We start from the raw sequence: 55,267 nt of genomic DNA on the forward strand, positions 1-55,267 counted from the left end.
GCTTCGCGCGTCGCCCGGAATTTCGAATGTGCCCTTGCGGCGCGGGAAACGGATGGTCCGATGAGCAAGCCTATCACCGCCGCTGCGGAGGGTAACTCCCCCCATGACCGGCTGCGCGCTTTGGGGATCGAGCTGCCGCGCCCGCCGCTGCCGGTGGCGAATTTCGTCACCCATGTGCGCGAGGGCAACCTGCTGTTCCTGTCGGGACAGGGGCCGATGCAGCCGGATGGCTTCGAGCATCATGGCAAGGTCGGCGCCGACGTGACGGTCGAGCAGGCCTATGACCACGCCCGCATCACCGGCATCAACCTGCTGGCCGTGATGCAGGACGCGCTTGGCTCGCTGGATCGGGTGCGGCGGGTGGTCAAGCTTCTCGGCATGGTCAACGCCGTGCCGGATTTCACCGCTCATCCGCAGGTGATCAATGGCTGCTCGGACCTGTTCCTGGCCGTGTTCGGCGAGGAGAAGGGCCGTCACGCCCGCTCGGCCGTCGGCATGGGTTCGCTGCCGAACCGCATCACCGTCGAGATCGAGGCGGTGATCGCCGTCGAGGACTGAGCCGCCTAGCGCTCGCGCCAGCCGAGCCGGCGCTCGATCGTCGCCGAGGCGTTGCGAACCGCGTCGGCATAGAGCTCCGGATTGGCGACGGCCTTGTGCTCGGGCAGGACGATCGAGATCGTCGCCACGCATTTTCCCGACGCGTCGCAGATCGGCGAGGCGACGCAGGAGACGAGGAAGTCCGTCTCGCTGATCTGGATCGAGAGCCGCTCCGCGAAGGCGCGGGCCGCGAGCCGCGACAGCGCCACCGCGTCCGTCTCGGCGCGCTCGGTCGGCGAGACGCGGGCGCTGCCGCGGAAGAGCGCGATCCGCTCCGCTTCGGGCAGGTGGCCGATCAGCAGCCGGCCCGACGCCGTCCAGTTCAGCGGCACGCGCGTGCCCACTTCCGACATGACGCGGAAATGGCCGGGGCCGTCGGCCATTGCGAGGACGACCATGTGGTCGCCGTCGAGGCCGCAGATCTGCACCGCCTCGCCGATCTCGCGGCCGAGCTCGTGCATGACGTGGCTCGCCTCGGCGAGGAAATCGAGCGAGCGCTGATAGGCGAGGCCGTAATGGTAGAGCCGGGGGCCGAGCCAGACGAGGCCGTCGGCGCGCCGCGTCAGCATGTCCCGCTCGACCAGTTCGTCGATCACCACATAGACGGTCGAGAGCGGCGCGCCGATCGCCTTGGCGATCGCATAGGCGCCGGCCGGCGCGCCGGTGACGTGGAGATGGTCGAGGATCTGCAGGGCGCGGTCCATGCCGCTGACGCGCGCGCGGCGCGGGGCCTTGGCGTCGCCGATGGCGGCGGCGGCGCGGCGTTGCGGTCCGGGCTTCATGGGCGCACCCTTCGCTGGCGTTCAGCGCTATTGCATATATGTGGAATAGGAGGGTGCCCGAGCGGCGTCAATGGCCGCCGGGTATCCGGCTGGTCCGCCGGGGTGCCTTCGCATCTACGCGTCGCGCGGCAGGACCTGCATCACGCGGGCGATGAAGATGTGGAAGGCCTCCATGTAGTCGCGCAGGAACTGCTCGGTCGACTCGTCGCGGACCTCGCCTTCGTCGCTGATCAGGCCGGGCTTGAACTGGATATAGGCCTCGGGCGCGTTCATCTGCGGGGCGTTGCAGAACGAGAGCACGCTGCGCAGGCTCTGCTGCGCCACCGCCGTGCCGATCGCGCCGGGCGAGGTGCCGATCACGGCGGACGGCTTGCGGGCGAAGGAGTTGGTGCCATAGGGCCGGCTCGCCCAGTCGATGGCGTTCTTCAGGCCGCCGGGGATCGAGCGGTTGTATTCCGGCGTCACGAACAGCAGCGCGTCGTTCGCCGCGATCGCCGCCTTGAACGCCTTGGCGACCGGCGGGAAGTCGGCGTCGTAGTCGTAGCTGTAGAGCGGCAGGTCCTTGAACGGGATCTCGGTGAATTTCAGGTTCGCCGGGGCCAGCTTGATGAGCGCCCTGGAGAGCTTGCGGTTGATCGAGGTCTTGGCGAGACTCCCGATGAAATAGCCGACCTGGTAGGTTTTCATGATCCATCCCGATTGAAAGCGACGCGGCTGCGGCGCCGTGGCCAGCGCCCCACGCTTCTAAAGAGCGCGCCGGCGAGGCGTTTCAAGTCGGACGGGGACGGGGATTGCGCGGCCCCGGCGCGAACCGATCAGGACGAAACCGGATCGCCCAGCTGGATCTCGCCCTCGAAGCGCTGGATCCGCGACGGTTCCGGCTGCGTCGAGGCCGAGAAATATTCGGGGTAGCTCTCCTGCACCAGGCCGATCACCGAGAAGATGCGGCGCAGATGGCCCCGCATCGCCTCTTCGGCCGCGTGGGTGTCGCCCCGCTCGATCGCCGCCGCGATGGTCCGGTGCTGGTCGATGACGACGGCGATGCTGTCCATGCTCGGGAAGGTCAGATAGCGGAAGCGGTCCATATGCAGCTTGGCGGCGCTGATATCGGCCCAGATGCCGGGGAAGCCGCCATAGGCGGCGATGTGCTGGTGGAACAATTCGTCCGACTGGAAGAAGCGCCGGTCGTCGGAGATCGCCATCAGCGTGTCCTGGATCGCCAGCTCGTCCTTCAGCTTCTGCACCAGCTCGTCGCGCTGCGGGTTCTCGATGGCGCGGGCGACGAGGCCGATCTCCAGCGCCTCACGCAGGAACTGCGACTTGCGCAGATTGGCGAGCCGGAGCGGCGCGACGACGCTGCCGCGCTGGGCGTAGATGTCGATCAGCCCGAGGCTGGCGAGGCGGGCCAGCGCCTCGCGCACCGGCGTGCGGCTGACGCCGAGCGCCTCCGACATCCCCTTTTCCGAGATCAGCTCGAAGGGCTTCAGGCGGAACGCCATGATCTCGTCGAGCAGGATGTCGAAGGTCCGCTGCGCCACCGAGCCGGCCGAGGCGGCTTCGGGGTAGAGGACGGAATTGCTGCGGGCCACGCGATCTCGCGCCATTCTGGCTATTCCACTCCTAGAGGCTCTGCAGTTTCAGGCCGTTCATGAAATGCCTGCGCAGCAGCAGGAACAGCGCGACGCTGGGCAGGCTGGCGAGCAGGGTCGCCGTCATCACGACGTTCGGCGTGGTGTTGGCGTAGCTGCCTTGTAGCACCATCAGCCCGTTCATGAGCGAGCGCGCTTCCTCGCGGCTGGTCAGCACCATGGAAAAGATCAGGTCGTTCCAGATCCAGGTGAACTGGATCAGGAACAGGGTCGCCATCGGCGCCCAGCAGTTCGGCAGGATGATCGAGCGGAAGATGCGGAACTCCGAGCAGCCGTCGATGCGGGCCGCCTCGTCCATCTCGCGCGGCAGGCCGGCCATGTAGTTGCGCAGCACCAGCACCGGGAAGGGGATGCAGACGGCGGTGTAGAACAGCATCATGCCGATGCGCGAATTCGTCATGCCGAGCTTGTTGTAGCCCATGAAGAGCGGGATCAGGTACATCTGCAGCGGGAAGATGGTGCCCGAGAAGATCAGCATGAACCAGAAGCCCTTGCCGCGGAAATCGATGCGGGTGAGCCCGTAGGAGGCCAGCGCCGCGATGAAGATCGCCGCGCCGCCGCCGACCACGCCATAGAGCAGCGAGTTCAGCATGCCGGAGCCCATCTTGGCCTTCGACCAGGCCTCGGCGACGTTTTCGAACACCGGCGTCAACGAGGTCGGCAGCGCCAGCGGATTGCCGAGTCCGTATTCCGCGTTCGATTTGAAGATCGAGATCGCCAGGTAATAGAACGGCGTCACCCAGGCGAGCGCCAGGATGGCGGTGATCGCGAACAGCACGACGCGTTGCGTGCGGGCCGGGTTGGCGCGGCGCGCGATGGCGTCGAAATCGAGCGTCGACAGGTCGAAGCGGGGCTCTGCGGCGGTGGTCGTGACGGACATGACGGATCCTCAGCGCTTGTCGAGGCGATGCTGGAGCGCGCCGAGCGACCAGGAGATGCTCATCGCGATGATGCCGAGCACGACGGCGATCGCCGCGCCATAGGCCCAGGAACCGGCGCGGAACGATTCCCAGTACTGGTTGACCGAGAGCGTCAGCGTCGAGCGGTTGGGGAAGTCGCGGCCCATCACCCAGACGAGGTCGAAGGAGGTGAAGCCGGCTAGCACCGAGACGGTGGTGACCATGATCAGCGTCGGCATCAGCAGCGGCAGCACGATGTGGCGGAAGACCTGGCCGCGCGAGGCGCCGTCGACCTTGGCCGCTTCCATCGGCTCGCTCGGCAGCGCGTTCAGGCCGATCAGGAGCAGCACCATCATCAGGCCGACCTGCTGCCAGATATGAGTGACGATCATCGCCGGGGTGGCGAGGTGGCTCTCGTAGAGCCAGCGGCTGGCGAGGTCGCCGAGGCCGACGGCGCGCAGGCCGGCATTCACGATGCCCTCGGTCGCGTAGACATAGTACCAGACGACGCCGACGGCGGTGGCCGAGAACATGCGCGGCAGGAAGAAGATCGACTTGAACGTCTCTTCGCCCGGAACGCCGCGCACCAGCATGGCGAGCGACAGGCCGATCGTCGCCGGCAGGACGAAGGAGACCGCGACCCAGATCATGGTGTTGATCGTCGCGTCGAAGAATTTCGGGTTGGAGGCGAGGCGCTGGTAGTTGGCGAGGCCGGCGAACTGGTCGAAGCCGGAGAATTTCGCCCATTGCGTCAGCGACGCGTAGACGTTGAAGACGACCGGCAGCAGCAGGAAGACGGTTACGAACAGGATGGCCGGCGCCATGAAGGCGAGCGCGGTCCAGAGCCGCTTGCGCGCGCGGCGTCGCTCCGCCGCGATCATCTCGTCGATCGAGGGCGCGCCCGGCGGCAGGGTGAAGGCTTGTTGCTGCGTCATGTCTCGTCTCCCGCGCCGGAATTGCAGATCCGCAAGCCCGGAATTTCACGCCGTTTCTTTACCTCTCCCAGAGGGGGACCTTTGCAGAACACCCAGTTCGCCATACTGGCCACGTCCTATGGGCAAGGCTCCGTCGCCCCGGCGAAGGCCGGGGCCCATGAACACCGGCCAAGAAAGCCTGGCCCAGCCTATCGGCCAAAAGCCGGCGTGTCTGGATCCCGGCCTTCGCCGGGATGACGGCGGAGGGTGGCAAGACCCGATCAGTATGACGAAGGCAGTGCTGCGCGAAGGTTTCCCTCAGGGAGAGGTGTAAGAGCGGTTCCACGAAGACCCGGCAGGGCGCGGTCGCGTCCTGCCGGGGATCCGGCGTTACTGCTTGCTGGCCCAGTACTGCGAGGCGATCGCCTCGATGTTGGCCATCGCCTTGTCGGCCGCTTCCGGCGAGGGATTGGTCATGAAGCGGTTGAACTCCTCGACCGCCGGCAGGACGATCTCGGACGGCGAGGCCTCCCAGTAGCGGGTGATCGAGTTGTACTTGCCGTCATTGGCGATCTTCGCGATGTCCGTGATGATCGTGTTCGGCGTCTTGGCCTTCAGGTTGCCGGCATAGAGGCCGGGATCGGTCGCCCAGCTGTTCATGGCGTTCTCGCTCATGTACCAGTCGGCGAACTTGGCGACGTCGGGGTTCTCGAGGCCGGCCTTGGTGATGACGATCGGCGCGCCCTCGACGATGACGTTGTTCGGCAGCGACGGGTCGACGTTCGGCATGATGAAGGCGCCGAAATCGGTGCCGGCCTTCATGCCGCCCTTCTCGACCAGGCCGATGACCCAGTCACCGAACAGGTACATCGCGCCCTTGCCGCGGGCGAAGTCGAGCGGCTCTTCCTGGCTCGCCGGATCGGTGAAGTAGCCCTTCTCGTAGAACTCGTTCCAGATCTTGAAGACGTTCTTGACGGGCTCGTCGGTGTATTTGAGCTTGCCCTGGTTGAGGAGGGCATAGGCTTCCGGATTGGTGCGGATCAGGAGTTCCTGGAACCACACGAAGCCGCGCCAGCCGTCCTGGATGCTGGCGTTGAACGGCGTGATGCCGGCGGCCTTCAGCTTGTCGGCGGCGGCGATCAGCTCTTCCCAGGTCGCCGGCGGGTTGGCGATGCCGGCCTTCTCGAACAGAGCCTTGTTGTAGAGCACGACCCAGCGGTTCAACCCGGTCGGCATGCCGTAGATGTGGCCGTCGATCGTGAAGGGCGCGGCGCTCGAGGCGTCATATTCGCCGGAGGCGATCTTCTTGGCCCAGAGGTCGTCGAGCGGCGCGAGCTGGCCGCTGTCGACGATCTCCTTCAGCTTGGTGCCGTTCCACCAGGTGAAGGCCTGCGGCGCCTCGCCCGACATCAGGCTCGACTGGATATAGGCCTGGAACTGGTCGGTGGCGTAGGCGCTGAAGTTCAGGTCGATGCCGTCCTTCTTCGCCGTCGCGGTCAGGCCGTCCCAGCCCGACTGGTAGAACGGCTTGTCGTGGAAGACGGTGACGGGATCGGCGGATGCCGCCGTCGCCGTGAACGTCATGCCCAGGGCCACAGCGGCCAGGAGCTTGGTCAGTTTCCTCTGCATGGCTCTCTCCTCCAGAGTTGGATGCGTCGGTTTCTCGTTATCTGCGCAACGAGCGGCCGCTGGCCGCGTCGAAGAGGTGCAATCGTTCGGTGTTCATCAGGAAGGTCAGCGTCTCGCCTTCCTCGACGGGGCGGGGGCGCTGCATGCGGCTGGTCAGGTCCGCGCCGCCGAATTCGGCGAAGATCAGCGTCTCGTTGCCGAGCGATTCCGTCAGGTTGACCTGCGCGGTGAAGCGGTGGGCGCGCTCGGGCGGCATGCCGTGGCCCTCCGGCACGATGTCCTCGGACCGGATCCCGAGCGAGACCGGCGTGCCCTCGGCGAGCGGCTCGAAGGCGTCGGCGTCGATCGGGACGGTCTCGGCGCCGGCGAGGCGGACGCCGGGGCGGCCGTCGCCGGTGCGGGCGATCGTGCCGTCGAGGATGGTCATCGCCGGCGAGCCGATGAACTGGCCGACGAAGCGGGTTGCCGGGCGCTCGAACACGTCGAGCGGCGCGCCGGCCTGCTCGATCAGCCCGTCGCGCATGATGACGATCTTGTCGGCCATGGTCATGGCCTCGATCTGGTCATGGGTGACGTAGATCGCGGTGGTGCCGAGGCGCTGGTGCAGGCGCTTGATCTCGACCCGCATGGCGCTGCGCAACTGCGCGTCGAGATTGGACAGCGGCTCGTCGAACAGGAAGACCTGCGGCTCGCGGATGATGGCGCGGCCCATGGCGACGCGCTGGCGCTGACCGCCGGAGAGTGCCGTGGTGCGGCGGTCGAGATAGTCGGTCAGGCGCAGGATCTCGGCGGCGTGGCGGACGCGGCGGTCGATCTCCTCGCGCGAGGCCTTCGCCACCTTCAGCGCGAAGGCCATGTTCTCGTAGACCGTCATGTGCGGGTAGAGCGCGTAGGACTGGAACACCATGGCGATGCCGCGATCGCGCGAGGGCACGTCGTTGACGCGGCGGCCGCCGATGCTGATGTCGCCATGCGACACGCTCTCGAGGCCGGCGATCATGCGGAGCGTCGTCGACTTGCCGCAGCCGGACGGGCCGACGAAGGCGACGAAGCTGCCGGCCTCGATCTCCAGGTCGATGCCTTTGACGGCGACCTGGCGGCCATAGACCTTGACGAGTTCGCGAAGGGTGACGTTGGACATGGGCTAGTCCTTGCGCGGCGAGCCGCCGATCCGCGACAGCAGGCCGCCGTCGACGCGGACGACCTCGCCGGTCACGAAGGAGGCGGCGTTGGAGCCGAGGAAGGCGACCACCTCGGCGATCTCTTCCGGCTGCGCGGTGCGGCCGAGCGGGTGCATGCCGTCGAGCACGCGCCAGAGCGCGGCCGGGTTCTCATTGAGCGCCACGGCGTCGCGCAGCATCGGCGTGTTGACGGCGCCGGGCGCCACCGCGTTGACCCGCACGCCGAGCGGCGCATAGTCGACCGCCATCGATTTCGTCATGCCGATCAGCCCGTGCTTGGCGACCGAATAGGCGAGCACGCCCTCCTGGCTGGCGAGCCCCTGCGCCGACGACATCAGCACGATGGCGCCGTGGCTCTCGCGCAGCATCGGCATGGCGGCGCGCGAGATCAGGTAGGCCGCCTTCAAATTGACGCTCATCACCTCGTCCCAGAGCGCTTCGTCCGTCGTCTCGACGGTGCCGTAGCGCTGGATGCCGGCATTGTGGGAGAGGAGGTCGAGTCCACCGAGCTTCTCACGCGCCAGCGCGGCGGCCTTTTCGCAGACCGCGCTGTCGGCGACGGAGCCGATCACCGTGTGGACGTCGCAACCGGCGGCGCGCAGCTCGCCGGCCAGGGTTTCGAGCGGCCCGGCGGCGAGGTCGAGCAGGACCATCGACGCCTTGTCGCGGGCGAGCCGCTCGGCGACTGCCCGGCCGATGCCCATGGCGGCGCCGGTGACCAGCGCGCGTTGTGCCTGTGCTGCCGCCATGCGGCTTCCTCCCTCGAATTTCGCCCGTTCGACTACCATGGCAGCCAAGCGGGCCTGATTTGCCGTCCGAACGGCCGGCGCGTCGCCGACCGCTTCCTTGCCTCAGCCGCGTGCCGCGCGGATCGCGGCCAGCGACGCCGCCATGCGGTCCCTCACGCTCTCGCCCGATCCTTCCGCGTACATCCACGATCCGCCGACCGAGGTGATGTTCCGGAGCTTGCCGTAGGCGGCGAGGTGGGCCTGCTGGATCTTGCCGCTCGGCATGAAGCTGACCGACGTGAAGATGCTGGCGAAATCGGCCAGCACCACCGTGCCGCCGGCCGGCTCGGCCGGGTAGAATTTCTGGAGGTGGAAGCCGGCGGCCTGCGCCGCCATCACCTCGCTCGCCGTCTGGACGCCGGGCACCAGCTGGATCGGCCCCTTCTTCGCATGGGCGCAGACGTCGGGCGCGAAGCCGGGGCTGATGCCGAACTGCGCGCCGGCATTGACGGCGGCGTCGTAGTGGGCCGTCGTCAGGATCGTGCCGGCGCCGACCAGCAATTCAGGGAAGCGCTGGCGGCAGGCCTCGAGCGCCGACAGCGCCGCGTCGCTGCGCATGACGATCTCGATCGCCTCGGCGCCGCCCTCGGCGAGCTGTTCGGCGAGGGAGAGCACGAAATCGACGGAGCGCGGCTGCACGATCGGCACGATCGCGGCCCGGCGCAGTCTGGGTTCGAGCGGGTTCGTCATCAGGCCGGTTGTCCTTCGAGCATGGCGAGCGTCTCGGCGCGGGTGGGCGCGCCGAGGCGGCCACCGAATTTCAGGCATTTGAGCGCGGCGGCGGCGCTGGCGAAGCGGATCGTCCGCTCCATGTCCCAGCCCTCGGCGAGGCCGACGGCGAAGCTGCCGTGGAAGACGTCGCCGGCGGCGAGCGTGTCGACCGGGGTGATCTTCGGCGCCGGCGTGTGGCGGATCGCGCCCGTCGCTTCGTCGCGCCAATAGGTGCCGGCGCCGCCGGCGGTGATCGCGACGAAGACGCCGGTGCGGGCGTGCAGCATCGATACCGCTTCCTCGACGGCGACCTCGCCGCAGAGGATCGCCGCCGCCGGTTCCGAGGCGACGATGTGGGTGGCGTGCGGCAGCAGATCCTCGAGGATCGGCCGCGCCGCGACGTCTATGTCGAGGATGGCGGGGATGCCGGCCTTCTTCGCGCCCTGCAGCGCCAGCGCGGCCGCGCCCGGCCAGCGCACGTCGGTCAGCACCGCGTCGAAGCCGGAGAGATCGAAGGGCAGGGCCTCCGGCGGCGTCGTGGCGCGCGGATCGTAGAACGGCACGATCATGCGCTCGCCCGCCGCGTCGACGAGGATGGTGGCGATCGCCGAGCGGGCGCCGGCGACGCGGCGCACGCCCGAGCAGTCGATGCCCTCGGCGGTGAGTTCGGCGGTCAGCTCCGTGCCCAGAATGTCGTCGCCGACGCTGGCCCAGAGCGAGACCGCCGCGCCCTGTCGATGCGCGGCGGTTGCCGCGCTCGACGCCATGCCGGCGGCGTTCTGCACCGCCTCGACCGGGATGAACTTGCCCGCGCCGCGCGGCAGCTGGTCCAGCCGGAAGATCGTATCCTGCGTCAGCGCGCCGACGCACAGGATGCGGGGTGCACGGCTCATTGCAGGGCGAGCCTGTAGCCGCGCTGATGCGCGAGCGTGGTCATGACGCCACGCAGCTCCGCGAGGCCGCGCAGGCGACCGATCACCGGATAGCCGGGATGCGTCGGGCGCGTCGCGTCGTCGATCAGGTCGTGGCCGTGGTCGGGCCGGAACGGGATGAGGGCGTTCGGCAGGCCTTCGGCGCGGCGGCGCTGCTCTTCCTCCATCAGCGCGCTCACCACCGCCACCATGTCGACGTCGCCGCCGAGATGGTCGGCTTCCATGAACGAGCCGTCCGGCTCCTTGGTGACGTTGCGCAGATGGCTGAAGAAGATCTTCGAGGCGAAGCGTCTGGCGATCGCCGGCACGTCGTTGTCCGGATTGGCGCCGAGCGCGCCGGAGCAGAGCGTCAGGCCGCTCGACGGCGACGGCACGCTCTCCAGGATGAAGGCGATGTCGTCGGCGTTCTTGACGATGCGCGACAGGCCCATGATGTCGCGCGGCGGGTCGTCCGGATGGATCGACATCACGACGCCGGCCTCCTCCGCCGCCGGCAGCACGCTCTGCAGGAACTGCACCAGATTGGCGCGCAGCTTGGCGTGGTTCATCTCGGCCTGCTCGGCCAGAACCTCGCGCAGCTCCTCGACGTCGTAGCGTTTGAAGGCGCCGGGGAGGCCGGCCATGATGTTGGCGAGCAGGCGCGTCTTCGCCTCGGCCGGCGTCGTGTCCATCCACTCGCTCGCCCGCTGCAGCACGTCCTGGCTGTAGTCGCGATCGGCGCCCGGCCGCTGCAGTACGTGGCAGTCGAAGGCGGCGACCTCGTGCATGTTGCACTTCAGCGCCCGCGCGCCGCCCGGCAGCGGCACGGCGAGATCGGTGCGCGTCCAGTCGAGCAGGGTCATGAAATTGTAGCAGACGGTGCGCACGCCGGCCTGGCCGAGATTGCGCAGCGTCTGGCGGAAATTCTCGTAGAGCCGGTCGAGGTCGCCGCGGCCGAGCTTGATGTCGTCATGCATCGGCACGCTCTCGACGACGCTCCAGCGCAGGCCGAGCGAGGTGTCGCTCTCGATCATCGCCTTGCGCTCGAGGATCGCCTCCAGCGGCCAGACCTCGCCATAGGGGATGTCGTGCAGGGCGGTGACGATGCCGGTCGCGCCCGCCTGACGGGCATGCGCAAGCGTGGCCGCATCCTTCGGTCCGAACCAACGCCAGGTCTGTTCCATTCCATCCATCCCGCATCTGCAATTTCGACCACGCGCCCGTCCGGCATCGGATCGTCGGCGCGCCCCGGCCCACCTTCCGGGGCCGCCTGCATCTAAGGGGCTACTACCATGGTAGTCAACTTTATTGCGATGCGAGGTGTGTAAATTCGCTGGCGTCGTTCGTGATCGGCGCGCCGTCCGGGCGGACGAAATGGCATGGCGGCGGCCTTGCGCGCGGATGCTAAACTGGCGAAAAGGCCGACTGAGTCGCGCCGATGCCGCCGCGGACGCAGAGCGATCCGCCGGAGCCAACGCCGCCACGGCCACAGCGCCGATGGGACGAGCCACGGGGACCCATGTCGTTTCGCTTCCTTCACGCCGCCGACATCCATCTCGACAGCCCGCTGCGCGGGCTGGCCCGGCGCGGCGAGCTGGCCGGTGTGTTCCGGGAAGCCTCGCGGCGGGCGCTCGAAAATCTCGTCCAGGCGGCGATCGACCTGAAGGTCGCCTTCGTCGTCATCGCCGGCGATATCTATGACGGCGACTGGAAGGACTATGCCACCGGGCAGTTCTTCGTCCGCCAGATGGGCCGGCTGGCGCGGGCGGATATCCGCGTCTTCCTGATCCGCGGCAATCACGACGCGGAATCGCTGATCAGCCGCAGCCTGACGTTGCCCGGCAATGTCTTCAGCTTCTCGGTCCGCTCGGTGCAGACCGAGGTGATCGAGGACCTCAAGGTGGCGCTGCACGGTCGCGGCTTCGCCAACCGCCATGTGCCGGACAATGTCGCGCTGACCTATCCGCGCGCGCGTCCCGGCTATTTCAACATCGGCGTGCTGCATACCTCGCTGACCGGCCGCGACGGCCACGACGCCTATGCGCCGTGCTCGGTCGAGGATCTCGCCCGCGCCGGCTACGACTATTGGGCGCTCGGCCATGTGCATCTGCGCGAGATCGTCTCGGAGCATCCCGCCATCGTCTTTCCCGGCAATCTGCAGGGGCGGCATGCGCGCGAGACCGGCCCCAAGGGCGCGACTCTGGTCACCGTCACGGACGGCCGCATCGCCGAGATCGAAGCGCTGACGCTGGATGCCGCCCGCTTCGAGGCGATCGAGATCGACGTTGCGGCCTTCTCCGAGCCGGCCGATCTCTACGCCGCCGCGCGGGCTGCGATCGGCGACGCGCATGACGGCGCCGAGGGCCGGCCGCTGGCGCTGCGGCTGACGCTTTCCGGCGTCTCGCCGCTGCACGACTATCTGTCGGTGCAGGCCGAGCAGGTGCGCGAGGAGATGCAGGCGCTGGCCTGGGAGGCCGGCTCCGAGATCCTGATCGAGAAGGTGCGCGACAAGACGGAGGCGATTTCCGGGGGCGCGCGGATCTCGGCCCTTCTCGGTTTCGATGCGATCCTCGCCGAGGTCGCCGCCGATCCGGCGTTGCGGGCCGAGATCGCCCGCACGCTCGGCGAACTGCGCACGCGCGCGCCCACCGAGGCACTGGCGCTGATCGACGGCGAGGCGATCGACGGAGAGGCTCTCGCAGGCGCCGCGATCGACACCGCCACGGAAGCGATCCTGGCCGGGCTCGGCTCGGTCGGCACCGAGCCGGAGGGCGCGCGATGAAGCTGCGCACGCTCGGCCTCGAACGCTATGGCCGCTTTACCGACCGGGTGCTGGAGTTTGATCCGGCGTCGCGCGTGACCGTCATCGTCGGCGCCAACGAGGCCGGCAAGACCACGGCGCTCGCCGCCGTCGCCGACGCGCTCTATGGCATCGAGACCCGCTCGCGCTACAATTTCCTGCATGATTACAAGGCGATGCGGCTTGCCGCGACGGTCGAGGCGCCGGACGGGCGGACGCTTTCCTTCGCCCGGTTGAAGCGCCTCAATGCGCCGCTGGTCGATCCGGCGAGCGACAAGCCGCTCCATGACGACGCGCTCGCCCCCTTCCTCGGCGCGCATGACCGCCAGGCCTTCCTCGACATCTTCGGGCTCAATCAGCGCCGCCTGCGCGAGGGCGGCGAAAAGCTGCTCGCCGGCGGCGGTGATCTCGCCGAGACGCTGCTGGCGGCCGCCCCCGGCCTCGGACATGTCGCGGCTTTGCGTGAGCGCTTCCAGGAGAGCGCCGCGAAGATCTTCAATCCGGCCCGCAAGACGGCGAGCCATCTGTTCCATGTCGCGATGGACAAGCGCGCCCAGGCGCAGCGCGCCATTCGTGAGCAGGAGCTGCGCGTCGACGAGGTTCGCAAGCTGCGCGAGGAAGCGGAGCGGGCGGCCCAGGCGCGCGGCGCGGCGGAGCGGCAGGAGCGCGGGGCGGAGATCGCGCTGGCGCGGGCGCGTGCGCTCGTGCAGGCGGCGAAGGAATTGCGCGTTCTCGACGCGCAGGGCGCCGCGCTGGCGGCGCTCGGGACCCTGCCGTCGGTGCCGGCCGGCTTCGCGGCCCGCGCGCGCGAGCTGTCGCAGGCGCTCGGCTCGGTGCGCGACAAGCACCGCTTCGCGGCCGAGGAGGTGGCGCGGGCACGGTCCGAGTTCGACGAGATCGGGCTCGACGACGCGGTCCTGCCCTTCGCCGAGGCGATCGAGAACGCGGATGGCGAGCGCGCCGCCGTCGCCAAGGAACTGCTCAGCCTGCCGAACCGGCGCGCCGAGGCCGGCGAGGCGCGCGCGGCGCTCGAGCGGATCGCGCAGGCGCTCGGCCTTGCCGACGAAGCGCGCCTGCTGGCTGGCCTTCCGGACATGCCGCTTTTGGCGCGGGCCGAGGATCTGGTCGACCGGATGCGGGCGGCGGCGGTGCGGGCCGAGGCGCTCGGCCGCGAGCGCGCGCGACAGCAGGCCGAGCGTCAGGCGGCCGAGACGGCGCGGGTCGGACTCGGCCATGTCGCCGACCCGACGCCGCTGCAGCGCCGGCTGGCCCTGCTCGACGGCGCCGAGGAGCGCGAGCGGGCGCTGCGCCAGCTCGATCACCGGCTCGGGGCGCAGCGCGCGCAGCTCGGCGAGCGCGTCGCCCGGCTCGGCCATGGCCTTGCCGATGCCGACGCGCTGGCGGCCCTGCCGCTGCCCTCGCTCGGCGCGGCGGAGGCGGCGCTTCGGGATCTGCGGCTGGTCGACGACGCGCTCGACCGGCAGAAGGAGGCGCTTTCAGCGCTGGAGGAGCAGGGCGATCTGGCCGAGGCGCGGCTGGCGATGCTGCAGTCCGGCCGTCCGGCGCCGACCGACGCGGCGATCGCCGCCGCCCGCCGGGACCGCGATGCCGCCTGGACGGCTTTGCGGCCGCTGGTGTTCGGCGAGCGGGCGCGGGGCGAGGCCGATGTCGAGACTGCCGTGCGCATGGACCGGGCCCTGTTCGCCGCCGACCAGCTCGCCGATGAGCGCCAGGTCGAGACGCAGCGTCTGGCCGAGCTGGCGCAGGCTGAGCGCGACATCGCCGATCTCGGCGTGCGCAGGGAGGCGGCGCGCAAGCGCCTGGCCGAGGCGACGGCGCGGCATGGTGGGATCCTGCGCGACTGGACGGGTCTCTGGGCCCCGTCGGCTTTGACGCCGGCCGCCGATGACCGGGCCCTGGCGCTTTTGCGCGAGGTCGAGAGCCTCCGCGAGGCGCGCGACCTCCTGCGGCAGGAGACGGCGCAGGCCGAGGCGCAGCGCGAGTCGATCGCCTTCGAACGGGCCGAGACCGATCGGCTGCGCGCCCAGCTGGACCTGCCGGCGCTCGGCGACGCGCCGCTGCGGATGGCGGATCTGCGCGACGCGATCGCCGTCGCCGAGACGCGCTTCCGGAAGGCGCGCGACCATGAGCGCGACCTCATGCAGCTGGAAGAGGGGCTGGCCGATCTTTCGGCGCGGGAGCAGGCGGCGGCGGCCGAACAGGCAACGCTTGCCGCCGAGGCCGGCGAGATCTTCCCGCGCCTCGCCATCCGCGCCGACGCGCTGGCGCAGGAGGCGCGCGCGGCCATCGATCTCTGGCGCGAGGCGCTGCGGCTCTCCGCCGAGCTCGGCACGGCCGAACGCCGCATCGCCGGCATCGAGCGCGACCGCGACCAGTTCACCGCCCGCGTCGGGGCGCTTCTGGGTGATCTCGGCGTTTCCGACGAAGGGGACGCCTTCGCGGCGGCGAAATGGTTGCGCGGCCGGCTCGACCGGGCGCGGCAGGCGCGCTCCAGGGCCGATGCGGCCGGGGAGGCGGTCGGCACGCGCGAGCGTGGCCTGGCCACGTCGGCGGAGGCGCTCCAGTCTTCCGAGGCGGCCATGGCCGAAATCCTGGCCGCGGCCGGTGGCGGCGACGAGGCGGCGCTGATGCCGCTTCTCGATCGTCTCGACCAGGCGGCGATCTGCGCGGCGCGTCTCGCCGAAGCGCGCGAGCGGCTGGCAAGTCTGGGCGACGGGCGCGACGAGGACGAGATCCGCGCCGCGATCGACGGCCGCGACGACGCGGCGCTGGCGCTGGCGGCGGCGGAGCTTGCGGATGCGCATGGCGATGCCCGCGCGGCGCGGGACGCGGCGATCGAGGCCGATACGCAGGCGCGCGCGGCGCTCGCCGAGCTGGATCGTCGCGACGGCGCGGCATCGGCGGCGCAGGACGAACAGGACGCGGTCGCGGAAATCGCCGAGGCGGTCGAGCGGTTCAGCCGGGATCATGTCGCCGCAAGGCTGCTCTCGGCGGCGATCGAGCGCTATCGCGCCGAGCACCAGAGCCCGATCGTCGAGCGCGCCTCGCGCGCCTATGCGACGCTGACCGGCGGGCGCTGGACTGGCATCGGCATCGACTACGACCAGGATCCCCCAAGGCTGGCGGCGATCCGCGACGGTCAGCTGCTCGGTCCGGACGCGATGTCCGAGGGCACGCGCGACCAGCTCTTCCTGGCGCTGCGCGTCGCGGCGATCGAGGAACATGCGCGCCGTGCGACGCCGCTGCCCTTCATCGCCGACGATCTCTTCATCACCTTCGACGAGACGCGCACGGAGAACGGCTTCCGCTTGCTCGGCGAGCTTGGCGCCTTCACGCAGGTGATCGTGTTCACCCACCATCTGCACGTCGCCGAAAGCGCCGTCGCCGTCCTCGGCAAGGAGGCGGCGGTCATCGAACTGTGACGGGGGCGCGACGCCCGAAAGCCTGTCGTCGTCCGGACACGACAACGCGCGCCGAGGCCAGCTTCAATCCGGTTTGCCAAACACGAGACGCCGGCCTTGGGCCGGCGTAACCCGGATCTGGTCGGCCCCGCCTACTCGCTGTTGTGCAGCTTGCCTTCTTCGGCGCGGTGCAGATATTGCGAGCAAACCAGCCAGCCCTTGATCGGTCTGAGCAGCAATAGCGTCGGGATCAGCAGGATCGGCAGCGTCGTGATCAGGTGGACCCAGAGCGGCGCTTCGTACTTGAACTGGATCCAGAGTGCGAAGATGACCGCCGGGATCGCGCCGACGAGCTGCGCGAAGAAGGCCGGGCCGTCGGCCGGATCGGCGAAGGAGAAGTCGAGGCCGCAGACCTCGCAGCGCGGCGCCAGCTTCAGCCAGCCGCTGAAGATATGGCCCGACTGGCAGCGCGGGCAACGACCGGAAACGCCCAGCTTGAAGGCGAGGCGATAGGGGGATTCGGTTTCGCTCATGGCGATCCTTCGGAGGGTTCGGGCAGGCATGCCCCGCCGGGAAAACGGCTCGCTGGCTTCGGAACGACCCTGACGCCACGCGCCGAAGGCGGGCAACTCTGCCGGTCGCACCTGCCTCTTGATCTCCGATGCCTAAATTATAGACCGCTGCCTGCGGGATTGCGAGGCGACGAAATGTAGCCGTCGTCGCCGCCTTCTACGGACCGCCGGCGACCAGCGAATCGCGCACCTGATCGATCTCGGTAGCCAGGAAGGCGGGCACCGGCACGGAGACATGCGGTCGTGTCCGGCTCGCGATGGCGTAGCGCAGTTCGAGCAGCGCCTTCTTGAGGCGGGCCTCTCCGTCCTCGCCGAACAGGGCGCGGGCCGTTTCCGGCGCCGCCTGGGCGCCGCCATCCTCGAGCGCCCAGCAGGTTGCCAGCACCCGATAGGCGAGGCGCTGCGTGGTGACGACGGCCGGCCACATCTGCTCGGCCTGGCGGCCGCTCAGCGACGGCGAGCCGATGCTGCGGTCATAGGCCTGCAGCAGGGCGATGGCTGAGTGCTGCAGGTCGCGGCGCGCCCGCTTGGCCATCGGCGTGGTGACCTTGCCGGCCGCCATCGGCGCCAGCGTCGCCTCGATGGCGGCAAGCGTCCGCGACAGCTCCGCCCGGACGCGCGAGGAGGTCTGGCGGGGCAGCGACAGGCCGAACACGATCAAGCCGACGAGGCAGCCGATCACGGTGTCGACGCCGCGCACCCAGAGCATGTGCGGCACGTCGGTGACCGGATGGCCGCCCGAGGCGATGGTCAGCGCCGCGGCGGTGATGAAGACCACCGCCAGCGCGTAGTTGCGTACCACCAGCATCTCGATGGTGAACTGCAGCGCCATCATGGTGGCGGCGAGCCACAGCCCCTCGGGATGCACGGTCAGGATCGCGCCGGCGAGCAGCAGGCCGACCAGCGTGCCGGCCATGCGCTCGAGGCCGCGCTGCAGGGTGCGGGCCCAGTCGAGCCCCTGATGCAGCACGAGGACGGCGGCGGCGATGCACCAATAGGCCCGCTCGAGACCAAGGAGGGCGCCGATCGTGCCGGCGATCAGCGCGGCGACGCCGACCCGCGCCGTGACGACCAGGGCTGGCGACCAGGGACGCAGCGCCTCGCGATAGGAGGCAAGAACGCCGTGATGGCCGAGCGGCACATGGTCGGGATCGGTGCGCTCGGTGCCGGGGGCCGGCGAGCGGGCCTCGCCGCCGAGCGCGCGTGCCCGTTCGGCGAGCGAGGCCGGTATGGGCGCGCGGGCGTCCAGAGCCTCGGCGAACAGCAGGTTCAGTTCGCGGCCGATCGCGCGCAGCCGGCTGAGCGTGCCATCCGGCCGCGGTCGCGACGGCTGGTAGGAGACGAGCGTCGTCCAGGCGTCCTGCATGGCGAGCGCCGCATTGTGGCGCGCCGCGTCCTGGGCCGGCGTTCCGACCGTCTCGATGAAGGTCGCCACCGCATTGGCCGATCGCTCGACGGCCCGGCGCTCGGGCCCGCGCGGCGAGGCGAGCGCGCCGGCCATGTGGGCGAGCCAGGCCAGCGCGCCGCCGCCCAGCACCAGCAGGCCCGTGTGGACGATGCTGAGATGCGGCGCGTGGATGGCCGTGCCGGCGGCGCAGGCGAGGATGAACAGATAGGCGCCCGGCGGCCCGACCCGGAGCGCGTTGCAGAGAAAGGTCGCGACCGCCGCCATCACGGTGATGAAGGGCAACACCAGCCAGGCGGTCTCGGCGGCGAAGACGCCGAGACTGACCGCGATCGCGAAGGAAAGCGCCACGAGGGCCAGGAAGAAGGCGCGGTTCAGATAGGGGCGTCCGCTGCCATAGACGGCGGTGAACGCGCCGATCGTCGCCATCAGCCCGGCGGCGGTGTCGCCGACCGCCCAGCCGATGACGACCGGCAGGCCCATGCAGAGCGCGGCGCGCGCGGCGAAGGGCCAGCGTCCCTTCGCTTCGCGAAGCTGAAGCATCATGCCGAGCGTGATCGTGCTGCGCGGCGGGGGCGGGGGGATCGGGAGGGACGGCTCGCTCGGGTCGGGGATCATGCGGGGCGTGCTGGTCATGAACGGGTCTCGGCCGCCAATCCGGCAGACACGGCATCATGCCACGTTTGGGGATTCGTGGCGCCGCGTTTGTCGCCGGGCCGTAGCCCGCGCCTTGAGTACGGACCCTATCGATTGCGGTCGACTGGATCCTTGTCCTCTTCCTTCAGGCCGTCCTCGTCTGCTTCCTCATCCTCTTCCGGCATGTCGATCGCGTCGCGCATCGGCCGGCCGTCGGTGTCGATCAGTGAATCGAGAAAGGTCTGGTTGGCCCTGTCGTCGATCTCGGGGATGGCGTGTTCCTGCGCCGGGTCATGCGGCGGAGCGGGGTTCGGCAGGGGCTTTTTCGGGTCCATCACGGATCTCCATTGCCGGGGGAATCGCGGCCATGCGCCCTCGTTCGGCGCTAGCACCGTCACGCGCGGACGCGATGGCCCGGCCTAGCCGATGAGAAGGTCGTCCTGCACGCGCAGACCGCGCGCCAGAAGCCGAAGGGCGTCCTTGGAAATCAGCCATCCGGATTCACAGCGGGTGATCTGGGTCAGCGCTACCCCGGTGCGGTCGGCGAGATCCGTCTGGCTGATGCAGCGCCATTCGCGGATCGCCTTCAAGGGATGTTCGCCTGCAGCGATCTTGTCCCGGACATGGCGTGGAAGCGCTGCGGTATCGCGCGGTCCCACATTGGGCTGCTGCAGGAAATGACGAAGCTCCATCTTTCCCTCCCAACCGGCGACACTCCCCTGTCGCCATGGGTAAGGAACGCACAAAACACTCAACTGTTCCAGTGTTTCGTGCGTCCGGAGGCTTCACATTTCGGCGGCGGCGGTCAGACCGGCGGCAGCCCCGCCCGCGCCCGGAAATCCGCCTCGCGGATGTCGAGTTCCTGGCCGGCGAGATCGTCGGCGGCGGCCGAGCAGAGATAGACGATCGCCTGGGCCGGCCCGTCGACGGAGCCGAGATTTTCCCGTGGCAGCTGGCTGACCGGGTTGATGCCGGAGGCGCGGATCACGCCCTGCATGTCGGTGTCGACCACGCCCGGCGCGAAGCCGAAGGCGCGGATGCCGCGCGCGCCATATTCGAGCGCCAACGAGCGGGTGACCATGGCGAGGCCGGCCTTGCCGGCGCAATAGGCGCTCCAGCCTTCCATCGGCCGGTGCGCGGCGCCGGAGGAGAGGTTGACGATGGTGCCGCGTCCGTTCGCCAGCATCGCCGGCAGCACCGCGCGGATCACGGCCACGGCGCCGACGAGGTTGGCGTTGACGCTGGCCGCCCAGGCGGCCGGATCGGTCTCGTGCAGCAGGCCGATCGGCTGCACCGTGCCGGCATTGTTGACGAGGAGGGACGGGGCGCCGACCCGGGCCGTCGCCTCGGCGACCGCCGCCTCGATCGACGCCGCGTCGGAGACGTCGCAGGCCACCGCGATCGCGCGGCCTTCGGCACAGCGCGCGGCGGTCGCCTCGGCGTCGGCAAGCCGGCGCGCCGTGACAACAACGGTGGCGCCGGCTTCCGCCAGCGCGATCGCCGTCGCGGCGCCGATGCCGCCCTTGGCGCCCGTGACGAGTGCGATCTCTCCCTCGAGCATCTGCTAATTCCCTAGTCCATGTGCCATTGCAGCGGCAGCATATAGGCGAAGCCGGTGCGCGGGTCGCCCTCGAGCTTCATGATCGGCGCCATCGCCTCGCCCCAGCGCTTGTTGACCGGATCGTCCTTCAGATAGGCGATGGTCTTCTGGAGGTCGTCGGTCTCGAAATAGCCGATCAGCTTCAGGCCGAGGCGGAAGATCGAGTAGTTGCGGATGCCGGCCGCCTTCAGCGTCTCCAGCATCTCCGGCCAGATCTCGTCATGCGCCTTCTTGTATTCCTCCTCGCAGCCGGGACGGACTTCGAGAACCCAGGCGTGATGTCCCATTGTCTTCCTCTCAGGCGAGATAATCGTGAACGATGCGGCCGGGCACGAGCGTGAAATCGGCCTTCCAGTGCAGGCCGTCCAGCATGTCTACGACCGGCAGGCGGTGGATCGGCGCCTGCGCGTTGGGGCGCAGCTCGACCGTGCAGGGCCCGCCCCAGCATTCATGCACGACGACGTTGGAAAGCCGCCGCGCCGTCAGCTGCCGGATGGCCGGGCGCTGGTCGATGTGGTCGATGACCTTCAGGTTGATGTTCTCGGCGAAGTCGAAATGCCGGTTGAGGCTGGCGAGCGTGTCGGTGCGCTGCTTGTAGGGGAGCGTGCCGGTCAGGACGTCGATGCCGTTCCGCGCCACCGTGCCGACGACGAGGTCGCCGCGCAGCTCCAGCTTCGGCTCGCCTGATTTCTTCGGCTGGCCGTGCAGCTCGCGGCCATGCGCGACGCCGGCGTCGGAGGAAAGGAAGAGATAGGGCGAATAGGACCCTTCCGCGACACCCGGCAGGCGGCAGCCGAGCGAGACGTTGCTCTCGCCATAGGGGCCGAGCCACTCGGTGTCGTTCATCCGGTAGATATGCGCCATGACGATGTCGCTGGTCGGTTCCAGCGGCGGCGGCAGCAGCCGCGCGACGGCGGCCTCGGTCGTCCGCCAGACCAGCGTCAGCACGTCGACATTGCGGAAGGTGAACGGGTAGGGCGGCACCATCGGCGCGTCCCAGGGCGTCGAGAAGCCCGGCTTCAGGATGTCCTCGACGGTCAGGCGGTCGAGGCCGCCATTGCGTAGGTCCTTGCTCATTCGGTCGCATCCTGCGCGAAGCGCGCTTCCTTGGGCGGCGCGATGCCGTAGCCGACGAAGCCGCCCGTGACGTTGATCAGTTCGCCGGTGACGAAGGAGGCTTCCGGCGAGGCGACGTAGGAGACGGCGGCGGCGACGTCCGCCGGCCGGCACCAGCGGCCGACGGGAATCGTCTTCAGCACCTGCGCCTCGAACGCCTCCCAGGACAGGCCGAGTTTCTCCGCCTTCTCGCGGAACTGCTTCTCCATGCCGGTGCCGGGGCCGACATGGCCGGGCGCGACGCCGTTCACCGTGATGCCGTAGGAGGCGAGCTCGACCGCCAGGCACTGGGTCAGGCCCCAGAGCGCGTTCTTCGAGGAAATGTAGGCGCTGGAATAGGGATTGCCGAAATTGAGGCGGGTGATGATGTTGACGATGCGGCCGCGCTCGGCCCGCATCATCGCCCGCGCCGCCGCGCGGCAGGTCAGGAACGGCCCGCGCGCATTGACGCCCTGGATCCGGTCCCATTCCTCCGGTGTCGTGTCGACGACCAGCTTCTGCAAATGGATGCCGGCGGCGTTGACGAGGATGTCGAGGCGGCCATGCTGGTCGAGCACGGTCTCGAACGCCTGGTCGACGGAGTTCGCGTCGGTGATGTCGATGCCGACGGCGCTGCCGCCGATGGTGGCCGCGACCTCGGCCGCCAACGCCTCGTTGTAGTCCGCCGCGACGACGTGATAGCCGTCCGCCGCCAGTCGCCTGACAATCTCCGCGCCAATACCGCCGGCGCCGCCGGTCACGAGCGCAATGCCTTTTGCCGTCACGCCAGCCACTCCCTCACGCAGTCGCGCATGTCGACGGTCTCGGTGAGTACGTCGTCATGCAGTCCGTCCATGTAGTCCTGATGCACATATTCGATCGCCAGATAGCCGTCGTAGCCGGCGGCCTTGAGCGTGCCGAGCATGGCGCCGAAATTGATCGTGCCGAGCGAGAGCTTGCATTGCAGCACGCCCATCCGCGCCTGGCGCAAATGCACGTGGCCGGCATGCGGCGCCAGCACGTCGATCTCCTCCTGCCGGTAGCCGAGGCAGACGAAATGCGCGTAGTCGAGCGCGAGCTTCAGCCCGGGCACGCGGTCGAGCAGCTCGAGCGTCAGCGTCGGGCTTTCGAGATAGGAATGGACATGCGGCTCGATGGTGAGCTGCACGCCTTCCGGCGCCGCGATCGCCACCAGCCGGCGCAGGCTTTCGGCCGATTCCGTCAGTGCCGACGCGCGGTCCTGGCCGGGATTGACGACGCCGGGCAGCACGAAGACGCTGCCAATGCCGGCGCGCTTCGCGAAGCGCACCACTTGACGGAAATCCGCCTCGTTGCGCTCGCGGTTGCGGGGATCGGCGAGGTTGCGGTCCGACAGCGAGTCGCCGAACAGGTGGTAGAGATTGGGCAGCGCGACGCCGAGCTTCAGAACGCGGTCGGCCATGCCGTCCGGGTCGGCGATCAGCGCCTCCTTGTCGAGGCCGGGCTTGTAGAAATAGCCGAGGTCGAGCGCGCCGATGCCGAGGATGCGGGAGAGCCCCGCCGCCTCGTCCAGCGTCAGGCTGCGCAGCGACCAGGTGGTGAGCGACAGCTTCATGCGCGTCAGACCTTCTCGACGCGGCCGCTCTCGGCCGAGCGATAGAGCGCGTCCAGAACCTCTACGGCGCGCATGCCGACGACGCCCGGCGAGGCGTTGTGCGGGTGGAGGCCGCGGCAGAAGTCGACCAGCAAATTGACCGGCTCGATGCAGCTATAGGCGCCGGCGCCGGCGGCGATCGGGATGATCTCGTCGGTGCCGTCGCGACGGCTGACCTCCAGCCGCTCGCGCTCGATGTCGAGCAGCAGCATGCCTTCCGAGCCGAAGATGCGCAGGTCGATCTGGAAGCCGCGATGCTTCGGCACGGTCGACGAGCCGGAGAGCGAACCGGTGGCGCCATTGGCGAAGCGGACGACGGCGGCGTCGTAATAGTCGACACCGGACGGCGAGCGGCCGACCATGGCGAAGACTTCCTCCGGCGCGATGTCGGCGATCTTGAACAAGAGGCCGAGCGCGTGCACCAGCTGGCCCCAGCCATAGCCGCCGGCCCGTTTCGGATCGGCCCAGGTCGAGGCCGGCGGGCGGAACATCGCGCCCTCGGTCTCCTTCATCGGCTCGCCGGCCATCAGGTCGCCGAGCGCCGAGGCCATCTGCAGCACGACGTGCTCGACCTTGCCGATCTTGCCCGAGGCGACCAGTTCGGCGGCGCTGGCGCTGAAATGCTTGAAGTTCCAGCCATAGGGCACGACGATCTCGCGACCCCGTCCGGCCGCCGCGGCGACGATCTCGCGCGCATCGGCGGCGGTGGTGGCGAGCGGCTTTTCGACCAGCACGTGGCAGCCGGCGCGGAGCGCGGCGAGCGCATGCTCGTGATGCAGCACATGCGGCGAGGCGATGACGACGCCGTCGAGCGGCACCTCGCGCAGCATCTCGGCATAGTCCTCATAGCCGTGCTCGATGCCGAAGCGGTCCTGGATCTGCCCGAGCTCCGCCTTGCCCAGCCGGTTGACGGCGACCAGCTCGCAGTGCGGGTTGTCCTTGAGCGCCGGGATGTGGTTTTCGACCGCCCACCATCCCGCGCCGATGATGCCGATCCGCGCGCGTTTCATCACTTCCACCCCATCACGTCTTGATATCCATGGCGTCGACTGTCGACTGGTGCACGTTGGTCATGTGCCGGACCATCGCCGCCTCGGCGGCGTCCGGGTCGCGCGCTTCCAGCGCGGCGAGAATCTGCTCGTGGTCCCGGAAGGACTGGCCGAGCACCCCCGGCGTCTCGGCCGCGATGCGCCGGTATTCCATGCCGAGGATGTAGAGAGAGGTCGAAACCCGCACGAGGAACGGGTTCTCGGTCGCCTCCGCGATGCGGCGATGGAACTCGACGTCGGAGACGCGGAAGCCGATCGGATCGTCGAGCAGGCCGCGCTGCAGCACCAGTAGGTTCTTCAGCCGCGCCAGCTCCTCGGCCGTGATCCGCTCCGCCGCCATCCGGCCGATGCCGCCGTCGATCAGTTTTCGCGATTCGTAGAGCGCGTTGACGTTGTCCTCGTTCAGCGTGATCAGCAGCTGCAGCGGACCGAGCAGGTCGGAGGCCTCCAGCGACGACACGAAGATGCCGCCGCCCTGGCGCACCTTGAGCACGCCGAGGATCTGCAGGCCCCGCAGCGCCTCGCGCACGCTCGGCCGGCTGACCTGCATCGCCGCCGCTAGCTCGCGCTCCGGCGGCAGCTGGTCGCCCGGCTTCAGGTTCTTCGTTCGCACCAGGTCGAGCAGCTTCTTGGCAACCTGCTCGGCTACCGAGCTGCGCTCGATCGGTTCGAAATCGGCCGGGCCCATTTCCGCCATGTCATTCGCCCAGGGCGCGGGTTCGGATCTGGTCGAGGCTGACCGCCAGCATCAGCACGACGCCGCGCGTCACGTCCTGCCAGAAGCTGGAAACGTCGAGAAGCGTCAGGCCGTTGTTGAGCGTGCCGAGGATCAGCACGGCGAGCAGTGTGCCCCAGACGCTGCCGCGGCCGCCGTTCAGGCTGGTGCCGCCGAGGATGATCGCGGCGATGACGGTGAGGAGCTGGGATCCGGCCGCCGTCGGGCCGGCGGCGCCCAGCATGGCGCCGAGGATGGTGCCGGCGACGGCGCCCGAAATGGCCGAGATGACATAGAGGATGATGACGGTCTTCTCGAGCGGGATGCCGATCAGCCGCGACGCCTCGGCATTGCCGCCGGCGGCGTAGATGTAGCGGCCGAAGCGCATCCGGGTCATCACGACCCAGAGCACGACGAAGGTCACCATCATCAGGATGAACGGGATCGGGATGCCGGCGACGCGGCCGGAGCCGACCCAGTTGAAGCCCGGCACCATCAGCGGCCGGGTCAGGCCGCCGGTCAGCACCAGCGCGATGCCGGAGATGATGCTCATCATGCCGAGCGTGACGATCAGCGGGTTGAGGCGCAGCCGCGTCGTGAACAGGCCGTTGACGACGCCGATCGCCGCCGCGACGACGATGGCAAGCGCCACGGCGAGCCAGATCGGCACGCCCATGCCGAACAGCATCGAGATGACGACGCCGGTCAGGCCTGCGATCGCCGCGACCGAGAGATCGAGGCCGCCGGCGATGATCAGCGGCGTGCCGGCCGCCGCCATCAGGCCGATATAGGCGACGTTGCCACCGATCTGCAGCATGTTCCGGAGCGTCAGGAAGAAGGGCGACAGCACCGAGAAGACCGCGATCAGGATCAGGTAGAAGATCGCCAGCATGGCGACGCCGGACCAGGGCTGGCCGAGCAGGGCGGACATCCGCTCCCTGGCGCCGCCGGTGGCATGGGTTTCGACAGAATGGGCCATGGAATGAAGTCCTTCAGGTGGCCTGGAAGGCAGGATCGTTGCCGGTTGCGGCCATGAGTTCGGCGGGCTTGGCGCCGCGTTCGAATTCGCCGACGAGGCGGCCGCGATCGAGCACCAGCGAGCGGTCGCTGATGCCGGCGACTTCCTCGACGTCTGAGGAGAGGATCAGCACGGCGTAGCCGCGATTGGCGAGTTCGCGCAGCTTGCCGTAGATCTCGCGCCGGGCGCCGACATCGACGCCACGGGTCGGCTCCTCGAGGATCAGCAGGCGCACGCCCTCGACGAGCCAGCGGGCGATGCAGACCTTCTGCTGGTTGCCGCCGGAGAGCGTGCGGATCTTCTGCTCGGGCCCGCGCGTTCGGATGCCGAGATCCTCGATCCAGCGGATCGCGTGGCGCGATTCCTCGTCCTTCGAGACAAAGAGGCCGCGTTCAAAACGCTCCTCGAAGGGAAGGGCGATGTTCTCGCGCACGGTCAGGTCGGCGACGATGCCTTCCTTCTTGCGCTCGGCGGCGACGAAGCCGATGCCGGCGAGCTTTCCGGCGCGCGCGCTTTGCGGACGGTAGCTCTGGCCGGCCAGGCGGACATCCGCCGTCTTGAGCGGGCCGAGCGCGCCATAGAGCGCGCGGCCGAGCACCTCGACGCCGGAGCCGACGAGGCCGAAAATGCCGAGGATCTCGTTCTGGCGAAGCGTGAACGAGACGCCGTCGAGCTTGCGCGGGATGCTGAGGTTGTCGACGCTGAGAATCTCGGCGCCGGGCGTCTCGGGCGTGCCGACGTCGTAGAGGTCGTCGACGGTGTTGCCGAGCATGGCGGCGAGCACTTCGGCGCGCTTGGTGTCGGCCGTGTTGAAGGTGCCGGCGTTGCGGCCGTCGCGCAGCACGACGATGCGGTCGGAGATCTCGAACACCTCGGAGAGGTAGTGCGAGATGTAGATGACGGAGACCTTGTTCTCCTTCAGGCGCCGGATGATGCGGAAGATCATCTTGGCTTCCTGCTCGGTCAGCGCCGCCGTCGGTTCGTCCATGACGAGGATGCGCGCCTTGCCGGCGAGCGCGCGTGCGATCTCGACGATGCGCTGCTCGGCGACCGAGAGCCGCTTCACCAGCGTGTCGGGATGGATGGTGGCGAAGCCGAGCTGGTCGAGCAGCTCGCGCGAGCGTGTCCGCATGGTCTGTTTGTCGACCTGCATCAGCCCGAGGCTGCGCTTCAGCGGCAGGTCGCCGAGGAAGATGTTCTCGGCCACCGTCATGTCCGGCATGACGGAGATTTCCTGCGGCAGCAGCTTGACGCCGGCGGCGACCGCGGCGGCGGGGTCCTTGAAATCGACCTCCTCGCCGTCGACGCGGATCGTGCCGCCGTCGCGGCTGTAGAGGCCGGTCAGGATCTTCATCAAGGTCGACTTGCCGGCGCCGTTGGAGCCGAGCAGGGCGACGACCTCGCCGGGGTCGACGCTGAGATCGACATGGGTGAGCACGGGCACGCGTCCGAAGGACTTGCCGATGCCGTGCATGCCGAGGCGGGGAGCAATGGTCGCCATGCGGCCCTTCCTGGAAATCAAGGGGAAGAGGGCGGGCGCCAAAGGCGCCCGCCGCCCGATCAGTTGGTCGGGATCAGGTTCTGGTAGTCGGCGAGATCGGGAAGCGTGCGGATCTCGGCGAGGTGCTTCTCGAAGGCGGCCTGCGGGAACTCGAACTTGATCGGGTCCTTGCCTTCGGCGCAGGCGAACTTGTCGTAGAAGGTACAGACATTGTCCTTGGTCACCATCACGTGGTTGACGAGGACGGTATCCGGCACTTCCTTGCCCGCGAGCTGCATCAGCGCCAGCGGGATCAGGTAATTGCCGTAGCGCTCGGGGAAGTAGCCGACCGAGGAGACGAAGCTCGGCTCGTCGATCATGTTCTGGATCTCGTCGGCGCCCATGCCGACGACGATCAGGTCGGCCTCGCGGCCGGCCTGCTTGACGGCGCGCAGCATGCCCGTCGCGGCCTGGTCGTTGATCGCCGTCACCATGATCGGCGCGCCCTCGGGGATGCGCCCGATGACGTTGTTCATCTGGGTGAAGCTCTCTTCGAGCGTGTTCTTGGTGTCGATCTTGATGATGTGATCGTCCGCGAAGCCGTCGACGGCGGCCTTGAAGCCGGCGACCTGGCCGCCGGTGCGCATGGCGGGAATGGCGCCCGACTGCGGCAACTCGCCGACGACGAAGAAGCCTTCCTTGACCTTGTCGGCGCCGAACTTGGCGATCGCCGCCTGGCCGAGATAGGCGCCGCCCATGAAGCCGGAGCGGGGATTGTTGGCGCCGAAGAAGGTGGCGCCCGGCATCGGGATGTCGATCGCCACCACCTTGGTGTTGGCGTCGTTCATCTGCTGCATGATGGTGGCGCCGAAATTGGCGTCGGTCTGGAATTCGGTGACGTGGTCGACCTGGCGCTGCAGGAAGCTCTGCGCGTTGGCGAGCGCGGTGGCGCCGTCGAGGCGGTTGTCGGCGACCTGAAGCTCGATGCCGGCCGCCTTGGCGTTGTCGAGCATGCCGTTCTCGACCTTCAGGCAGAACGACACGTCGCGCTGCAGGTTGGCGAAGCCGAGGACGAGGTTCTTGCCGTTGTTGGGCTTATGGGCGGCGGTGGCGTCGGCCACCATGGCCTTGAGCTGGTCGGCGCTGAGCATGGCGCCGTCGAATCTCGTCGGGTCGAACCCGTGGAAATCCTCGGCATAGGCCGCGCTGCCGAGCAGCAGCGTCATCATCGCCGCGCCGGCGACGCGGCGCATGGCATGGAACGGAATCCGAGCGTGCATTGGAACAGTCTCCTCCCTCAAGAAGCATTCGGAATTGGTAAGGCCAATTTCTCGTTGGCAATAAAACAAGCACGACATCTCACCTCACGCAAGCGTCACTTTCAGTAAATTGGCCTGACCAATTTGATTGACGACTTGCCGATTTTGAATCTAGCCTTGCCGCAAAGGGCCACGCAGAAAGCGCGGCCATGGGGAGGAAGTCGCATGCGTCTCGGCGGGGCTGAGTGCTTCGTGCTGCGTTGGCCGGAGCCGAATGATTTCGGCCATGACCGGATGACGCTGCTGGTCCGGATCGACACCAGATCCGGCCTGTCCGGCTGGGGCGAGGCGATCGCCATGTGGCCGGAGGCACTGCGCGCGACCGAGCTGGTCATCCGCGACGGCCTGCTGCCACTGCTCGCCGAGCGCGATCTTTCCGATGTCGAAGACTGCTGGCAGGCGATGAAGAACCATTGCTGGTGGTACGGCGAGGGCGGTATCGCCTCGATGGCGATCTCGGCGATCGACATGGCGCTCTGGGATTTGAAGGCGAAGGAGGCCGGCAAGCCGCTGGTCGAGCTTTTCGGCGCGCATCACCAGGCGCTGCCGGTCTGCGCCAGCCTGCACGTCAACCAGGCGACGATCGAGGAAAGCGTGCGCGACATCGCCGGTCACATCGCGGCCGGATTCCGCTCGACCAAGCTCGGCCTCGGCAAGCGCGGCCTGTCGCGCGCCGGCCGCGATCCCGATTACGACGTGGCGCTGGTTGCTGCCCTGCGCGAGGCGATCGGGCCGGAGGCCGGCATCATGGTCGATGCCGGCAACGGCACGAAATGGGACCTCGACACCGCCATCCGCACGGTGAAGCGGATGGAGGAATCCGCCATTGCCTGGATCGAGGAGCCATTCCTGCCGAGCCGGGTCGATGACCACGTCGCGCTGAAGGCTGCCGTTTCGACGCCCGTCGCCGTCGGCGAACGCGAATTCACCGTCGCCGGCTACCAGCGCTGGCTCGATACGGGTGCTGCCGACATACTCGGCCTCGATCCCGCCCGCATCGAGGGCGTCACCGGCTTCCGCAAGGCCGCCGCCGTCATCGAGGCGGCCGGCAGGACTGTCAACGCCCATGCCTGGAGCACGGCGGTCCTGACCGGCGCCAGCCTGCACCTGTCGCTCGCCTCGAAGGCGGCCGAGCTCTTCGAGCTGAAGCCGCTGCCGGGACCGATGCAGTTCGATCTGGTCGACGAACCGTTCTGGCATGAAGGCGGGTTGATTTCCGCGCCGAACCGCCCCGGCCATGGCGCCGAGCCGCGCGCCGACGCGCTCGCGCGCTACCGCGTGAACTGAGGAAAGCCCGATGAAAACCGTGATGGTCTATGGCGATTCCAACAGCTGGGGCGCCGAGCCGCAGCCCGAGCGCGGCGTCGGCGGCCGGTTCGCGCCGGACGTGCGCTGGCCGGGCGTGCTGCAGAAGGCGCTCGGCGACGGCGTGCAGGTGATCGCCGAGGGCCTGAACGGCCGCACCACCTGCGTCGACGATCCCGTCGAGGGGCACCACAAGAATGGCGCGCGCTTCCTGCAGGTGGCGATCGAGACGCACATGCCGCTCGACCTCGTCATCATCAAGCTCGGCACCAACGATTTGAAGGCGCGGCTCTCGATGCAGGCGGGCGACATCGCCGACGGCGCGGTTCGCTTGGCCGAGATCGTGCTCGGCTCCGCCACGGGGCCCGCGGGCAGGGCGCCCAAGGTGCTGCTCGTCGTGCCGGCGCCGATCGCGAAGCTCGGCTGGCTCACCGAGATGTTCGAGGGCGGCACGGAGAAATCGCGAAAGCTCGCGAAGGAGTTCACCCGCGCCGCCGCGCCGCGCGGCATCCCGGTGTTCGAGGCCGGTTCGGTCATCGCGTCGAGCGAGGTCGACGGCATCCATCTCGACGCGGACGCGCACCGGACGCTCGGCGAGGCGCTCGCCGGCCGGGTGCGCGACCTTCTGGCGGATTGAGGAAAGAACCATGGCGCATGACACGTTGAAGGTCGGGCTGTTCGGCATCGGACTGAACGCCTACTGGCCGCAATTCGCCGGCCTCGAGCCGCGGCTGCGCGGCTATATCGAGAAGGTCGCGGAAAAGCTGGCGCGGCCGGGCGTCGAGATCGTCAATCTCGGCCTGATCGACGATCCGGAAAAGGCGATGGACGCCGGGCACCAGTTCCGCGCCGCCGACGTCGATTTGATCTTCCTGCATGTCACGACCTATGCCGTGTCCTCGACCGTGCTGCCGGTGGTGCAGCGCGCCAAGGTGCCGGTGGTGATCCTGAACCTGCAGCCGGCCGCCGCGATCGACTATGCGAGCTTCAACGCGCTCGACGACCGCACGAAGATGACCGGCGAGTGGCTCGCCTTCTGCGCCGCCTGCCCGGTGCCGGAGATCGCCAATGTCTTCCGCCGCGCCAACATCGATTTCCACCAGGTGACGGGCGTGCTCGAGGGCGACGAGCATGTCGACCGCGAGATCGAGGCCTGGATCGAGGCGGCGCGCGTCGCCTATGTCATGTCGCACAACCGCCTGGGCCTGATGGGCCGCTACTACAACGGCATGCTCGACATCTATTCCGACACGACGGCGCAGGTCGCGACCTTCGGCGGCCATCTGGAGATCGTCGAGATCGACGAGCTGGCGGAGATCCGCAAATCGGTGACCGAGCTGGAGGCGGCGGCCCGCGTTGACAGCTTCCGCGCCGAGTTCGACATCCAGCCGGATTGCGATCCGGCGGAGCTCCTGCGCGCGGCGCGAACGTCGCTCGCGCTCGACCGGCTGGTGGCGAAGCACAAGCTCGGCTCGCTCGCCTACTACTATGAGTCCGTTCCAGGCCACGACCACGAGGACGTCATCTCGTCGGTGATCCTCGGCTGTTCCTATCTCACCGCGCGCGGCGTGCCGGTCGCCGGCGAATACGAGGTCAAGAACGCGCAGGCGATGAAGATCCTCGACACGTTGGGCGTCGGCGGGTCGTTCACCGAGTATTACGGCATCGATTTCAACGACGACATCGTGCTGATGGGCCATGACGGCCCCGGCCACACCCGGATCGCCGAGGGCAAGACCAAGGTCCGGCCGCTTAGGGTCTATCACGGCAAGGTCGGCTCGGGCGTCAGCGTCGAGATGTCGGTGAAGCACGGCCCGGTGACGCTGCTCTCGGTCGCCGAGGACGGCGCCGGCAAGCTGAAGCTGGTGGTGGCGGAGGCGGAATCGGTGCCCGGCCCGATCCTCGAGATCGGCAACACCAACAGCCGCTACCGCTTCCCGATCGGCGCGCGAAAGTTCGTCGAGGCGTGGAACGCTGAATGCCCGGCGCATCACTGCGCCGTCGGAATCGGCCATGTCGCCGACAGAATAGAAAAGCTCGGCGCGCTGCTCGGCATCCGCACGGTGAAGGTGTGCTGAAACGAAGAGGGCGTCCCGATGCGCAAATCGGGACGCCCTCGATATCCGGATTTGGGAGCCGGCCTCAGGGCGTGATCGCGACCTTCAGCACGCCGTCGCGCTGGTGGCCGAACAGGTCGTAGGCCTTCTCGATGTCGTCGAGCTTGAAGCGGTGGGTGACCAGCGCCTTCAGGTCGACGCGGCCGGAAGCGACGACGTTCAGCAGCCGCCGCATCCGCTCCTTGCCGCCGGGGCAGAGCGACGTGATGATCTTGTTGTCGCCGAGGCCAGCGGAGAACGCGCTGAGCGGGATCTTCAGGTCGTTCGAATAGACGCCGAGGCTGGAAAGCGTGCCGCCCGGACGCAGCACGCGCAGCGCCGATTCGAACGTGCCCTGCGTGCCGAGCGCCTCGATCGCCACGTCGACGCCTCGGCCGTCGGTGAGCGCCATGATCTGCTCGACCGGGTCGCCCTTCTTGAAGTCGACGACGATGTCGGCGCCGAGCCGCTTGGCGACGGCCAGGCGCTCCGGCACAGTATCGACGCCGATGATCGTCGTCGCGCCCATCAGCTTGGCGCCGGCGACGGCGCAGAGGCCGATCGGGCCGAGCGCGAACACCACCACCGTGTCGCCGATCTTCACGCCGCCGCTTTCGGCGCCGGCGAAGCCCGTCGACATGATGTCGGGGCACATCAGGATCTCTTCATCCGACAGACCGTCCGCGACCGGGCTCAGATTGGCGGCGGCGTCCGGCACCAGGACATATTCGGCCTGGCAGCCGTCGATGGTGTTGCCGAACTTCCAGCCGCCCATCGCCTTGAAGCCGTGCTTGGTGCCGGGCCCGTCCTGCGAGCCGCAGCCGCACAGGCAGGCATAGCTGTGGCCGCTCGGCGTGATGGCGCCGGCGATGACGCGCTGGCCTTCCTGGTAGCCCTCGACCGCCGAGCCGAGCTTCTCGATGATTCCGACCGGCTCGTGGCCGATCGTCAGGCCCTTGGCGACGGGATACTCGCCCTTGAGGATGTGGATGTCGGTGCCGCAGATCGTCGTCGTGGTGATCCGCATCAGCGCATCGCGCGGTCCGACATCGGGAATGGGTTTCTCGTCGAGGACGATACGACCAGGTTCAACGAATATGGCGGCTTTCATGCGCGGCATCGAAACCTCCTTCGACCGGCTGGCGGGAGATGTCACTCAAGCGTGGATCTGTGACACCCAGACGAAGGCAGATGGTACACGCGCCGCGATTGTATAGGTTTGATCCCGATCAACTGGCCGCAAGTCGCGGCGCCGGCCCGCGCGGACCTCACCGGCGCGCGCTGTGCTCGCCGTCATTGACGCCCCGGTCGCCGACGAGCGTGTCGACGCTGTCCGCCTTTTCCGTGCGGTCGCGATAGATCGCGGCACGGGCGAGCAGCATCAGCGTCACCGGCGTCGTCACCGTGACGAAGACGGTGATGAGGAGTTCGTGCAGCACCGGGCGCGACTGCAGCACCGAGAAGCACAGCATCGAGGCGATCAGGATGGCGCCGGCGCCGCCGGTCGTGCCGAGCGTCGGCGCGTGCACGCGTTCGTAGAAGGTCTTGAAGCGGACGAGGCCGATGGTGCCGAGCAGGGTCAGGCCGGAGCCGAGCAGCAGCAGGAACGCGATCGCGAGCGCGGCCCAGGCGGGAAGGTCGTGCAGCCCGCTCATTCGATCACCTCGCCGCGCATCAGGAACTTGGCCAGCGCCGCCGTCGAGACGAAGCCGAGCAGCGCGATGACGAGGGCCGCCTCGAAGTAGATCATGCTGCCGTTGCGGATGCCGAAGGTCAGGATCAGCAGCATGCCGCAGACATAGATGGCGTCGACGCCGAGCACGCGGTCCTGCGCGCGCGGGCCGACGAGGATGCGGTAGGCGGCGCAGGCCATGGCCGCGGCCAGCATCAGCTGGGAGGCCAGCAGCGACCAGAGGAGGATGGTCGTGCTCATTCGAAGATCTCCCTCAGCAACTGCTCGTAGCGCGTCTGGATGGTCTCGATCCACGCGTCGCGGTCGACCAGGTCCAGCACGTGGATCAGCAACCGGCCATTGTCGGCGTGATACTCGACCCAGGCGGTGCCCGGTGTCGCCGTCACGATGCAGGCGAGGACGGCGAGGCCGGTGCGGTCGCGCAGCGTCAGCGGAATGACGACGAAGCCCGGCCGGCGCTCGCGGCGCCCGCCGCTCAAGACGAGGCCGGCGACGGCGACGTTGGAATGGTAGATGTCGACCAGCACGCGCCCGATCAGCACCGGGATCTTGTGCCACTTGCGGATGCGCGGCTTGTCCGGCTGCAGCGCCGCCATGGAGAGGCTGGCGACCAGCGCGATGATGGTGCCGAGGATCAGGTGGCCGAGCGAGAAGCTGTTCAGGAGCAGCCACATCACGATCAACGACGCCGTCAGCAGCGGATAGGGCAGGAGCCGCCTCATGGCGTCGCCTCCTGCGCCGTCGGCGCGGCCGGCGGCGGCACGCGCGGCGCCGTCATGACGTTGCGGATATAGGTGTGCGGCGTATGCAGCGCCTGCGCCGTCTGGTCCATGTAGCGCATGACCGGGCCACCGAAGATGGTCAGCCCGACGCAGAGCGCCAGCAGGAAGGCGACCGGCGCGATTTCCATCAGCAGCACGCGCGGCACGATGCCCTCGATCGGCGCCCAGAAGGCCTGGATGCCGGAGCGGGTCAAAGAGATCATCGCCGCGAGGCCGGAGAGGACCAGCAGCACGACGAAGGCCCAGATCGCGACCGAGAGATTGCCGCCCTCGGTCAGGCCTTCCGGATTGAGCAGCGCCGTCAGGATCGCGAACTTGCCGATGAAGCCGGAAAGCGGCGGCAGGCCGGCGAGCAGCAGGCCGCAGGCGGCGAAGCAGAGGCCGAGAATGGCGAGGGTCGCGGGAATGGCGACGCCGATCTCCTCCTCGGTCTCCTCTTCCTCGAGATCTTCGCCATAGGCGTCGAGGGTGATGGCGAGCACGCCGGCCGACGGATCCTGCACGCGGTCGATCAATTCGATCAGCAGGAAGAAGGCGCTGATGGCAAGCGTCGAGCTGACCATGTAGTAGAGCGCGCCGGCGGTGGCGGAGACATTGGCGATGCCGATCGCCGCCAGCATCGTGCCGGACGAGACGAGGATGTAGTAGCCGGCGAGGCGGCCCTTGGCCTGTGACGCCATCACGCCGATGGCGCCGAAGGCAATGGTCGCCATGCCGCCGACGAGCAGCCAGGAATCGCCGAAGCCGCTCGAGGGACCCGCCTCGACGCCGAACAGCAGCGGCGACAGGCGGAGCAGCACATAGACGCCGACCTTGGAGAGGATGGCGAACAGCGCGGCGACCGGCGCGGCGGCGGCGTTATAGGCGGTAGGCAGCCAGAAGCCGAGCGGCCACATGCCGGCCTTGACGAGGAAGGCGATGCCGAGAATGCCGGCGCCGGCGTCGAGCAGCATGCGGTCGGAGGCCGGGACGGCGCCGATCCGGAGCGCCAGGTCGGCCATGTTGAGCGTGCCGGTCACGCCATAGATCATGGCGACGCCGATCAGGAACAGCGACGAGGCGGCGAGATTGACGACGACATAGTGCATGCCGGCCTTGACCCGGCCTTGTCCGGAGCCGTGCAGCACCAGGCCGTAGGACGAGGCCAGCATCACCTCGAAGAAGACGAAGAGGTTGAACAGGTCGCCGGTCAGGAAGGCGCCGTTGACGCCCATCAGCAGGAACTGGAACAGCGTGTGGAAATGCGGTCCGCTGCGGTGCCAGCGCGCCAGCGAATAGACGACGGCGGCCAGCGCCAGCATCGCCGTCAGCACCAGCATCAGCGCCGAGAGACGGTCGAGCACCAGTACGATGCCGAACGGGGCGGGCCAGTTGCCGAGCAGATAGACGCTCGTCACCGGCGTGTTGGTTTCGGTCGGCGTGTTGGCGTAGTCGAGCAAGGCGATCGCCACCAGCGCCAGGGCGATGGTCGACAGCACGTTGACGGCGGCCTTCAGCACATGCCGGCGTTCGTCGATCAGCAGCAGCGCCGCGCCGGTCATGACCGGCAGTAGGATCGGCACGATCACGAGTTGTTCGGCCCAGGTCATTGGCTGGGCTCCCGGCCGTCGACATGGTCGCTGCCGGTCAGGCCGCGCGACGCCAGCAGCACGACGAGGAACAGCGCCGTCGTGGCGAAGCCGATGACGATCGCCGTCAGCACCAGCGCCTGCGGGATCGGATCGGCGAAATCGGCCGGATTGGCGACCGCGCCGGAGGTGAGCACGGGCGGCGCCGCCGTCTTCAGCCGGCCCATCGAGAAGATGAACAGGTTGACGCCATAGGCGATCAGCGACAGGCCGATGATGACCTGGTAGGTGCGCGGCCGGAACAGCAGCCAGACGCCGGAGCCGATCAGGACGCCGATGCCGATCGAGAGGACGAGTTCCATCAGGCGGCCTCCTCTTCGGCGGCGGCGGCCGCGCGGGCGCTGCGCAGGCGGCGGATCGACTGGTGCGCGATCGCGATCAGCATCAGGCTGGTCGCGCCGAGCACGAGCGAGAAGACGCCGAAGTCGAACAGCGTCGCGCTCGCCGCTGGCACGGCGCCAATCAGCGGCAGCTCGACATATTGCGAATGCGAGGTCAGGAACGGATAGCCGAACACCCAGGACCCGGAACCGACGACGGCGGCGAGCAGGATGCCGAGGCCGATCCAGCGGACGGGCAGCACGCGCAGCCGGTCCTCCACCCAGATCGTGCCGGCGGCCATGTATTGCAGGATGAAGGCGGAGGCCATGGCGACGCCGGCCGCGAAGCCGCCGCCCGGCAGGTCATGGCCACGCACGAACAGATAGGCCGCGAACACGATGATGACGGGGAACAGCCACTGCATGATCAGCGCCGGGACCAGCAGGTAGTCGCTGATCGTGTCGCCGACTTTGCGGTCGGGCTGGGCGTCGTCATGCGCATTCTGGATCCGTTGCTGTTCGGGCGATTCGATGCTGTCGGGGGCGGGGCGGAAACGGCGCAGCAGCGCGAACACGGTGAGCGCGACGATGCCGAGCACGGTGATCTCGCCGAAGGTGTCGAAGCCGCGGAAGTCGACCAGGATGACGTTGACGACGTTCTTGCCGCCGCCTTCCGAATAGGCCTTCTCGATGAAGTAGTCGGCGATGGTGGCGGGCTGGGTCCGCGTCATGATCGCATAGGAGACCAGCATGGCGCCGCCGCCGACGGCGATCGCCATGGCGAAGTCGCGGTAGCGGCGGACCTTGGCCATCAGCGGCACGGAATCCGGCACGATCTCGGCCGACCGCTTCGGCAGCCAGCGCAGGCCGAGCAGGATCAGCACCGTGGTGACCACCTCGACGAGCAGCTGCGTCACGGCGAGGTCCGGCGCCGACAGCCACAGGAAGGTGATGCAGGTGACGAGGCCGGCGACGCCGAGCAGCATCAGTGACACCAGGCGATGGAACTTGGCCTGCCAGGCCGCGGTGACCGCGCAGACGATGGCGATGGCCCAGATGCCGACGAAGGCGGGATCGGCGCCGGCGAGCGACGGCGGCTTCAGGGCGAGGCCCTGCATCCAGATCGGCCAGGTCGCGGCGATCAGGGCGACGACGACGACGAGCCGCAGCTGCGGCTGCAGCCGGCGGGTGCCGAGATAGCCCTCGAGCAGGCGCGCCCAGCGCCAGGAGATCGCCACCATGATGCGCTCGAAGATGCGCTGGCCGTTCACCTTGCGCAGATAGGGCGGGCCTTCCTCCGAGGTCGCCAGATAGTTCTTCAGGCAGAGGAAGAAGATGACGCCGGCGACGAACGCCCCGAGGCTCATCAGGAGCGGCAGGTTGAAGCCGTGCCAGACGGAAAGGCTGTATTCCGGCGTCGCGGCGCCGAGCACGGAGACCACGGCGGTGTGCAGGAACGGCCCGATCGTCAGGCCCGGGATGATGCCGACGACGAGGCAGGCGAGCACGAGCAGCAGGATCGGGAAGCGCATCCAGAACGGCGGCTCGTGCGGCTCGTGCGGCAGGTTGGTCGGCGGCGGGCCGAAGAAGGTGCCGTGGATGAAGCGCACCGAATAGGCGACGGCGAAGGCGCTGCCGACGAAGGCCGCATAGGGCGCGGCCGTGTCGAGGATCGAATTGACATGCGTCTCGATCGTCTCGGCGAAGAACATCTCCTTCGACAGGAAGCCGTTCAGGAGCGGCACGCCGGCCATCGCCGCGCTCGCCACCATGGCCAGCGTCGCCGTGAACGGCATGACGCGGAACAGGCCGCTCAGCCGTCGCATGTCGCGCGTTCCGGTCTCGTGGTCGATGATGCCGGCCGCCATGAACAGCGACGCCTTGAAGGTGGCGTGGTTCATCATGTGGAAGATGGCGGCGACGGCGCCGAGCGAGCTGCCGAGGCTGAGCAGCATGGTGATCAGGCCGAGATGGCTGATCGTCGAATAGGCGAGCAGGCCTTTGATGTCCTGCTGGAAGATGGCGAAATAGGAGCCGAGCAGGAAGGAGCACATGCCGGCGAGGCCGACGATCCAGAACCATTCCTCGGTGCCGGCCAGGACCGGCCAGAAGCGCGCCATCAGGAACACGCCCGCCTTCACCATGGTGGCGGAGTGCAGGAAGGCGGAGACCGGGGTCGGCGCCGCCATGGCGTTCGGCAGCCAGAAATGGAACGGGAACTGCGCGCTCTTGGTCAGCGCGCCGAGCAGCAGGAAGCAGAGCGTCGGCACGTAGAGCGGATGCGAGCGGATCAGCTCGCCCGAGGACAGGACCCTGTCGAGGTCGTAGCTGCCGACGATGTGGCCGATGAGCAGCACGCCGACCAGCAGGCCGAGGCCGCCGATGCCGGTGATCGTCAGCGCCATGCGGGCGCCGTCGCGCGCGCCGGCATTGTGGTGCCAGTAGCCGATCAGCAGGAACGAGAAGATGCTCGTCATTTCCCAGAAGACGACGAGCAGGATCAGATTGCCCGACAGCACGATGCCCAGCATCGAGCCCATGAAGGCCAGGAAGAACGAGAAGAAGCGCGGGACGGGGTCGTCCGGCGACATGTAGTAGCGCGCATAGAGGACGACGAGCAGGGCGATCGCGCTGACCAGCAGCGCGAACATCCAGGCGAAGCCGTCCATCCGCAGCGTGAAGTTCAAGTCGAGCGAGGGGATCCATTCGACGCGGTTGTGCACCGCGCCGTCACCGGCCACCGCCGGATAGAGGATGATCGCGAGGCACAGGCAGATCAGCGCGACGGCGCCGGCCAGGCCGGCCGCCATGTTGCGGGCATTGGTGGGAAGGATCGCAGCGAGAAAGCTGCCGGCAAACGGCAGGCCGACCATCAGAATCAGCGATGTGTCGTCTGCCATTCTCGAACCAGGACCCGCTTCCGTCAGGCACCCATTGCCTGATTTCACCCATTATGGTTGACTTCCGGGACGTTAGGCAAGGCACGAAACGATGAATTTGCTACCGGAGCAATGTCGGGCCGCGCGCGGGCTCCTGAACTGGACCCAGGAGCATCTCGCGACGAGCGCGGGCGTCTCGCGCAGCACGATCAAGGACTTCGAGTGCAATCGCCATGCGATTCACCGCGCAACCGAGGTTCTCCTGATCAAGGCTCTCGAGGCGGGCGGCGTGCGCCTGATTCCGGCCGAGGAGGAAGGGCCGGGCGTCCGCCTCAGCGGCAAGCCATCCGCCGATCCCGCCGACCCCGCGTCCCCGTGCGCGCCGCTCTCGGCGGCGGAATAGAAAAAGGGCCGCCGCGCCGAAGCGCGGCGGCCCCTGATGGACCAGCGGAGCGTGGCTTGCGCCGCGCTGCTTACTTCATGTCCGCGAGGTACGGGGTCAGGTCGAGCTTGGCACCCATGTGCTTCTCGAAGATCGCCGAGAGCGAACCGTCGGCGGCGCCCTTCTTGACCCAGTCCTGCAGCCAGGCCTTCAGCTCGGGCGAGTTCTGGCGCAGGCCGATGCCCAGCGGCTGCTGGACGACGTCGGCCTTCGGCTCGAGCTCCTTGGCCGGGTAGCGCTCGGCGAGCGTCAGGTACATGCCGTAGGGCGCGCACATGGCATCGACCTGGCCGGACATCAGCGCGGTGATGGTGGTCGCGTCATCGTCGAAGCGGACGAGCTTGGTGTCGGCAGGCGCCTTCTTGGTCAGCTCGGTGTCCTGCAGGTTGCCGCGGACGACGCCGACTCGCTTGCCGGACAGGTCCTCGAGCGACTTGATCTCGACGCCCTTCGGCCCGAACACGATCAGACGGTTGACCGAGTAGGGGACGAAGTCGACGACCTTGGCGCGCTCGGGCGTGATCGCGAAGGACGAGACGACGATGTCGGTCTTGTTCGTCAGCAGGAACGGCACGCGGTTCGGGCCGGTGACCTCGACGAGCTTCATCTTGACGCCCAGGTCCTGGGCCAGCTTGTTGGCGACTTCGACGTCGGCGCCGGCCGGCTTCAGGTCGGCGTCGGTCATGCCCCATGGCGGCGCGCCGAGGTCGATCGCGATCGCGATCTCGCCCTTGGCCTTGATGTCGGCCAGCTGGTCCGCCTTGGCGACGCCGGCGACGCCGAACGCGAGGGTCGCGGCGAGCGCGACCTGTGTCAGAAACTTCATAACGATACCTCCAGTTAGAACTCAGAGACCGCTGCTCAGGAACTGCCGCAGCTCCGGGGTTTTCGGATCTGCGAAGATTTCCGCCGGCGGGCCTGCCTCCCAGACCTTGCCCTGGTGCATGAAGACGACGATGTCGGCGACACGGCGGGCAAAGGCCATTTCGTGCGTGACGAGGACCATGGTCATGCCGTCACGAGCGAGATCTTCCATGACCTTCAGCACTTCGCCGGTCAGTTCCGGATCGAGCGCGGAGGTCACTTCATCGAACAACAGCACCTTCGGGGAGAGGGCGAGCGAGCGGGCGATGGCGACGCGCTGCGCCTGGCCGCCCGAGAGCTGCTCCGGGAAGGCCTCGGCCTTGTCCCCCAGTCCGACGAGACCGAGCACCTTGTGGGCGATCGCATCGGCGTCGGCGCGCGACTTCTTCTGGACCGCCGTCAGCGCCAGGGTGATGTTGCGCAGCACGGTCAGGTGCGGGAACAGGTTGTAGCTCTGGAACACCATGCCGACTTCGGAGCGCAGGCGCTTGACCGAGGCGCGATCCGACATGCTGACCGGGTGGCCGCAGACCTTGATCGAGCCGCCATTGATCTCCTCGAGCGCGTTGATGCAGCGCAGCAAGGTGCTCTTGCCGGATCCGCTGCGCCCGACGATCGCGACCATGGTGCCGCGCTGGATCTCGAGCGAGACGCCATGGAGGACCTGGAGAGGGCCGAAGTTCTTCGAAACGTTGTCGACGACGATGATCGGCTCGGCGCCCGGGACGGCTTCGTTCCGAGGACGCGTGCCGGCTGCTTCATTTACCGACATTGAGCTTCCTTTCGAAATGCCTGCTGGCGAGGGAGAGGGGGTAGCACATCGCGAAGTAGATGATGGCCACGAAGACGAAGGTGATGAACGGCTGGAACGTCGAGTTGTTGACGATCTGGCCGGCGCGGGCGAGCTCGACGAAACCGATGATCGAGGTGATCGACGTGTTCTTGATGATCTGCACCATGAAGCCGACCGTCGGCGGGATCGCGATGCGCATCGCCTGCGGCAGGACCACGTAGCGATATTGCTGCGCGCGGGAGAGGCCGATGCAGTTCGACGCCTCCCACTGGGTCTTCGGCACCGACAGGATGCAGCCGCGCCAGATCTCGCCCAGGAAGGCCGAGGTGTAGAGCGTCAGCGACAGGCCGGCGGCGACGATCGGGGGGATGTCGAGGCCCAGGATCGACAGGCCGAAATAGGCCAGGAACAGCACCACCAGCAGCGGCGTGCCCTGGATGATCTGGATATAGGCGCCCGACAGGAAGCGCAGCGCCTTGATCTCCGAGACGCGGCCGAGCGCCAGGATCAGGCCGACGATGCCGCCGCCGATGAAGGCGATCACCGAAAGCAGCAGCGTCCAGCGCGCAGCCTCGATCAGGTAGATGAGATGGGTGGACGAAAACGTGATCATGATTTCACCTCACCTCACGTGCGCAGCTTGCGGCGGCGGACAAAGGCGACTTCGCCGATGGCCCACAGGACGACGCGGAAGAGGACGGAGAGGGCGAGATAGATCGCCGCGACGATCAGGTAGACCTCGAACGAGCGGAACGTTTCCGACTGGATCAGGTTCGCCTCGGCGGTCAGTTCCTGGGCCGAGATCTGCGAGGTGATCGAGGACGACAGCATCAGGAGCACGAACTGGCTCGACAGCGCCGGATACACGCGCTCGACCGCCGGGATCAAGATGATGTGCCAGTAGACCTGGAACTTGTTGAGGCCGAGGCATTCCGCGGCTTCGAGCTGGCCCTTGGCGATCGACTCGATGCCGGCGCGGATGATCTCGCTGCCATAGGCGCCCGTGTTGATCACCAGGGCGATGACGGCGGCGGTCTCGGCCGAGAGCTTCAGGCCGAGGCTCGGCAGGCCGAAATAGACAATGAAGATCTGGACCAGCAGCGGCGTGTTGCGGATCACCTCGACATAGGCGCCGACCAGCCCGGAAGCGAACTTGTTCTTGCCGGAGCGGATGATGGCGCAGACCAGCGCGACGATGAAGCCGATGGCGATCGAGGATCCCGCGAGCAGGATGGTCTGCCAGGCGCCGCGCATGAAAGCGGGCCAGGTCGTCATGAGAAAGGAGAAATCAAACGAGTATGAGAGCATCCCGTCGCCTGCGCTGTTGATGGCTCGGTTGGGTCCTGGTGCGGTTCCGCTGTGGAAGGCTGGCTAGCTGCCGCCTGTCGCGGACCACTCCGGCGGCGCCGTGCGCCTGGGGAGTTCGCTGGCCCGACCCGTCGGCAGCGGCATATCGCCGGTCCGTCGCGGCTGCAAGGCCGGTATCCTGTGGCAATCCGACATGGCCACGCGCCGCATCCGCGGCCACTCGAGGCCGGGCACGCGGGTGCCGAGGGATGCGGTCCGGCGCGACACCGTATAGCCGTTCCGCCACACTTCGTGCGGCGTCTCGGTCGTCCGGGTCTGGAAGTCTGTCGTGTTCATTCCATCGCCTTGGTCGATCGCCTCCTCCCGGAGGCATGGGTAGCGTCGTGCCGGCCGGGACCGGCGTGCGCGGGCGTTCAGGACGATCGGATCGGAGCGCCGGCATCACGCCGCGCAACCTCCTCCACCACCAGCTCGGGCGAACGACTGTGCGTCGTGGCCGCCCGGCAGGCACCTGTTGCCTCTTTTTGCGTCCCGGCACTAGTATTCTAGTCCACTGTCATTGACAATACGCGTCGACAAGCGGCCCTTACGGAAGGTTGGTTTCATATAACTGTTTGAAATCAAACGATGTTCGGGAAAAATGCGAATAAGGCCTGTTTGGGCCGAATAAAAAAGACGGGACGGAAACGATGAGTGAAGCCGCCGCCCAATCGTTGGGCGCCATCCTCGACGACGCCAGTCTGAGCCGCGAGCGGCGGGCGTCGTTGCAGGTCTATACGCTGCTGCGGCGCGCCATCATCTCCCTGCAGTTGGTGCCGAACCGGCCGCTTTCGGAGCAGGACGTGGCCAACCGCCTGTCGGTCAGCCGCACGCCGGTGCGCGAGGCGTTCATCCGCCTCGCCGAGGAGGGGCTGCTGATCACCTATCCGCAGCTCGCGACGGTGATCTCGCCGATTCGGATGGAGGCGCTGCTCGAGGCGCAGTTCCTGCGCGAGGCGGTGGAATGCGCGCTGGCGGAGCGGGCGGCCGAGCGTATCGACGAGGACGGCATCGTCCGGCTGCGCGGCGTGCTGGAACGGCACGGGGCGGCGCTCCGGGCCGAGAAGTGGATGGAGTTCCATCAGCTCGATGAGGATACGCATCAGCTGATCTGCGAGATCGCCGGTCTCGCCGGCCTCGGTCGCCAGATCGAGCATGCCCGCGGCCATCTCGATCGCGCCCGCTATCTGACCCTGCCCGAGGTCGACACCTCGCAGCGCGTCGTCGCCCAGCACACCACCGTGGTCGAGGCGATCTGCAACAACCGCCCCGAGGAGGCGCGCGAGGCGATGCGCCTCCATGTCCGCGATCTGCTGCCACGCCTCGAAAGCCTGCGCGCGCAATATCCGGACTATTTCGAGGACAAGCCGCAATTCGCGCGGCGGCCCGCCAGCCGCTGAACGGGCGCCGCGCGTCGGGATCGCTCAGAGACCGAAATAGTCGGCCATCAGCTCGATCTGCTGGTCGAGCATGGGCCGGCCGAGATGGATCCGGCAGCCCTTCTCCTGCGCGCTGGCCAGCAGCGGCGTGATTTCCGGCACCATGATCACCTCGGCGACGATCATCGAAGGCTCCAGCCTGGCGAAATCGAGCGGCGGCGCATCCTCCGGTCGCATGCCGAGCGAGGTGCCGTTGATGATGATGTCGTGCCCGCTCGGATCGTCGCTGCCGACCGTGACGGGGATGTCCGGATGGTCTGCGAGGATGCGGGTGCGCAGGTCCTCCGCCTTGGCGCGGGTGCGGTTTGCGAGCGTCAGTTGCGCCACGCCGCCGGCGGCGAGCGCGAAGGCGATGGCGTTGGCCGCGCCGCCGGCGCCGGCGAGATAGACCCGGCGTCCGGCGATCGCGATGCCGTTCGCGGCGAGACCCGCCACGAAGCCGACGCCGTCGAGCGAATCGCCATGCAGCCGGCCGTCCGCGTCGCGCCGGATGACGTTGACCGCCCCGACCGCGCGGGCGCGCGGCGTGACCTCATCGCAGAGCGCCGTCATCGGGCCCTTGTGCGGCACGGTGATGATGGCGCCGTCGAAGCTCTTCAGCGTCCGCAGCGCATCGGCGAACTGCGCCAGCGACTCGGGCGCGATCTGGAAGGGAACCATGACCGCGTCGCGGCCGCGGCGGCGGGCGATGCGGTTGATGCCGGGCGGCGCCTTCACATGGGCGATCGGGTCGGCGAGGATTCCGAGCACGCGGGTCCGGCCGGTGATCTCTCCGGTTTCTGTCATGGCTGTCCGTCCGTCTTGATAGTTCTGGAGAGCTTTTGCGCAATTCCGTCCTCAACATCCTGAGGAGGCCCGAAGGGCCGTCTCGAAGGACGCAGAGCGGTCATGCATTCAAACTTCTCGCCCCTCCACCCTGCGTCCTTCGAGACGGCTTTCTGCGAAAGCCTCCTCAGTATGTCGGGAGCTGGGGCTGCACGGCTGTCTGTGACTGCCACGCGAAGTCGATGCGGAGGCGGCGGGCCAGGAGTGGCCCGCCGCTTTGCATGCCTTACTCGCCGATGTTTTCCGGCAGGTTCTGGTTGAAATACTTGACGTAGATCTCGTTCAGCTTGCCGTTCTCGAGGTTGGTGGCGACCCACTGGTCGATCCAGGCCTTGAGCTCGGGATCGTTCTTGCGCAGGCCGACCGCCATCGGATAGGCGGCGAGCGTCAGCTTGACCTCGAGGCCCTTGTCCGCGTTCTGCTCGGCGACCGAATTGGCGGTCGAGAGCGCGGCGGCGAAGACGTCCTGCTGGCCGGTGGCGACGGCGGTGTTGGTGGTCGCCTCGTCTTCGTAGCGGACGATGTTGGCGGCGGCGCCCGATTCCTTGACGGCGCGGGTCAGCTCGATGTCGGCCGTGGTGCCGCGCGCGACGGCGACGTTCTTGCCGCCGAGATCGGCGGTCGAGGTCAGCGCAACGGCCTTCGGCGCAGAGACGACGACCGGAACGACGCCGTAGGGCTTCGAATAGTTGACGACCTTCTTGCGCTCCTCGGTGATCGAGAAGGAGGCGATGACGATGTCCGCCTTGTTGGCGAGCAGGAACGGCACGCGGTTGGCGCCCGAGACCGGCACGACTTCGAGCTTCACGCCGAGATCGTCGGCGAGCAGCTGGGCGGTCTCGATGTCCGAGCCGATCGCCTTCGCCTGCGCGTCGAGCATGCCGTAGGGCGGGTGGCTGATGTCGACCGCGACGCGCAGCGTGCCGCGCTCCTTGATCTGCTCGGGCGTGTCGGCCTGGGCGCTGGCTGCGCCGGCGCAGAGCGCGAGCGACAGGGCGACGCCGCCGAAGAGACGTTTCATGTTCATAGTGTCTTCCTCCACTTGGTAGAAATCGGGCCGGGCGGTCAGAGACCGTTGCCGACGAACTGGCGCAGCTCCGGCGTCTGCGGGTTGGCGAGCATGTCGCCGGTGCCGGTCTCCCAGATCTTGCCGTGGTGCATGAACACCACCTGGTCGGCGACGGAGCGGGCGAAGGCCATCTCATGCGTGACGAGCATCATCGTCATGCCTTCCGAGGCGAGCTTCTCGATGACGCGCAGCACCTCGCCGGTCAGCTCCGGATCGAGCGCCGAGGTCACCTCGTCGAACAGGATCAGCTTGGGTCGCATGGCGAGCGAGCGGGCGATGGCGACGCGCTGCTGCTGGCCGCCGGACAATTGCTCGGGATAGTTCTGCGCCTTGTCCGAAAGGCCGACCTGCGCCAGCACCTCGCCGGCGAGGGTGCGGGCCTCGGCGGCGCCGATCTTGTGCACCTTGCGCGGCGCGAGCGTCACGTTCTGCTCGACGGTCAGGTGCGGGAACAGATTGTAGCTCTGGAACACGATGCCGACGTCCTGGCGCAGCTCGCGCAGGTCGACATTGCCGTTGTGCAGGTCGCGGCCGCAGACGGTCAGCTTGCCGGCATTGATGCGCTCGAGCCCGTTGACGCAGCGCAGCGCCGTGCTCTTGCCGGAGCCCGAGCGCCCGATCAGCGCCACCACTTCGCCGGTCTTGACCTCGAGGTCGATGCCCTTCAGCACCTCGAGCTCGCCGAAGCTTTTGCGCACGCCCTCGAAGCGCACGAGCGGGGTGGCGTTGGTCATGGAGCTGGCCTCGATCGCGCTGGCGGTGGTCGTGTTGATTTTCGATGTCGCGTTCATGGCGTTCCTCAGCTGCGGGTGAGGCGTCGTTCGAACCGGCGCGCCAGCGCCGACATCGGGAAGCAGATCGCGAAATAGATCAGCGCCGCGATGGTGAAGACGGTGAAGGGCATGAAGGTCGAGTTGTTGATGACCTTGGCCGAGTAGGTGAGGTCGAAGAAGCCGATGACGACCGCGTAGGAGGTGTTCTTCACGATCTGCACCAGGAAGCCGACGGTCGGCGGCACGGCGATGCGGAGCGCCTGCGGCAGGATCACGTAGACGAAGCGCTGGGTGTTGGTGAGGGCCAGGCATTCGCCGGCCTCCCACTGCGTCTTCGGTACCGCCTGGATGCAGCCGCGCCAGATCTCGCCGAGATAGGCGCTGGAATAGAGCGTCATCGCGATTCCGGCGGCGACCAGGGCCGGCACGTCATAGCCGCCGATCGAGATGCCGAAATAGACGACGAACATGATGACGGGCAGCGGAATGCCCTGGATCAGCTGCACGAAGGCTCCGGAGAGCCAGTTGAGGCCGCGATTGTGGGAGGCGCGGGCGAGCGCCACCGGCAGGCCGAGAAGGGTGCCGCCGACGAAGCCGAGCAGCGACAGGACGATGGTCCAGCCGGCGCCGCGGAAGATGAAGGCGAGCTGCTCGATGGTCAGTCCGAACATGGGCGGGATCCGTGCGTCGCGGGAAGGGGCAGGCGGAAGCGGGCGGCGCGCATCAGAGCGACGTGCCGAGCCGGCGCTTGCGGGGGAAGGAGACCTGGGCGATGCCGAGCAGGGTCAGCCGCAGCAGGCACGCCATCGCCAGATAGATCGCCGCGATGACGAGATAGACCTCGAAGCCGCGGAAGGTGAAGGACTGGATCATGTAGGCGACGCCGGTCAGCTCCTCGGCCGAGATCTGCGACATGATCGAGGTGGCCAGCATCATCAGCACGAACTGGCTGACGAGCGCCGGATAGACGCGTTCGACCGCCTGCGGGAGCTGCACCGACCAGAGGCTCTGGCTCGGCTTCAGCGCCAGGCAGGCGGCGGCCTCGAGCTGGCCCTTCGGGATGCTCTGGAAGCCGGCGCGCATGATCTCGGCGGTGTAGGCGCCGACATTGATGACGAGCGCGATGACGGCGGCGGGGAAGGGGCCGACCCGGATCTGCAGCACGGCGAGGCCGAAGAACAGCCAGAACACCTGGATGATGAGCGGCGTGTTGCGGATGCCCTCGACATAGATGGTCACGAGGCGCTGCACCCAGGGCGGACCATACAGGCGGCCGATGGCGCAGCCGGTGCCGAGCGCGAAGCCGGGGACGATGGAGACGAAGGTCATCCCGAGCGAAAGCCAGATTCCGTACCAGATATCCGGCATGTAGTCGTTTATGAACGAGAAATCGAATTCATATGACAAGACGTAATTCCACCCGTTCCGCTACGTCTTGCGACGAAGAGGTTTTGTATTCCCGGATCTAAAGTTTGGTGGGGATTCGTAAAATACGAACGGATACGATCAATATAGATCGTAGTTCGAATTATTGCGTGCCTCCCGCGCCGCTTTCCCGTGGGGTATTCTTATTATTCTGTTGACTGGAACAGATCTAACATGATTGATTGGTGCACGCAATAACCATTTTATCGGAAATGAACATGTCGACGCCAGCCCCAATCTCCCCGGTGATCCAGCTCAATCCGACGGACAACGTCAGCGTGGCGCGGGCGGTCATTTCCGCCGGCACCGTGCTGCCGGGCTCAAATGTCGTGGCGCGGAACGAGATTCCGAGCGGCCACAAGATCGCGACGCAGCCGATCGAGGCGGGCGAGGCGGTGCTGAAATACGGCCAGGTGATCGGTCTCGCCAGCGCGTCGATCCAGCCCGGCGAGCACGTGCATCTGCACAATCTCGCCATGCAGGACAGCGACGTGACCCATGAGTTCGCGGTCGACGGCCGGCCGACGCCGCTGCTGCCCGAATCCGAGCGCCGCACCTTCGAGGGCTATGTCCGCCCGGACGGCCAGGTCGGCACGCGCAACTATATCGGCATCATCACCTCGGTGAACTGCTCGGCCACCGTCTCGCGTGCCATCGCCGACGGCTTCAATCGCGGCGGCGGTCTCGCCGGCTTCGACAATGTCGACGGCGTCGTGGCGCTGACGCACGGCACCGGCTGCGCCATCTCGACCAAGGCCGAGGGCTACCAGTTCCTGATCCGCACGCTGAGCGGCTACGCCAAGAACCCGAACTTCGCCGGCATCCTGATGATCGGCCTCGGCTGCGAGACCAACCAGATCGAGCCGATCCTGGAGAAGTTCGGCCTTGAGGAAGGGCCGATGCTGCGCACCATGACGATCCAGCGCCTCGGCGGCACGCGCAAGACGATCGAGACGGCGTCCGAGATCATCCGCGAGATGCTGCCGATCGCCAATGCCATGCAGCGCACCACCGTGCCGCTCACCGGCCTCAAGCTGGCGCTGCAGTGCGGCGGCTCGGACGGCTATTCCGGCATTTCCGCCAATCCGGCGCTCGGCTACGCGGCCGACCTCCTGGTCAAGCATGGCGGCACGGCCGTGCTGAGCGAGACGCCGGAGATCTACGGCGCCGAGCATCTCCTGACCCGTCGCGCCCAGTCGCCCGCCGTGGCGCAGAAGCTGATGGACCGGATCGATTGGTGGCGCGACTACACCGTCAAGAACAATGCCGAGCTGAACAACAACCCGTCGCACGGCAACAAGGCCGGCGGCCTCACCACCATCCTGGAAAAGTCGCTCGGCGCCGTCGCCAAGGGCGGCACCATGCCGCTCGCCGCCGTTTATGAATATGCCGAGCCGATCGACCAGAGCGGGTTTGTCTTTATGGATACGCCCGGCTACGATCCCGTAGCGGTAACGGGGCAGGTCGCGGGGGGCTGCAACATTATCGTTTTCACCACCGGTCGGGGGTCGGTGTCCGGGTTCAAGCCTGCGCCGTGCATCAAGGTCGCGACAAACAGCGAGATGTACGAGCACATGCAGGAGGACATGGACGTCAACTGCGGCGGCATCGTCACCGGCGAGGACACGATCGAGGCGGCCGGAGAGCGCATCTTCGAGGCCGTCATCGCCATCGCGTCCGGCCAGCACACCCTCAGCGAAGATTTCGGGTTCGGCGATAATGAGTTCGTGCCATGGCAGATCGGCGCGGTGACCTGAAGGTCACGAGACGCGGACAGGACAAGCGTGGGGCCGGTGTCGACAGGACGCCGGCCTATGCGTCGATCACCGAGCGGTTGCGTCGCGGCATCGAGAGCGGCGGCCTGCCCGAGGGCGCGGTGCTGCTCGAGGGGCCGCTCGCCTCCATCTTCGGTTCCAGCCGCTCGCCTGTGAAGCAGGCGCTGCAGCTGCTCGAGGAGGAGGGGCTGCTCAGCCGCTTCGACGGCCGCGGCCTGCTGGTCGGCACGGGCGACGTGCCGAAGCGGATCAAGATCTCCGCCGACATGCTCGACATGGAGGCCGGCGCCGCGCCGCCGCCCAAGCATTTCGCCTGGCAGTCGCTCTATTATGATTTCGAGCGCGAGGTCATCCTGCGCTCCGTGTTCGGCCGCTTCCGCGTCAACGAGCTGGCGCTGGCCCGCCATTTCGACGTCGGCCGGACGGTGGCGCGCGATCTCCTGATCCACGCCCAGCAGGTCGGCATCGTCGCCAAGGGCGAGAAATCGCACTGGTGGATCATCCCGCTCGACGAGGCGCGCTTCCACGATCTCTACGAGCTGCGCATGCTGCTCGAGCCGGCGGCGCTCGGCGCCGCGATCGGCAAGATCCCGCCGGACGTGCTCGCCGCCATGATCGCGCATCTCGAGGCCGGCCTGCGCGGCGAGGTCGACGGCGACGCCGGCAGCGCCGAACTCGACGTGCTCGAGGAGGAACTGCATATCGGCTGCCTCGCCTATGGCGGCAATCCGGAGATCGTCGAGGCGTTGAAGCGCACCCGCTGCATCCTCGTCTCGGGCAAGCACCTGCAGGTCGCGCTGCAGCGCGAGCCCTTCTTCGATTCGTTCATGGAAGAGCATCTCGAGATCATGCGGGCGATCGGCCGCCAGGATGTCGCGACGGCGAAGCACCTTCTCTGGCAGCATCTGCTCGCCTCCAGCGAGAAGGCGGCCGAGCGTCTCGCCGCCTTCCGATCCAGCCACGCCGTCACGCCGTCTACCTATTTCGTCTGAGGGCGACGGGCGGCGGAACTTTGCCGGCGCATTTCCGTCGCATCGGATCCCTTTGCTTCGGCATTGTCTTGCAGTTGTTTCTATATCAAACGAATGATCGGTATTGCGCGGCGCGTGATTTGCCACCATTGTGCGCCGCGCTTCGTCGTCTGCTTCGGGCGACGGCGCGACGAGTTTCGCTGGTCGGGGACGGTTCCTTCATTGTGAACGCCCAGTGCCGGCAAGGCCCGCGCATCCCTGGAAAAGGGGGCGCTGTTCCGGTGTGTCGGGGGGAGATGCCGGGACGGGGGACGGGGAGGGCAGCCTAGGGTGCTCGCCCCTCCCTCGGGCACGACAGCCTCCGCTTCTCCACAGGATCCGATCGGCGCCGAGACCTTTCCGAACCGTCCGTCTTGTGCAATCGTCGGACCGGCAGGGGGGAGCAATCCGCAGAAAACGGCCATGGTCGCGCATCCGACGATGCGCGTCGTTGCGCCGGTGCCCCCATTCGCGCAGCAGGGAGCATCAGCGCATGCGCTTCGACCTCGTTCTCACCAAGGGCCGGGTCATCGATCCGTCGCAGGGCATCGACCGCGTCACCGACGTCGCGTTTGCCGACGGCAAGGTGGCGGCGATCGGCGACAACCTCGCGGCCGCGGGCGTCGATGTGCGCGATGTCTCGGGCAAGATCGTCACCCCCGGCCTGATCGACCTCCACACCCATGTCTATTGGGGCGGCACCTCGCTCGGCGTCGACGCCGAGGATTATGCCCGCCAGAGCGCGGTGACGACCTCGGTCGATACCGGCAGCGCCGGCCCCGGCAATTTCCCCGGCTTCCGCAAGCATGTGATCGAGCCGAGCGCGGTCCGCATCCTCGCCTATCTGCACGTATCCTTTGCCGGCATCTATGCCTTCTCCAACCGCATCATGGTCGGCGAGAGCCACGACATGCGCCTGATGGCGGCCCAGGACGCGGTCGAGGTGGCGGACGCCAACCGCGACGTCGTTGTCGGCATCAAGGTGCGCATCGGCCGGCACGCCAGCGGCGATAGCGGCATCGCCCCGCTCGACGTCGCCCTGCAGGTCTCCGACGAACTCGGCATGCCGATGATGGTGCATATCGACGAGCCGCCGCCCTCCTATGAAGAGGTGGTGGATCGGTTGCGCCCCGGCGACGTGCTGACCCATTGCTTCCGCCCGTTCCCGAACGCGCCGATCGACGGCAGGGGCCGGATCAAGCCGGAAGTGCTGGCGGCGCGGCAGCGTGGCGTGGTCTTCGACATCGGCCACGGCATGGGCTCGTTCGCCTGGAAGACCGGAAGGGCGATGCTCGCCGAGGGCTTCGCGCCCGACACGATCTCCTCCGACGTGCACGCGCTCTGCATCAATGGGCCGGCCTTCGACCAGGTCACGACGATGTCGAAATTCCTGGTGCTCGGCATGTCGCTCCGGGATGTCGTCGCCGCCTCGACGGTCAACGCCGCCAAGGCGCTTCAGCGCCCCGAGCTCGGCACGCTGAAGCCGGGCAGCCCCGGCGACGCCAGCATCCTGTCGCTGCGCGAGGGCCGCTTCCCGCTCGAGGATTCGCGCGGCGTCGTCGAGACGGTCTCCGAGCGGATCTTCGCCGACGGCGTCGTCGTCGCCGGACGCTGGTGGCATCCGGTCTGACGATGTCGACGGCCTAGTCGATCCGGGCGGCGGGCAAAACGAACAGAGCGATGAGCGTCGCGTGAACATGATTCGGCGCCGTCTCGCGCCGATGAATTCCGCGACGCCGGCCGTCGATATTTTGGGCTTGCGGAAGAATACTGCGCGGTCGCCGGGCCGGATTCCCGTTCGTCATAATTTAGCGTGGCGCATTCAAAAAAAGAGCTTGGCAGGAATGCTCCGCCCGAACATGATCGGGTCTTCGGCGCCCAGGCGAGGCGCCCACGGGGCAGGTTCCGGGTTCCGGAACGGGTCCGCGGGTCGAGGGGTTTCAGGCCCGCCGGCCGGCAGCGGAAGGGGGAGGACAGACAGGCCCGACGCGGGCGGACCACGATCCTTGATGGGTGGCCGCGGCCTTTTGCGGCCAGCTTCGTCGGGGGCATGAAACGCATCTCTCCGTTCTCTGACACGCCAGGGGAACAACAAACAATGTGGCGACTGTCACGGGGGGATGGGGGTTACCAGACAACTCTTTCGATCGTTCTCCATTCACGCAATGAATACGACAGGAACAGTTCAATGTACCAAATCAAGAAGCGCAGGGTTCTCGGTCTTCTGGCTGGCGCCGCCGTTCTGCTGGGCGCGACGACCGCGTCGCGCGCCGAGACGCTGAACGTCGTCGTCGCCTATTACAGTGCCGCGACGCAGGGCGTGTTCGAGGGCATGGCCAAGGATTTCATGGAGAAGAATCCGGGCAATGAGGTCAAGATCGAGGTCATCCAGTGGGATAACCTGCAGCAGCGCCTGACGACCGACATCGCCGGCGGCACCACGCCCGACATCGCGATGATCGGCACGCGCTGGCTGGTCGACTACGTCAAGAACGACATCGCCGAGCCGATGGAGCTGACGCCCGAGTTCAAGGCGGGCTTCATCGAGGCCTTCCTGTCGCCGTCGACCTTTGACGGCAAGCTCTACGGCCTGCCGGTCGCCGCCTCGGCGCGCGCCATGTATTACAACAAGGACCTGCTCGCCAAGGCCGGCGTCAACGAGCCGCCGAAGAACTGGGACGGCGTCGTCGACACGGCGCGCAAGATCAAGGCGCTCGGCTCGGATGCCTATGGCTTCGCGCTGCAGGGCAAGGAAATCGAGACCGACGCCTACTGGTACTATTCGCTCTGGACGCATGGCGGCGAACTGCTCACCGATGGCAAGTCCGGCGTGAGCAGCCCGGCCGCGGTCAAGGCGCTGACGCTCTACAAGTCGATGATCGACGAGGGGCTGACCGAGCCCGATCCGACCGGCCTGAACCGCCAGGACATCGAGCGCCTGTTCAAGCAGGGCCGCATCGGCATGATCCTGACCGGCCCGTGGCTGCGCGGTCAGATCAAGGAAGAGGCGCCGACGCTCAACTACGCGATCGCGCCGATCCCCGAGGGCGAGGCCAAGGCCACCTACGGCGTCACCGATACGCTGATGGTGTTCAAGTCGAGCTCGAAGAAGGAACTGGCGATGAAGTTCCTGACCGAGACCGCCTTCAGCCCGAAATGGCGCATCGAGTTCTCGACCAAGGAAGGCTTCCTGCCGGTCATGAAGGAAGAAGCGGCGGCGCCGATCTTCGCCGACGATCCGCAGCTCCGCGCCTTCACCGACATGCTGCCCTATGCGCGCTTCGCGCCGCTGATCACCAACTGGGAGCAGATGGTCGACGTCGTCATCGCGGCCCTGCAGAAGGTCTATATCGGCCAGGCCGAGCCGGAGCCCGCGCTCAAGGACGCGGCCGCGCAGATCGACGGCCTGATCCAGGACTAGTCGCCTCCGCATCGCGCTGACATCGGAGCGACAATGACCCGAGCCAATACCAGGCCCTCGGACGGGATAGGGCGCGCTGCGCCCTATCTCCTCGTCCTGCCATCGATCCTGTTCGCCTTCTGGATCATCGGCTACCCGATCTACGACATGGCCAACATGTCGCTGCATGCGGTGAACCGCTTCGGCAAGACGGGAGCCTTCAACGACTTCGCCAACTACAGCCGCCTGTTCTCGCACAAGCTGTTCCTCGATTGCCTGCTCCGGACGCTGGTCTGGACCGTCTGTGTCGTGGGCGGGACCGTGCTGCTTTCGGTGCCGATCGCGCTGATCCTGAACGAGCGTTTCTACGGCCGGACGCTGGCGCGCATCATCATCATGCTGCCCTGGGCGGTGTCGCTGACCATGACCGGCATCGTCTGGCGCTGGTCGTTCAACGGCCAGTTCGGCATGGTCAACGCGACCCTCTCCAGCTTCGGATTGCAGGATACGCCGGTCGAATGGCTGGCGACGGCGACGACCGCCTTCCCGATCCTGATCGCGATCGGCATCCTGGTCTCGATCCCCTTCACGGTGACG

General features: G+C 67.7%; 54 protein-coding genes (1 of these 54 running past the window's edge). 13 read left to right on the forward strand and 41 right to left on the reverse strand.

From position 1 onward, the window contains the following. Positions 1 to 60: 60 nt before the first annotated feature. The gene (locus G539_RS0107820) at positions 61 to 558 is read left to right on the forward strand and encodes a RidA family protein (RefSeq protein ID WP_029074697.1); all 498 of its coding nucleotides are present in this window, start codon (positions 61 to 63) and stop codon (positions 556 to 558) included. 5 nt (positions 559 to 563) lie between these two features. Here the strand turns inward: G539_RS0107820 and G539_RS0107825 are convergent, their stop codons facing one another. From G539_RS0107825 to uxuA, 11 genes are all read right to left on the reverse strand, one after another. Then, positions 564 to 1,379, reverse strand: coding sequence for an IclR family transcriptional regulator (locus G539_RS0107825; RefSeq protein WP_029074698.1), 816 nt, complete (start codon positions 1,377 to 1,379; stop codon positions 564 to 566). Positions 1,380 to 1,493: 114 nt separating this feature from the next. Beyond that, positions 1,494 to 2,066, reverse strand: a complete 573-nt coding sequence (locus G539_RS0107830) for an NADPH-dependent FMN reductase (RefSeq protein WP_029074699.1) — start codon at positions 2,064 to 2,066, stop codon at positions 1,494 to 1,496. A 128-nt stretch (positions 2,067 to 2,194) separates the two neighbouring features. Continuing rightward, a complete protein-coding gene (locus G539_RS24095) occupies positions 2,195 to 2,983 on the reverse strand; it encodes a GntR family transcriptional regulator (RefSeq protein WP_084639872.1) in 789 nt (262 codons plus the stop codon). A 16-nt stretch (positions 2,984 to 2,999) separates the two neighbouring features. Next, the gene (locus tag G539_RS0107840; protein WP_051231191.1) at positions 3,000 to 3,908 is read right to left on the reverse strand and encodes a carbohydrate ABC transporter permease; all 909 of its coding nucleotides are present in this window, start codon (positions 3,906 to 3,908) and stop codon (positions 3,000 to 3,002) included. Between the two features lie 9 nt (positions 3,909 to 3,917). Then, positions 3,918 to 4,862: a carbohydrate ABC transporter permease gene (locus G539_RS24100; RefSeq protein ID WP_051231192.1), complete on the reverse strand. Its 945-nt coding sequence runs from the start codon at positions 4,860 to 4,862 to the stop codon at positions 3,918 to 3,920. A 369-nt stretch (positions 4,863 to 5,231) separates the two neighbouring features. Beyond that, a complete protein-coding gene (locus G539_RS0107850; protein ID WP_029074701.1) occupies positions 5,232 to 6,470 on the reverse strand; it encodes an ABC transporter substrate-binding protein in 1,239 nt (412 codons plus the stop codon). Between the two features lie 37 nt (positions 6,471 to 6,507). Beyond that, a complete protein-coding gene (locus G539_RS0107855; RefSeq protein ID WP_029074702.1) occupies positions 6,508 to 7,611 on the reverse strand; it encodes an ABC transporter ATP-binding protein in 1,104 nt (367 codons plus the stop codon). A 3-nt stretch (positions 7,612 to 7,614) separates the two neighbouring features. Further along, entirely contained in the window at positions 7,615 to 8,400 is a 786-nt protein-coding gene (locus tag G539_RS0107860; RefSeq protein ID WP_029074703.1) for an SDR family NAD(P)-dependent oxidoreductase, read from the reverse strand. 102 nt (positions 8,401 to 8,502) lie between these two features. Beyond that, complete coding sequence (eda, locus tag G539_RS0107865; protein WP_029074704.1) at positions 8,503 to 9,129, reverse strand: bifunctional 4-hydroxy-2-oxoglutarate aldolase/2-dehydro-3-deoxy-phosphogluconate aldolase; 627 nt, start codon at positions 9,127 to 9,129, stop codon at positions 8,503 to 8,505. Beyond that, positions 9,129 to 10,043 (reverse strand): sugar kinase, encoded by a 915-nt coding sequence (locus tag G539_RS0107870; RefSeq protein WP_029074705.1) that lies wholly within the window; start codon positions 10,041 to 10,043, stop codon positions 9,129 to 9,131. The genes eda and G539_RS0107870 overlap by 1 nt, the downstream gene beginning before the upstream one ends. Continuing rightward, positions 10,040 to 11,245: a mannonate dehydratase gene (gene uxuA, locus G539_RS0107875; RefSeq protein ID WP_029074706.1), complete on the reverse strand. Its 1,206-nt coding sequence runs from the start codon at positions 11,243 to 11,245 to the stop codon at positions 10,040 to 10,042. The genes G539_RS0107870 and uxuA overlap by 4 nt, the downstream gene beginning before the upstream one ends. 335 nt (positions 11,246 to 11,580) lie before the next feature. Between uxuA and G539_RS0107880 the strand changes: the two genes are divergently transcribed. Both G539_RS0107880 and G539_RS24105 read left to right on the forward strand, forming a co-directional pair. After that, positions 11,581 to 12,843 carry a metallophosphoesterase family protein gene (locus tag G539_RS0107880; protein WP_029074707.1) on the forward strand — a complete coding sequence of 421 codons (1,263 nt, stop codon included), beginning with the start codon at positions 11,581 to 11,583 and terminating at the stop codon, positions 12,841 to 12,843. Continuing rightward, complete coding sequence (locus G539_RS24105; RefSeq protein ID WP_035830547.1) at positions 12,840 to 16,304, forward strand: ATP-binding protein; 3,465 nt, start codon at positions 12,840 to 12,842, stop codon at positions 16,302 to 16,304. Before G539_RS0107880 ends, G539_RS24105 begins: the two co-directional genes overlap by 4 nt. Before the next feature lie 131 nt (positions 16,305 to 16,435). Here the strand turns inward: G539_RS24105 and G539_RS0107890 are convergent, their stop codons facing one another. The 14 genes from G539_RS0107890 to G539_RS0107955 form a co-directional block, all read right to left on the reverse strand. Then, positions 16,436 to 16,816 (reverse strand): DUF983 domain-containing protein, encoded by a 381-nt coding sequence (locus tag G539_RS0107890; protein WP_029074708.1) that lies wholly within the window; start codon positions 16,814 to 16,816, stop codon positions 16,436 to 16,438. 196 nt (positions 16,817 to 17,012) lie between these two features. After that, a complete protein-coding gene (locus G539_RS24110) occupies positions 17,013 to 18,896 on the reverse strand; it encodes an FUSC family protein (protein ID WP_210162795.1) in 1,884 nt (627 codons plus the stop codon). 107 nt (positions 18,897 to 19,003) lie between these two features. Then, positions 19,004 to 19,231 (reverse strand): hypothetical protein, encoded by a 228-nt coding sequence (locus tag G539_RS0107900; protein WP_029074709.1) that lies wholly within the window; start codon positions 19,229 to 19,231, stop codon positions 19,004 to 19,006. 84 nt (positions 19,232 to 19,315) lie between these two features. Further along, positions 19,316 to 19,588 (reverse strand): helix-turn-helix domain-containing protein, encoded by a 273-nt coding sequence (locus G539_RS26605; protein WP_084639874.1) that lies wholly within the window; start codon positions 19,586 to 19,588, stop codon positions 19,316 to 19,318. A 113-nt stretch (positions 19,589 to 19,701) separates the two neighbouring features. Further along, positions 19,702 to 20,457 (reverse strand): SDR family NAD(P)-dependent oxidoreductase, encoded by a 756-nt coding sequence (locus tag G539_RS0107910; RefSeq protein ID WP_029074710.1) that lies wholly within the window; start codon positions 20,455 to 20,457, stop codon positions 19,702 to 19,704. Positions 20,458 to 20,468: 11 nt separating this feature from the next. Next, positions 20,469 to 20,783 (reverse strand): L-rhamnose mutarotase, encoded by a 315-nt coding sequence (locus G539_RS0107915; protein WP_018182942.1) that lies wholly within the window; start codon positions 20,781 to 20,783, stop codon positions 20,469 to 20,471. Positions 20,784 to 20,793: 10 nt separating this feature from the next. Then, complete coding sequence (locus G539_RS0107920; RefSeq protein ID WP_029074711.1) at positions 20,794 to 21,573, reverse strand: acetoacetate decarboxylase family protein; 780 nt, start codon at positions 21,571 to 21,573, stop codon at positions 20,794 to 20,796. Continuing rightward, positions 21,570 to 22,376, reverse strand: coding sequence for an SDR family NAD(P)-dependent oxidoreductase (locus G539_RS24115; RefSeq protein ID WP_169516621.1), 807 nt, complete (start codon positions 22,374 to 22,376; stop codon positions 21,570 to 21,572). Before G539_RS24115 ends, G539_RS0107920 begins: the two co-directional genes overlap by 4 nt. After that, a complete protein-coding gene (locus G539_RS0107930) occupies positions 22,373 to 23,185 on the reverse strand; it encodes a sugar phosphate isomerase/epimerase family protein (protein ID WP_029074712.1) in 813 nt (270 codons plus the stop codon). Before G539_RS0107930 ends, G539_RS24115 begins: the two co-directional genes overlap by 4 nt. Positions 23,186 to 23,190: 5 nt before the next feature. Beyond that, entirely contained in the window at positions 23,191 to 24,234 is a 1,044-nt protein-coding gene (locus G539_RS0107935) for a Gfo/Idh/MocA family protein (protein WP_029074713.1), read from the reverse strand. A gap of 13 nt (positions 24,235 to 24,247) precedes the next feature. Then, the gene (locus tag G539_RS24120; RefSeq protein WP_051231194.1) at positions 24,248 to 24,970 is read right to left on the reverse strand and encodes a FadR/GntR family transcriptional regulator; all 723 of its coding nucleotides are present in this window, start codon (positions 24,968 to 24,970) and stop codon (positions 24,248 to 24,250) included. Between the two features lies 1 nt (position 24,971). After that, positions 24,972 to 25,967 carry an ABC transporter permease gene (locus G539_RS0107945; protein ID WP_029074714.1) on the reverse strand — a complete coding sequence of 332 codons (996 nt, stop codon included), beginning with the start codon at positions 25,965 to 25,967 and terminating at the stop codon, positions 24,972 to 24,974. 13 nt (positions 25,968 to 25,980) lie between these two features. Further along, the gene (locus G539_RS0107950; RefSeq protein ID WP_029074715.1) at positions 25,981 to 27,507 is read right to left on the reverse strand and encodes a sugar ABC transporter ATP-binding protein; all 1,527 of its coding nucleotides are present in this window, start codon (positions 27,505 to 27,507) and stop codon (positions 25,981 to 25,983) included. 59 nt (positions 27,508 to 27,566) lie between these two features. Then, on the reverse strand, positions 27,567 to 28,766 hold the full coding sequence (locus tag G539_RS0107955; protein WP_029074716.1) for a sugar ABC transporter substrate-binding protein: 1,200 nt from the start codon (positions 28,764 to 28,766) through the stop codon (positions 27,567 to 27,569). 204 nt (positions 28,767 to 28,970) lie between these two features. Here G539_RS0107955 and G539_RS0107960 point away from each other — a divergent pair, with 204 nt between their 5' ends. Genes G539_RS0107960 through G539_RS0107970 form a run of 3 tightly spaced genes read left to right on the forward strand, consistent with a single transcriptional unit; the run spans position 28,971 to position 32,188 of the window. Next, positions 28,971 to 30,092, forward strand: coding sequence for a mandelate racemase/muconate lactonizing enzyme family protein (locus G539_RS0107960; RefSeq protein WP_245576828.1), 1,122 nt, complete (start codon positions 28,971 to 28,973; stop codon positions 30,090 to 30,092). Positions 30,093 to 30,102: 10 nt separating this feature from the next. Then, a complete protein-coding gene (locus tag G539_RS0107965; RefSeq protein ID WP_029074718.1) occupies positions 30,103 to 30,747 on the forward strand; it encodes an SGNH/GDSL hydrolase family protein in 645 nt (214 codons plus the stop codon). Between the two features lie 10 nt (positions 30,748 to 30,757). Continuing rightward, entirely contained in the window at positions 30,758 to 32,188 is a 1,431-nt protein-coding gene (locus tag G539_RS0107970) for an arabinose isomerase (protein WP_029074719.1), read from the forward strand. Positions 32,189 to 32,252: 64 nt separating this feature from the next. On the opposite strand, the gene G539_RS0107975 is transcribed toward G539_RS0107970, so the two are convergent. The 7 genes from G539_RS0107975 to G539_RS0108005 form a co-directional block, all read right to left on the reverse strand. Continuing rightward, positions 32,253 to 33,326 (reverse strand): NAD(P)-dependent alcohol dehydrogenase, encoded by a 1,074-nt coding sequence (locus tag G539_RS0107975; protein WP_029074720.1) that lies wholly within the window; start codon positions 33,324 to 33,326, stop codon positions 32,253 to 32,255. A gap of 148 nt (positions 33,327 to 33,474) precedes the next feature. Continuing rightward, positions 33,475 to 33,861 (reverse strand): monovalent cation/H(+) antiporter subunit G, encoded by a 387-nt coding sequence (gene mnhG, locus G539_RS0107980; RefSeq protein ID WP_029074721.1) that lies wholly within the window; start codon positions 33,859 to 33,861, stop codon positions 33,475 to 33,477. Further along, positions 33,858 to 34,139 carry a K+/H+ antiporter subunit F gene (locus G539_RS0107985; protein WP_029074722.1) on the reverse strand — a complete coding sequence of 94 codons (282 nt, stop codon included), beginning with the start codon at positions 34,137 to 34,139 and terminating at the stop codon, positions 33,858 to 33,860. Before G539_RS0107985 ends, mnhG begins: the two co-directional genes overlap by 4 nt. After that, on the reverse strand, positions 34,136 to 34,621 hold the full coding sequence (locus tag G539_RS0107990) for a Na+/H+ antiporter subunit E (protein WP_029074723.1): 486 nt from the start codon (positions 34,619 to 34,621) through the stop codon (positions 34,136 to 34,138). Before G539_RS0107990 ends, G539_RS0107985 begins: the two co-directional genes overlap by 4 nt. Continuing rightward, a complete protein-coding gene (locus G539_RS0107995) occupies positions 34,618 to 36,270 on the reverse strand; it encodes a monovalent cation/H+ antiporter subunit D (protein ID WP_029074724.1) in 1,653 nt (550 codons plus the stop codon). Before G539_RS0107995 ends, G539_RS0107990 begins: the two co-directional genes overlap by 4 nt. Further along, positions 36,267 to 36,611 carry a Na+/H+ antiporter subunit C gene (locus G539_RS0108000; RefSeq protein ID WP_029074725.1) on the reverse strand — a complete coding sequence of 115 codons (345 nt, stop codon included), beginning with the start codon at positions 36,609 to 36,611 and terminating at the stop codon, positions 36,267 to 36,269. Before G539_RS0108000 ends, G539_RS0107995 begins: the two co-directional genes overlap by 4 nt. After that, the gene (locus G539_RS0108005; RefSeq protein WP_029074726.1) at positions 36,611 to 39,529 is read right to left on the reverse strand and encodes a monovalent cation/H+ antiporter subunit A; all 2,919 of its coding nucleotides are present in this window, start codon (positions 39,527 to 39,529) and stop codon (positions 36,611 to 36,613) included. The genes G539_RS0108000 and G539_RS0108005 overlap by 1 nt, the downstream gene beginning before the upstream one ends. A gap of 91 nt (positions 39,530 to 39,620) precedes the next feature. Here G539_RS0108005 and G539_RS27545 point away from each other — a divergent pair, with 91 nt between their 5' ends. Further along, a complete protein-coding gene (locus G539_RS27545) occupies positions 39,621 to 39,911 on the forward strand; it encodes a helix-turn-helix domain-containing protein (RefSeq protein WP_051231196.1) in 291 nt (96 codons plus the stop codon). A 70-nt stretch (positions 39,912 to 39,981) separates the two neighbouring features. Here the strand turns inward: G539_RS27545 and G539_RS0108015 are convergent, their stop codons facing one another. Genes G539_RS0108015 through G539_RS0108030 form a run of 4 tightly spaced genes read right to left on the reverse strand, consistent with a single transcriptional unit; the run spans position 39,982 to position 42,915 of the window. Then, on the reverse strand, positions 39,982 to 40,776 hold the full coding sequence (locus G539_RS0108015) for a transporter substrate-binding domain-containing protein (protein ID WP_029074727.1): 795 nt from the start codon (positions 40,774 to 40,776) through the stop codon (positions 39,982 to 39,984). A 21-nt stretch (positions 40,777 to 40,797) separates the two neighbouring features. Further along, positions 40,798 to 41,586 (reverse strand): amino acid ABC transporter ATP-binding protein, encoded by a 789-nt coding sequence (locus tag G539_RS0108020; protein ID WP_051231197.1) that lies wholly within the window; start codon positions 41,584 to 41,586, stop codon positions 40,798 to 40,800. Next, positions 41,573 to 42,220 carry an amino acid ABC transporter permease gene (locus G539_RS0108025; RefSeq protein ID WP_029074729.1) on the reverse strand — a complete coding sequence of 216 codons (648 nt, stop codon included), beginning with the start codon at positions 42,218 to 42,220 and terminating at the stop codon, positions 41,573 to 41,575. Before G539_RS0108025 ends, G539_RS0108020 begins: the two co-directional genes overlap by 14 nt. A 14-nt stretch (positions 42,221 to 42,234) precedes the next feature. After that, on the reverse strand, positions 42,235 to 42,915 hold the full coding sequence (locus G539_RS0108030) for an amino acid ABC transporter permease (protein WP_029074730.1): 681 nt from the start codon (positions 42,913 to 42,915) through the stop codon (positions 42,235 to 42,237). A 689-nt stretch (positions 42,916 to 43,604) separates the two neighbouring features. On the opposite strand from G539_RS0108030, the gene G539_RS24130 reads away from it, so the two are divergent. Beyond that, entirely contained in the window at positions 43,605 to 44,354 is a 750-nt protein-coding gene (locus tag G539_RS24130) for a GntR family transcriptional regulator (RefSeq protein ID WP_084639876.1), read from the forward strand. Between the two features lie 24 nt (positions 44,355 to 44,378). On the opposite strand, the gene G539_RS0108045 is transcribed toward G539_RS24130, so the two are convergent. From G539_RS0108045 to G539_RS0108065, 5 genes are all read right to left on the reverse strand, one after another. Next, the gene (locus tag G539_RS0108045) at positions 44,379 to 45,179 is read right to left on the reverse strand and encodes a shikimate dehydrogenase family protein (protein WP_029074732.1); all 801 of its coding nucleotides are present in this window, start codon (positions 45,177 to 45,179) and stop codon (positions 44,379 to 44,381) included. Between the two features lie 265 nt (positions 45,180 to 45,444). Beyond that, entirely contained in the window at positions 45,445 to 46,245 is an 801-nt protein-coding gene (locus G539_RS0108050) for a transporter substrate-binding domain-containing protein (RefSeq protein WP_029074733.1), read from the reverse strand. Positions 46,246 to 46,283: 38 nt separating this feature from the next. Next, positions 46,284 to 47,021: an amino acid ABC transporter ATP-binding protein gene (locus G539_RS0108055; RefSeq protein ID WP_035830787.1), complete on the reverse strand. Its 738-nt coding sequence runs from the start codon at positions 47,019 to 47,021 to the stop codon at positions 46,284 to 46,286. Positions 47,022 to 47,086: 65 nt separating this feature from the next. Further along, positions 47,087 to 47,731: an amino acid ABC transporter permease gene (locus G539_RS0108060; RefSeq protein ID WP_029074735.1), complete on the reverse strand. Its 645-nt coding sequence runs from the start codon at positions 47,729 to 47,731 to the stop codon at positions 47,087 to 47,089. Positions 47,732 to 47,783: 52 nt separating this feature from the next. After that, positions 47,784 to 48,467, reverse strand: a complete 684-nt coding sequence (locus G539_RS0108065; protein WP_029074736.1) for an amino acid ABC transporter permease — start codon at positions 48,465 to 48,467, stop codon at positions 47,784 to 47,786. Positions 48,468 to 48,697: 230 nt separating this feature from the next. Between G539_RS0108065 and G539_RS0108070 the strand changes: the two genes are divergently transcribed. From G539_RS0108070 to G539_RS0108090, 5 genes are all read left to right on the forward strand, one after another. After that, a complete protein-coding gene (locus G539_RS0108070; protein ID WP_029074737.1) occupies positions 48,698 to 50,242 on the forward strand; it encodes a UxaA family hydrolase in 1,545 nt (514 codons plus the stop codon). After that, a complete protein-coding gene (locus G539_RS0108075; RefSeq protein WP_029074738.1) occupies positions 50,218 to 51,252 on the forward strand; it encodes a GntR family transcriptional regulator in 1,035 nt (344 codons plus the stop codon). Before G539_RS0108070 ends, G539_RS0108075 begins: the two co-directional genes overlap by 25 nt. Positions 51,253 to 51,763: 511 nt before the next feature. Next, positions 51,764 to 52,900 (forward strand): amidohydrolase/deacetylase family metallohydrolase, encoded by a 1,137-nt coding sequence (locus G539_RS0108080; protein WP_029074739.1) that lies wholly within the window; start codon positions 51,764 to 51,766, stop codon positions 52,898 to 52,900. A 558-nt stretch (positions 52,901 to 53,458) separates the two neighbouring features. Beyond that, on the forward strand, positions 53,459 to 54,691 hold the full coding sequence (locus tag G539_RS0108085) for an extracellular solute-binding protein (protein WP_035830553.1): 1,233 nt from the start codon (positions 53,459 to 53,461) through the stop codon (positions 54,689 to 54,691). A 33-nt stretch (positions 54,692 to 54,724) separates the two neighbouring features. Then, positions 54,725 to 55,267 carry the 5' portion of a carbohydrate ABC transporter permease gene (locus tag G539_RS0108090; protein ID WP_051231199.1) on the forward strand. Its footprint extends 363 nt past the window's final position, so the window shows 543 of its 906 coding nt (coding positions 1-543); the start codon lies at positions 54,725 to 54,727; the stop codon falls past the right edge of the window.

Origin of the sequence: Kaistia adipata DSM 17808 (assembly GCF_000423225.1) — a bacterium.
Lineage (GTDB): Bacteria > Pseudomonadota > Alphaproteobacteria > Rhizobiales > Kaistiaceae > Kaistia > Kaistia adipata.

Bases quoted from the DNA above. Each gene is read 5' to 3' on its own strand.
- G539_RS0107820 (WP_029074697.1), top strand. From the start codon at position 61: ATGAGCAAGCCTATCACCGCCGCTGCGGAGGGTAACTCCCCCCATGAC.
- G539_RS0107825 (WP_029074698.1), bottom strand. From the start codon at position 1,379: ATGAAGCCCGGACCGCAACGCCGCGCCGCCGCCGCCATCGGCGACGCC.
- G539_RS0107830 (WP_029074699.1), bottom strand. From the start codon at position 2,066: ATGAAAACCTACCAGGTCGGCTATTTCATCGGGAGTCTCGCCAAGACC.
- G539_RS24095 (WP_084639872.1), bottom strand. From the start codon at position 2,983: ATGGCGCGAGATCGCGTGGCCCGCAGCAATTCCGTCCTCTACCCCGAA.
- G539_RS0107840 (WP_051231191.1), bottom strand. From the start codon at position 3,908: ATGTCCGTCACGACCACCGCCGCAGAGCCCCGCTTCGACCTGTCGACG.
- G539_RS24100 (WP_051231192.1), bottom strand. From the start codon at position 4,862: ATGACGCAGCAACAAGCCTTCACCCTGCCGCCGGGCGCGCCCTCGATC.
- G539_RS0107850 (WP_029074701.1), bottom strand. From the start codon at position 6,470: ATGCAGAGGAAACTGACCAAGCTCCTGGCCGCTGTGGCCCTGGGCATG.
- G539_RS0107855 (WP_029074702.1), bottom strand. From the start codon at position 7,611: ATGTCCAACGTCACCCTTCGCGAACTCGTCAAGGTCTATGGCCGCCAG.
- G539_RS0107860 (WP_029074703.1), bottom strand. From the start codon at position 8,400: ATGGCGGCAGCACAGGCACAACGCGCGCTGGTCACCGGCGCCGCCATG.
- eda (WP_029074704.1), bottom strand. From the start codon at position 9,129: ATGACGAACCCGCTCGAACCCAGACTGCGCCGGGCCGCGATCGTGCCG.
- G539_RS0107870 (WP_029074705.1), bottom strand. From the start codon at position 10,043: ATGAGCCGTGCACCCCGCATCCTGTGCGTCGGCGCGCTGACGCAGGAT.
- uxuA (WP_029074706.1), bottom strand. From the start codon at position 11,245: ATGGAACAGACCTGGCGTTGGTTCGGACCGAAGGATGCGGCCACGCTT.
- G539_RS0107880 (WP_029074707.1), top strand. From the start codon at position 11,581: ATGTCGTTTCGCTTCCTTCACGCCGCCGACATCCATCTCGACAGCCCG.
- G539_RS24105 (WP_035830547.1), top strand. From the start codon at position 12,840: ATGAAGCTGCGCACGCTCGGCCTCGAACGCTATGGCCGCTTTACCGAC.
- G539_RS0107890 (WP_029074708.1), bottom strand. From the start codon at position 16,816: ATGAGCGAAACCGAATCCCCCTATCGCCTCGCCTTCAAGCTGGGCGTT.
- G539_RS24110 (WP_210162795.1), bottom strand. From the start codon at position 18,896: ATGACCAGCACGCCCCGCATGATCCCCGACCCGAGCGAGCCGTCCCTC.
- G539_RS0107900 (WP_029074709.1), bottom strand. From the start codon at position 19,231: ATGGACCCGAAAAAGCCCCTGCCGAACCCCGCTCCGCCGCATGACCCG.
- G539_RS26605 (WP_084639874.1), bottom strand. From the start codon at position 19,588: ATGGAGCTTCGTCATTTCCTGCAGCAGCCCAATGTGGGACCGCGCGAT.
- G539_RS0107910 (WP_029074710.1), bottom strand. From the start codon at position 20,457: ATGCTCGAGGGAGAGATCGCACTCGTCACGGGCGCCAAGGGCGGCATC.
- G539_RS0107915 (WP_018182942.1), bottom strand. From the start codon at position 20,783: ATGGGACATCACGCCTGGGTTCTCGAAGTCCGTCCCGGCTGCGAGGAG.
- G539_RS0107920 (WP_029074711.1), bottom strand. From the start codon at position 21,573: ATGAGCAAGGACCTACGCAATGGCGGCCTCGACCGCCTGACCGTCGAG.
- G539_RS0107930 (WP_029074712.1), bottom strand. From the start codon at position 23,185: ATGAAGCTGTCGCTCACCACCTGGTCGCTGCGCAGCCTGACGCTGGAC.
- G539_RS0107935 (WP_029074713.1), bottom strand. From the start codon at position 24,234: ATGAAACGCGCGCGGATCGGCATCATCGGCGCGGGATGGTGGGCGGTC.
- G539_RS24120 (WP_051231194.1), bottom strand. From the start codon at position 24,970: ATGGCGGAAATGGGCCCGGCCGATTTCGAACCGATCGAGCGCAGCTCG.
- G539_RS0107945 (WP_029074714.1), bottom strand. From the start codon at position 25,967: ATGGCCCATTCTGTCGAAACCCATGCCACCGGCGGCGCCAGGGAGCGG.
- G539_RS0107950 (WP_029074715.1), bottom strand. From the start codon at position 27,507: ATGGCGACCATTGCTCCCCGCCTCGGCATGCACGGCATCGGCAAGTCC.
- G539_RS0107955 (WP_029074716.1), bottom strand. From the start codon at position 28,766: ATGCACGCTCGGATTCCGTTCCATGCCATGCGCCGCGTCGCCGGCGCG.
- G539_RS0107960 (WP_245576828.1), top strand. From the start codon at position 28,971: ATGCGTCTCGGCGGGGCTGAGTGCTTCGTGCTGCGTTGGCCGGAGCCG.
- G539_RS0107965 (WP_029074718.1), top strand. From the start codon at position 30,103: ATGAAAACCGTGATGGTCTATGGCGATTCCAACAGCTGGGGCGCCGAG.
- G539_RS0107970 (WP_029074719.1), top strand. From the start codon at position 30,758: ATGGCGCATGACACGTTGAAGGTCGGGCTGTTCGGCATCGGACTGAAC.
- G539_RS0107975 (WP_029074720.1), bottom strand. From the start codon at position 33,326: ATGCCGCGCATGAAAGCCGCCATATTCGTTGAACCTGGTCGTATCGTC.
- mnhG (WP_029074721.1), bottom strand. From the start codon at position 33,861: ATGAGCGGGCTGCACGACCTTCCCGCCTGGGCCGCGCTCGCGATCGCG.
- G539_RS0107985 (WP_029074722.1), bottom strand. From the start codon at position 34,139: ATGAGCACGACCATCCTCCTCTGGTCGCTGCTGGCCTCCCAGCTGATG.
- G539_RS0107990 (WP_029074723.1), bottom strand. From the start codon at position 34,621: ATGAGGCGGCTCCTGCCCTATCCGCTGCTGACGGCGTCGTTGATCGTG.
- G539_RS0107995 (WP_029074724.1), bottom strand. From the start codon at position 36,270: ATGACCTGGGCCGAACAACTCGTGATCGTGCCGATCCTACTGCCGGTC.
- G539_RS0108000 (WP_029074725.1), bottom strand. From the start codon at position 36,611: ATGGAACTCGTCCTCTCGATCGGCATCGGCGTCCTGATCGGCTCCGGC.
- G539_RS0108005 (WP_029074726.1), bottom strand. From the start codon at position 39,529: ATGGCAGACGACACATCGCTGATTCTGATGGTCGGCCTGCCGTTTGCC.
- G539_RS27545 (WP_051231196.1), top strand. From the start codon at position 39,621: ATGAATTTGCTACCGGAGCAATGTCGGGCCGCGCGCGGGCTCCTGAAC.
- G539_RS0108015 (WP_029074727.1), bottom strand. From the start codon at position 40,776: ATGAAGTTTCTGACACAGGTCGCGCTCGCCGCGACCCTCGCGTTCGGC.
- G539_RS0108020 (WP_051231197.1), bottom strand. From the start codon at position 41,586: ATGTCGGTAAATGAAGCAGCCGGCACGCGTCCTCGGAACGAAGCCGTC.
- G539_RS0108025 (WP_029074729.1), bottom strand. From the start codon at position 42,220: ATGATCACGTTTTCGTCCACCCATCTCATCTACCTGATCGAGGCTGCG.
- G539_RS0108030 (WP_029074730.1), bottom strand. From the start codon at position 42,915: ATGCTCTCATACTCGTTTGATTTCTCCTTTCTCATGACGACCTGGCCC.
- G539_RS24130 (WP_084639876.1), top strand. From the start codon at position 43,605: ATGAGTGAAGCCGCCGCCCAATCGTTGGGCGCCATCCTCGACGACGCC.
- G539_RS0108045 (WP_029074732.1), bottom strand. From the start codon at position 45,179: ATGACAGAAACCGGAGAGATCACCGGCCGGACCCGCGTGCTCGGAATC.
- G539_RS0108050 (WP_029074733.1), bottom strand. From the start codon at position 46,245: ATGAACATGAAACGTCTCTTCGGCGGCGTCGCCCTGTCGCTCGCGCTC.
- G539_RS0108055 (WP_035830787.1), bottom strand. From the start codon at position 47,021: ATGACCAACGCCACCCCGCTCGTGCGCTTCGAGGGCGTGCGCAAAAGC.
- G539_RS0108060 (WP_029074735.1), bottom strand. From the start codon at position 47,731: ATGTTCGGACTGACCATCGAGCAGCTCGCCTTCATCTTCCGCGGCGCC.
- G539_RS0108070 (WP_029074737.1), top strand. From the start codon at position 48,698: ATGAACATGTCGACGCCAGCCCCAATCTCCCCGGTGATCCAGCTCAAT.
- G539_RS0108075 (WP_029074738.1), top strand. From the start codon at position 50,218: ATGGCAGATCGGCGCGGTGACCTGAAGGTCACGAGACGCGGACAGGAC.
- G539_RS0108080 (WP_029074739.1), top strand. From the start codon at position 51,764: ATGCGCTTCGACCTCGTTCTCACCAAGGGCCGGGTCATCGATCCGTCG.
- G539_RS0108085 (WP_035830553.1), top strand. From the start codon at position 53,459: ATGTACCAAATCAAGAAGCGCAGGGTTCTCGGTCTTCTGGCTGGCGCC.